This window comes from Rhizobium sp. P2_G2 (genome assembly GCF_056403555.1).
Genome location: NZ_JBFUFF010000037.1, coordinates 1 through 55,955, shown reverse-complemented (window position 1 = coordinate 55,955; position 55,955 = coordinate 1). Strand labels below are relative to the sequence as shown.

57 protein-coding genes and 1 tRNA gene (1 of these 58 running past the window's edge) are annotated in these 55,955 nt (G+C 60.1%); 25 read left to right on the top strand and 33 right to left on the bottom strand.

Features of this window, described 5'->3' with window-relative positions:
• The 4 genes from AC1D06_RS23445 to AC1D06_RS23430 all read left to right on the top strand — a co-directional run.
• Positions 1-62 carry the final stretch of an outer membrane lipoprotein carrier protein LolA gene (locus AC1D06_RS23445; protein WP_477874968.1) on the top strand. 604 nt of this gene lie to the left of the window's left edge, so 62 of the gene's 666 nt are visible here — the last part of the coding sequence; its start codon lies beyond the left edge, outside the window; it ends in the stop codon at positions 60-62.
• Between the two features lie 111 nt (positions 63-173).
• Positions 174-977: an exodeoxyribonuclease III gene (locus AC1D06_RS23440; protein WP_477988200.1), complete on the top strand. Its 804-nt coding sequence runs from the start codon at positions 174-176 to the stop codon at positions 975-977.
• A gap of 14 nt (positions 978-991) precedes the next feature.
• Complete coding sequence (locus AC1D06_RS23435) at positions 992-1,573, top strand: hypothetical protein (protein WP_477988198.1); 582 nt, start codon at positions 992-994, stop codon at positions 1,571-1,573.
• Between the two features lie 11 nt (positions 1,574-1,584).
• Positions 1,585-2,805: a glycosyltransferase gene (locus AC1D06_RS23430; protein ID WP_477988196.1), complete on the top strand. Its 1,221-nt coding sequence runs from the start codon at positions 1,585-1,587 to the stop codon at positions 2,803-2,805.
• A 22-nt stretch (positions 2,806-2,827) separates the two neighbouring features.
• Here the strand turns inward: AC1D06_RS23430 and AC1D06_RS23425 are convergent, their stop codons facing one another.
• The 6 genes from AC1D06_RS23425 to AC1D06_RS23400 are packed head-to-tail and all read right to left on the bottom strand — an operon-like array spanning position 2,828 to position 11,041.
• The gene (locus tag AC1D06_RS23425; RefSeq protein WP_477988194.1) at positions 2,828-3,853 is read right to left on the bottom strand and encodes a sulfotransferase family protein; all 1,026 of its coding nucleotides are present in this window, start codon (positions 3,851-3,853) and stop codon (positions 2,828-2,830) included.
• A 22-nt stretch (positions 3,854-3,875) separates the two neighbouring features.
• Complete coding sequence (locus AC1D06_RS23420; RefSeq protein WP_477988193.1) at positions 3,876-5,111, bottom strand: glycosyltransferase; 1,236 nt, start codon at positions 5,109-5,111, stop codon at positions 3,876-3,878.
• A 16-nt stretch (positions 5,112-5,127) separates the two neighbouring features.
• Positions 5,128-5,892 carry a class I SAM-dependent methyltransferase gene (locus AC1D06_RS23415; RefSeq protein ID WP_477874978.1) on the bottom strand — a complete coding sequence of 255 codons (765 nt, stop codon included), beginning with the start codon at positions 5,890-5,892 and terminating at the stop codon, positions 5,128-5,130.
• A complete protein-coding gene (locus tag AC1D06_RS23410; protein WP_477874980.1) occupies positions 5,882-7,975 on the bottom strand; it encodes a glycosyltransferase family 2 protein in 2,094 nt (697 codons plus the stop codon). Before AC1D06_RS23410 ends, AC1D06_RS23415 begins: the two co-directional genes overlap by 11 nt.
• Entirely contained in the window at positions 7,965-9,347 is a 1,383-nt protein-coding gene (locus AC1D06_RS23405; protein ID WP_477988192.1) for an HlyD family type I secretion periplasmic adaptor subunit, read from the bottom strand. The genes AC1D06_RS23410 and AC1D06_RS23405 overlap by 11 nt, the downstream gene beginning before the upstream one ends.
• Positions 9,347-11,041: a type I secretion system permease/ATPase gene (locus AC1D06_RS23400; protein ID WP_477988191.1), complete on the bottom strand. Its 1,695-nt coding sequence runs from the start codon at positions 11,039-11,041 to the stop codon at positions 9,347-9,349. The genes AC1D06_RS23405 and AC1D06_RS23400 overlap by 1 nt, the downstream gene beginning before the upstream one ends.
• A 455-nt stretch (positions 11,042-11,496) precedes the next feature.
• Between AC1D06_RS23400 and AC1D06_RS23395 the strand changes: the two genes are divergently transcribed.
• Complete coding sequence (locus AC1D06_RS23395; protein ID WP_477874985.1) at positions 11,497-11,922, top strand: hypothetical protein; 426 nt, start codon at positions 11,497-11,499, stop codon at positions 11,920-11,922.
• Between the two features lie 185 nt (positions 11,923-12,107).
• On the opposite strand, the gene AC1D06_RS23390 is transcribed toward AC1D06_RS23395, so the two are convergent.
• The 9 genes from AC1D06_RS23390 to AC1D06_RS23350 all read right to left on the bottom strand — a co-directional run bounded on the left by AC1D06_RS23390 (position 12,108) and on the right by AC1D06_RS23350 (position 23,309).
• Positions 12,108-13,607, bottom strand: a complete 1,500-nt coding sequence (locus tag AC1D06_RS23390) for an aldehyde dehydrogenase (RefSeq protein ID WP_477874987.1) — start codon at positions 13,605-13,607, stop codon at positions 12,108-12,110.
• Between the two features lie 4 nt (positions 13,608-13,611).
• Positions 13,612-14,751, bottom strand: a complete 1,140-nt coding sequence (locus AC1D06_RS23385; protein ID WP_477988190.1) for an iron-containing alcohol dehydrogenase — start codon at positions 14,749-14,751, stop codon at positions 13,612-13,614.
• Between the two features lie 187 nt (positions 14,752-14,938).
• Positions 14,939-15,340 carry a F0F1 ATP synthase subunit epsilon gene (locus tag AC1D06_RS23380; protein ID WP_477988189.1) on the bottom strand — a complete coding sequence of 134 codons (402 nt, stop codon included), beginning with the start codon at positions 15,338-15,340 and terminating at the stop codon, positions 14,939-14,941.
• A 57-nt stretch (positions 15,341-15,397) separates the two neighbouring features.
• Positions 15,398-16,828, bottom strand: a complete 1,431-nt coding sequence (gene atpD / locus AC1D06_RS23375) for a F0F1 ATP synthase subunit beta (RefSeq protein ID WP_477988188.1) — start codon at positions 16,826-16,828, stop codon at positions 15,398-15,400.
• A 21-nt stretch (positions 16,829-16,849) separates the two neighbouring features.
• A complete protein-coding gene (locus AC1D06_RS23370; RefSeq protein ID WP_477874995.1) occupies positions 16,850-17,737 on the bottom strand; it encodes a F0F1 ATP synthase subunit gamma in 888 nt (295 codons plus the stop codon).
• A gap of 24 nt (positions 17,738-17,761) precedes the next feature.
• Positions 17,762-19,291, bottom strand: coding sequence for a F0F1 ATP synthase subunit alpha (atpA, locus tag AC1D06_RS23365; RefSeq protein WP_477874997.1), 1,530 nt, complete (start codon positions 19,289-19,291; stop codon positions 17,762-17,764).
• On the bottom strand, positions 19,291-19,851 hold the full coding sequence (locus AC1D06_RS23360) for a F0F1 ATP synthase subunit delta (protein WP_477874999.1): 561 nt from the start codon (positions 19,849-19,851) through the stop codon (positions 19,291-19,293). Before AC1D06_RS23360 ends, atpA begins: the two co-directional genes overlap by 1 nt.
• 267 nt (positions 19,852-20,118) lie before the next feature.
• Positions 20,119-20,955, bottom strand: a complete 837-nt coding sequence (locus tag AC1D06_RS23355; RefSeq protein ID WP_477988187.1) for a hypothetical protein — start codon at positions 20,953-20,955, stop codon at positions 20,119-20,121.
• Between the two features lie 146 nt (positions 20,956-21,101).
• Positions 21,102-23,309, bottom strand: coding sequence for a primosomal protein N' (locus AC1D06_RS23350; RefSeq protein ID WP_477988209.1), 2,208 nt, complete (start codon positions 23,307-23,309; stop codon positions 21,102-21,104).
• Positions 23,310-23,388: 79 nt separating this feature from the next.
• Here AC1D06_RS23350 and fsa point away from each other — a divergent pair, with 79 nt between their 5' ends.
• The gene (gene fsa, locus AC1D06_RS23345; protein WP_477875005.1) at positions 23,389-24,042 is read left to right on the top strand and encodes a fructose-6-phosphate aldolase; all 654 of its coding nucleotides are present in this window, start codon (positions 23,389-23,391) and stop codon (positions 24,040-24,042) included.
• Between the two features lie 185 nt (positions 24,043-24,227).
• A complete protein-coding gene (locus tag AC1D06_RS23340; protein WP_477875007.1) occupies positions 24,228-24,470 on the top strand; it encodes a hypothetical protein in 243 nt (80 codons plus the stop codon).
• A gap of 78 nt (positions 24,471-24,548) precedes the next feature.
• Here AC1D06_RS23340 and AC1D06_RS23335 read toward each other — a convergent pair whose 3' ends face one another.
• The 4 genes from AC1D06_RS23335 to AC1D06_RS23320 form a co-directional block, all read right to left on the bottom strand.
• Positions 24,549-25,373, bottom strand: coding sequence for an amino acid ABC transporter permease (locus AC1D06_RS23335; protein ID WP_477988186.1), 825 nt, complete (start codon positions 25,371-25,373; stop codon positions 24,549-24,551).
• A gap of 18 nt (positions 25,374-25,391) precedes the next feature.
• On the bottom strand, positions 25,392-26,189 hold the full coding sequence (locus tag AC1D06_RS23330) for a transporter substrate-binding domain-containing protein (protein ID WP_477875011.1): 798 nt from the start codon (positions 26,187-26,189) through the stop codon (positions 25,392-25,394).
• Positions 26,190-26,309: 120 nt separating this feature from the next.
• Positions 26,310-26,690, bottom strand: coding sequence for a DUF2794 domain-containing protein (locus AC1D06_RS23325; protein WP_477875013.1), 381 nt, complete (start codon positions 26,688-26,690; stop codon positions 26,310-26,312).
• Between the two features lie 204 nt (positions 26,691-26,894).
• Positions 26,895-27,662 carry a DUF1223 domain-containing protein gene (locus tag AC1D06_RS23320; protein WP_477875015.1) on the bottom strand — a complete coding sequence of 256 codons (768 nt, stop codon included), beginning with the start codon at positions 27,660-27,662 and terminating at the stop codon, positions 26,895-26,897.
• 290 nt (positions 27,663-27,952) lie between these two features.
• Here AC1D06_RS23320 and AC1D06_RS23315 point away from each other — a divergent pair, with 290 nt between their 5' ends.
• A complete protein-coding gene (locus tag AC1D06_RS23315; protein WP_477875017.1) occupies positions 27,953-28,408 on the top strand; it encodes an Lrp/AsnC family transcriptional regulator in 456 nt (151 codons plus the stop codon).
• A gap of 190 nt (positions 28,409-28,598) precedes the next feature.
• On the opposite strand, the gene AC1D06_RS23310 is transcribed toward AC1D06_RS23315, so the two are convergent.
• On the bottom strand, positions 28,599-29,288 hold the full coding sequence (locus AC1D06_RS23310) for a hypothetical protein (protein ID WP_477988185.1): 690 nt from the start codon (positions 29,286-29,288) through the stop codon (positions 28,599-28,601).
• Between the two features lie 60 nt (positions 29,289-29,348).
• Between AC1D06_RS23310 and AC1D06_RS23305 the strand changes: the two genes are divergently transcribed.
• The 4 genes from AC1D06_RS23305 (at position 29,349) to AC1D06_RS23290 (ending at position 32,459) form a co-directional block, all read left to right on the top strand.
• Positions 29,349-29,957, top strand: coding sequence for a TetR/AcrR family transcriptional regulator (locus AC1D06_RS23305; protein ID WP_477988184.1), 609 nt, complete (start codon positions 29,349-29,351; stop codon positions 29,955-29,957).
• A 74-nt stretch (positions 29,958-30,031) separates the two neighbouring features.
• Positions 30,032-31,285, top strand: a complete 1,254-nt coding sequence (ispG, locus tag AC1D06_RS23300) for a flavodoxin-dependent (E)-4-hydroxy-3-methylbut-2-enyl-diphosphate synthase (protein WP_477988183.1) — start codon at positions 30,032-30,034, stop codon at positions 31,283-31,285.
• Positions 31,286-31,341: 56 nt separating this feature from the next.
• On the top strand, positions 31,342-32,043 hold the full coding sequence (locus tag AC1D06_RS23295) for a hypothetical protein (protein ID WP_477988182.1): 702 nt from the start codon (positions 31,342-31,344) through the stop codon (positions 32,041-32,043).
• Positions 32,040-32,459 (top strand): PIN-like domain-containing protein, encoded by a 420-nt coding sequence (locus tag AC1D06_RS23290; RefSeq protein ID WP_477875027.1) that lies wholly within the window; start codon positions 32,040-32,042, stop codon positions 32,457-32,459. The genes AC1D06_RS23295 and AC1D06_RS23290 overlap by 4 nt, the downstream gene beginning before the upstream one ends.
• Before the next feature lie 9 nt (positions 32,460-32,468).
• Here AC1D06_RS23290 and AC1D06_RS23285 read toward each other — a convergent pair whose 3' ends face one another.
• The 3 genes from AC1D06_RS23285 to acnA form a co-directional block, all read right to left on the bottom strand.
• Positions 32,469-33,107, bottom strand: a complete 639-nt coding sequence (locus AC1D06_RS23285; RefSeq protein ID WP_477875029.1) for a LysE family translocator — start codon at positions 33,105-33,107, stop codon at positions 32,469-32,471.
• 156 nt (positions 33,108-33,263) lie between these two features.
• The gene (locus tag AC1D06_RS23280; RefSeq protein ID WP_477988181.1) at positions 33,264-33,719 is read right to left on the bottom strand and encodes a macro domain-containing protein; all 456 of its coding nucleotides are present in this window, start codon (positions 33,717-33,719) and stop codon (positions 33,264-33,266) included.
• 79 nt (positions 33,720-33,798) lie between these two features.
• The gene (gene acnA, locus AC1D06_RS23275; RefSeq protein WP_477988180.1) at positions 33,799-36,489 is read right to left on the bottom strand and encodes an aconitate hydratase AcnA; all 2,691 of its coding nucleotides are present in this window, start codon (positions 36,487-36,489) and stop codon (positions 33,799-33,801) included.
• A 267-nt stretch (positions 36,490-36,756) separates the two neighbouring features.
• On the opposite strand from acnA, the gene ccmA reads away from it, so the two are divergent.
• The 5 genes from ccmA to AC1D06_RS23250 all read left to right on the top strand — a co-directional run bounded on the left by ccmA (position 36,757) and on the right by AC1D06_RS23250 (position 40,024).
• On the top strand, positions 36,757-37,395 hold the full coding sequence (gene ccmA, locus AC1D06_RS23270) for a heme ABC exporter ATP-binding protein CcmA (RefSeq protein WP_477988207.1): 639 nt from the start codon (positions 36,757-36,759) through the stop codon (positions 37,393-37,395).
• A 352-nt stretch (positions 37,396-37,747) separates the two neighbouring features.
• On the top strand, positions 37,748-38,407 hold the full coding sequence (ccmB, locus tag AC1D06_RS23265; protein ID WP_477988179.1) for a heme exporter protein CcmB: 660 nt from the start codon (positions 37,748-37,750) through the stop codon (positions 38,405-38,407).
• 68 nt (positions 38,408-38,475) lie between these two features.
• Positions 38,476-39,246 carry a heme ABC transporter permease gene (locus AC1D06_RS23260; protein ID WP_477988178.1) on the top strand — a complete coding sequence of 257 codons (771 nt, stop codon included), beginning with the start codon at positions 38,476-38,478 and terminating at the stop codon, positions 39,244-39,246.
• Positions 39,243-39,416 (top strand): heme exporter protein CcmD, encoded by a 174-nt coding sequence (gene ccmD / locus AC1D06_RS23255; protein ID WP_477988176.1) that lies wholly within the window; start codon positions 39,243-39,245, stop codon positions 39,414-39,416. The genes AC1D06_RS23260 and ccmD overlap by 4 nt, the downstream gene beginning before the upstream one ends.
• On the top strand, positions 39,413-40,024 hold the full coding sequence (locus AC1D06_RS23250; protein ID WP_477988174.1) for a DsbE family thiol:disulfide interchange protein: 612 nt from the start codon (positions 39,413-39,415) through the stop codon (positions 40,022-40,024). The genes ccmD and AC1D06_RS23250 overlap by 4 nt, the downstream gene beginning before the upstream one ends.
• Positions 40,025-40,210: 186 nt before the next feature.
• Here AC1D06_RS23250 and AC1D06_RS23245 read toward each other — a convergent pair.
• The 7 genes from AC1D06_RS23245 to AC1D06_RS23215 all read right to left on the bottom strand — a co-directional run bounded on the left by AC1D06_RS23245 (position 40,211) and on the right by AC1D06_RS23215 (position 46,754).
• A tRNA-OTHER gene (locus tag AC1D06_RS23245) sits at positions 40,211-40,326 on the bottom strand.
• A 314-nt stretch (positions 40,327-40,640) separates the two neighbouring features.
• On the bottom strand, positions 40,641-41,225 hold the full coding sequence (locus AC1D06_RS23240; protein ID WP_477988173.1) for a DUF2585 domain-containing protein: 585 nt from the start codon (positions 41,223-41,225) through the stop codon (positions 40,641-40,643).
• A complete protein-coding gene (locus AC1D06_RS23235) occupies positions 41,218-41,892 on the bottom strand; it encodes a septation protein A (RefSeq protein ID WP_477988206.1) in 675 nt (224 codons plus the stop codon). Before AC1D06_RS23235 ends, AC1D06_RS23240 begins: the two co-directional genes overlap by 8 nt.
• A 63-nt stretch (positions 41,893-41,955) precedes the next feature.
• A complete protein-coding gene (ftsY, locus tag AC1D06_RS23230; RefSeq protein ID WP_477988172.1) occupies positions 41,956-43,467 on the bottom strand; it encodes a signal recognition particle-docking protein FtsY in 1,512 nt (503 codons plus the stop codon).
• 12 nt (positions 43,468-43,479) lie between these two features.
• Positions 43,480-44,751 (bottom strand): tRNA (N(6)-L-threonylcarbamoyladenosine(37)-C(2))-methylthiotransferase MtaB, encoded by a 1,272-nt coding sequence (mtaB, locus tag AC1D06_RS23225; RefSeq protein ID WP_477875051.1) that lies wholly within the window; start codon positions 44,749-44,751, stop codon positions 43,480-43,482.
• Positions 44,748-45,653 (bottom strand): diaminopimelate epimerase, encoded by a 906-nt coding sequence (gene dapF, locus AC1D06_RS23220; protein ID WP_477988171.1) that lies wholly within the window; start codon positions 45,651-45,653, stop codon positions 44,748-44,750. The genes mtaB and dapF overlap by 4 nt, the downstream gene beginning before the upstream one ends.
• 102 nt (positions 45,654-45,755) lie before the next feature.
• On the bottom strand, positions 45,756-46,754 hold the full coding sequence (locus tag AC1D06_RS23215) for an MBL fold metallo-hydrolase (RefSeq protein ID WP_477875055.1): 999 nt from the start codon (positions 46,752-46,754) through the stop codon (positions 45,756-45,758).
• 87 nt (positions 46,755-46,841) lie between these two features.
• Here AC1D06_RS23215 and AC1D06_RS23210 point away from each other — a divergent pair, with 87 nt between their 5' ends.
• From AC1D06_RS23210 to trmD, 6 genes are all read left to right on the top strand, one after another.
• Positions 46,842-47,609 carry a hypothetical protein gene (locus AC1D06_RS23210; protein ID WP_477988170.1) on the top strand — a complete coding sequence of 256 codons (768 nt, stop codon included), beginning with the start codon at positions 46,842-46,844 and terminating at the stop codon, positions 47,607-47,609.
• Positions 47,610-47,843: 234 nt separating this feature from the next.
• The gene (ffh, locus tag AC1D06_RS23205) at positions 47,844-49,409 is read left to right on the top strand and encodes a signal recognition particle protein (protein ID WP_477988169.1); all 1,566 of its coding nucleotides are present in this window, start codon (positions 47,844-47,846) and stop codon (positions 49,407-49,409) included.
• A gap of 11 nt (positions 49,410-49,420) precedes the next feature.
• The gene (locus AC1D06_RS23200; RefSeq protein WP_477875061.1) at positions 49,421-49,744 is read left to right on the top strand and encodes a chorismate mutase; all 324 of its coding nucleotides are present in this window, start codon (positions 49,421-49,423) and stop codon (positions 49,742-49,744) included.
• Between the two features lie 36 nt (positions 49,745-49,780).
• Complete coding sequence (gene rpsP / locus AC1D06_RS23195) at positions 49,781-50,134, top strand: 30S ribosomal protein S16 (RefSeq protein WP_477875062.1); 354 nt, start codon at positions 49,781-49,783, stop codon at positions 50,132-50,134.
• A gap of 100 nt (positions 50,135-50,234) precedes the next feature.
• Positions 50,235-50,798 (top strand): ribosome maturation factor RimM, encoded by a 564-nt coding sequence (gene rimM, locus AC1D06_RS23190; RefSeq protein WP_477988167.1) that lies wholly within the window; start codon positions 50,235-50,237, stop codon positions 50,796-50,798.
• Positions 50,799-51,476: a tRNA (guanosine(37)-N1)-methyltransferase TrmD gene (gene trmD / locus AC1D06_RS23185; RefSeq protein WP_477988165.1), complete on the top strand. Its 678-nt coding sequence runs from the start codon at positions 50,799-50,801 to the stop codon at positions 51,474-51,476. It begins immediately after the preceding gene.
• 80 nt (positions 51,477-51,556) lie between these two features.
• On the opposite strand, the gene AC1D06_RS23180 is transcribed toward trmD, so the two are convergent.
• Positions 51,557-53,011: an NCS1 family nucleobase:cation symporter-1 gene (locus AC1D06_RS23180; protein WP_477988164.1), complete on the bottom strand. Its 1,455-nt coding sequence runs from the start codon at positions 53,009-53,011 to the stop codon at positions 51,557-51,559.
• Positions 53,012-53,334: 323 nt separating this feature from the next.
• On the opposite strand from AC1D06_RS23180, the gene rplS reads away from it, so the two are divergent.
• Positions 53,335-53,904: a 50S ribosomal protein L19 gene (gene rplS, locus AC1D06_RS23175; RefSeq protein ID WP_477988162.1), complete on the top strand. Its 570-nt coding sequence runs from the start codon at positions 53,335-53,337 to the stop codon at positions 53,902-53,904.
• Positions 53,905-53,971: 67 nt separating this feature from the next.
• Here rplS and AC1D06_RS23170 read toward each other — a convergent pair whose 3' ends face one another.
• Entirely contained in the window at positions 53,972-54,226 is a 255-nt protein-coding gene (locus AC1D06_RS23170) for a hypothetical protein (RefSeq protein ID WP_477988161.1), read from the bottom strand.
• Between AC1D06_RS23170 and AC1D06_RS23165 the strand changes: the two genes are divergently transcribed.
• Entirely contained in the window at positions 54,207-54,686 is a 480-nt protein-coding gene (locus tag AC1D06_RS23165) for an SRPBCC family protein (RefSeq protein ID WP_477988160.1), read from the top strand. The two genes, AC1D06_RS23170 and AC1D06_RS23165, sit on opposite strands and share 20 nt — an antisense overlap.
• Positions 54,687-54,768: 82 nt before the next feature.
• On the opposite strand, the gene AC1D06_RS23160 is transcribed toward AC1D06_RS23165, so the two are convergent.
• Positions 54,769-55,575, bottom strand: a complete 807-nt coding sequence (locus tag AC1D06_RS23160) for a hypothetical protein (protein WP_477988159.1) — start codon at positions 55,573-55,575, stop codon at positions 54,769-54,771.
• Between the last annotated feature and the right edge of the window lie 380 nt (positions 55,576-55,955).

Genomic DNA, 55,955 nt, shown 5'->3' with positions numbered 1-55,955 from the left:
AGAAGGTCTTCCGCGTCCCCTATGACGAAGTGCAGAAGCAGCACCAGGGCGGGGCTCACTGATCGAGGCTCTGTGGAGAATCGTCCAGACCCGCACGAACGCGTGCATATTTGGCTTATAACCCCATGAAATAGTTGCTAATGTCCGGCGCAAATTGCCTGCCGGAGTATTTCATGCTGTTTACGCTTGCCACCTGGAACATCAATTCCGTCCGATTGCGGATGCCGATCGTTGAGAAGTTCCTGGACGCCTATGCCCCCGACATTCTCTGCCTCCAGGAAACCAAGTGCACCAACGAGCAATTCCCGGCCGAGCCGCTCAAGGCGCTGGGTTACGCGCACCAGGCGATCAACGGCCAGAAGGGATACCATGGCGTCGCCATCCTGTCGAAGATCCCGCTCAGTGACCTGGATTACCGCGACCACGGCAATGTCGGGCATGCGCGGCACGTATCGGGCAGGTTCACGGTCGGATCGCGGACGATCCGGTTGCACAATTTCTATGTGCCGGCCGGTGGCGATGAGCCCGACCCGGCGATCAATCCGAAATTCGCCCACAAACTCGATTTCATCGAGGAGATGAAGGCGGCTCATTCCGAGGCGGAGGCGGGTGTGTCGACTCTGCTTGTTGGGGACCTCAATATCGCGCCGCTCGAAAACGATGTCTGGTCGCACAAGCAGCTGCTGAAAATCGTCAGCCATACGCCGGTGGAAACCGATGGCCTCAAGCAGGTGATCGCGCGCGGCAACTGGCTCGACCTGATGCGGCAATTCATGCCCGAGCCGCAAAAACTCTATACGTGGTGGAGCTACCGTTCCGCCAATTGGGAGCTTGCCGACAAAGGCCGCAGGCTCGACCATATCTGGTCATCGCAGGACCTTGGGCAGCATCTCAGATCAATCGAGATCCTCAAGGAGGCGCGGGGTTGGGACAAGCCGTCCGACCATGTGCCGGTCATTGCCAGGCTGGAATTCTGACAGGGAAATAAGACATGCTGATGGGCCGCGTCGACGAGTTACAGAACGGCAAGTTCTACGGTTGGGCTTTCAATGAGGATCAGCCGGACGAACATCTGGTGATCCGGATCACGCGTGGGGCGAAGGTGATCGCCACCGGTGTCGCCAATGTGGAGCGGCGCGATCTCAGGGAGGGTGGCGTCGGTGGTGGCGACCATGCCTTCGAGATCGCCGCGCCGCAGGATGTCACCTCGTTCCAGGGCCTGATGATCGTTGCACAATCACAGAGGGCCGGCGAGATTCCGCTGCCGGTCGCCACCAATGACGATCGCCGCTTCGACGAGATGTTCTCGGCCTATGCCGAACAGTACGGAGAGGCGCTGACTGGATTCAGAGAGGAAATCGATGCGCTGAAGAAGCGTTGCGAGGCGCTGGAGTCCGATGCGACAAAGGCAGCCTCGCCAACGGAACTTCCAATGGATTTGGCCGAGAGGCTCATCAAGCTCGAATCGCGGCTCGACTCGACCGAGGTGTTCATCGTCAGGATCGACGAAATGCTGCGACAACTGATGGATGAGCACAAGAAAAAGGGCAAGAAGCGTTTCGGCCTGTTTTAGGTGCGCCGCGAATGCGTATCCTGTTCGTCCACCATTATTTCCCCGGCCAGTTCCAGCGCATGGCCAAGCATTATCTGGCGGCTGGGCATGACGTGATCGCCCTACATCGCGGCATCAAGGACGGCCGTTCGATGACGCCGATCGACGGGATCAAGGCGCTGGAATATGGCCGTCAGGTGAAGCCGGATCGCGATCCCGACCATGTGCTCCACGATACCGAGGAGTTTATTCGCGAGGCGGCGAGCGTCTGCATCGAGGCGGAGGATTTGAAAGCTCAGGGTTGGGAGCCGGATCTGGTCTACAGCCATACAGGCTGGGGAACGGGCGCCTTTCTCCACGACGTCTTTCCACAGGCCAAATTCGTCAAATATTGCGAATGGTTTTACAATAACAACGCTGACAGCACGGAATTCCTCACGGGCGAGCAGCCCTTTGCCTCGCGCTTCATGACCAGCCTCATGAATATTCCGGTGCTTGCCGACCTGATGCGCGCTGATCTCATGATCTCACCCACCGAATGGCAGCGCGCGCAATTTCCGGCGCATATGCGTGAAGCGATCCAGATCGTGCCGGATGGGGTGGACACGAGCCTCTTCCGGCCTGATTCAACAGCGCAGTTTGCCCTGCCAGGTGGCAGGATCTTGCGCGCCAGCGACAGGGTGGTCACCTATGTTGCGCGTGGCGCCGATCCGTTCCGCGGCTTCAAGCCGTTCATGGAGGCGCTGGCGAAAGTGCAAGCACGCGATCCGGATGTCGAAGCAGTCATCGTCGGCGATCGACAGGTTTATTATGCTTCGAATCCGGGGTCGGAGGAACACTTCCATGCTGTCATGGCGGAGGCGAAGATCGATCCGGCTCGGACGCATTTCACCGGCGCGCTACCTTACGGGGATTACCGCAAAGTGCTGCAAGTATCGGCGGCGCATGTCTATCTGACGGTACCTTTCGTGCTCTCGTGGTCGGCGTTCGAGGCATTATCGACAGGCTGTGCCGTGGTTGGTTCGGACACTGCGCCGGTCCGGGAATTCGTCACGGATGAAGAAAATGGGCTGCTGGCTGGTTTTTTTGACCCCGATGCGATCGCATCGAGGATCGAAATCGCTCTCGCCGGCGGCCCAGCGATAGAGGCAATGCGGAGGTCGGCCCGCCAGACCATCGTCGAACGCTGGTCGGCTGAGATAGCAATAGAGCGGCATGAGAATTTGATAAACCGGCTTATGCAGCTCGGATAGACTGGTGGCCGGCTGAAACGGACTATCCTGTCGGCAAGCTGCGGCTGTCATAGCCAAAGCGCAGAAAATCCTCCGCATAGATCAACTGTGCCAAGCGGATTTCCTTCGGACCATAATATGCAGCGAGCTTGTCGCCGGCATCGGTCGAATGCCGGACGGYAGCGATATTCGTTGGGATGGCCAATCGTTCGCAGACATAGCGGAAGTCAGTTTCGAACTGTTCGAGCCTGCCGATGAAATGATAGCTGACGGCATCGGGTTGCGTGAGCCAGGCTTGTGGTGCCCAGTGTGCGTCGCGCGCGTCTTCCTTTTGCTCGGCGATGGCTCTTAGGAAGGTTTTGAAGGTCGGGGTCACCGACGGATCGAGACCGAGTTCAGGTAGCAGTCTTCGCCGCTCCGGTTCGGAGGCGACGATCTTGTCGAGATAGCACGACAGAACGCGCGTGAAAGGATTGCGCACGAAGGTGAAGCGGAACCAGTCGTCGGCTTGTAGCGCCTGAAGAAAGAGATCGGGGCTGTCGAGCGGCGTCATGAGCGGCGAAAGCTCTGGAAAATGCTCGTCTCCGTAATTGCGGAAAACCAGCGCGCCGTCGATCTCGGCGGTCTGCAGTCTGTGCTTGATCGCGGTGCAGGCCACTTTCGGTGTCTCGACATAGAGATATTTGTGCCGATTTGAGAGGTGACAAAGCGAATTGGCATCGGCGAAGGGCAGATGCATGGTTTTCGCAATTGCAGCCCGGACTGCGACCCCAGCCTCAGTTCGGTCATCCAGATAGGTCAAATCCGTAAGCGTGTCGGCAACCTGCAAATCAAGGCGAACGCCCTGCATCATGAACCCATCGACTGGATCGCGTCGATCGGAAACGTCCTCGCGGAGCGTGAGAAAGAGCTGTTCAGGCGTTGGTGTGTTCGGCTCGCCGGCAGGAAGATGCAGCGGGATCGCGGCGAGTCTGGGATAGCGGGATTGAAAACCGTCCTGGCCAAGCGGCGCCATAACCCGGCTGCTGGCGCGTTGAAGGTTCGGGGCAAGGTTCAGTCGCTCGTCCAATAGTCGCTCCCCACACATCGCTTCAGGCATTGCCGTAAAAAGCGAGGTAATGCTTGAGCAGATCGGTCCGGGTCGGAATTGGTCGGCTGGGCCTGGCGTCAGCGAGGCTCGGTTCGACGATGATGCGCGCCATGGCCTCGGCGAGCGCCATCGGATCGGATCGCTCTGCGAGGACGCCCATGCCGTAGCGGCCGAGGATTTCCGGTGCACCACCATGCGGATAACAGACGACCTGGCGGCCGTGATGCAAAGCCTCGTAGATCACCAACGGCGCATTCTCCCACCAGACGGAGGGAAAGGCGAGACAGTCGATCGACTGCAGGTGGCGCGGCATGTCCTCCGGCAGATAATGACCAAAGCGCTGGATACGGTCGCCGAGCGTCGTCCTGGCGGCCTGAATGCGGTCGAACAGCACATTGTCTTCGAAGAGCTGTGAGCCATGCACATGGAGGCGGAAATCCATGTCGCGCCTTGCCAGGATATCGGCAGCGTCGAGCAGGTCGGACAGGCCCTTCACCGCGGAAATATTGCCGAAATAGCCGAAGGTCAGCGGGCCTGTGCCTGTTGGTGGCGCCAGCGATATGTCGGCGTCGCCGATATAGCCGTTTTCGATCACCTCGATCGGATGCGGCAATCTTATGTAGTGCTCGAACTTTTGCTTGAGGAAGTGCGAGGGGGAGACGATCCGGTCGCATAGGCTCAGCGCATTGCCGACATCGAGAATGCGCATGGCAAAATCATTGGCGCGCTTTTCGGGAAAGCACTTCAGGCATTCGATAAGCGTTGGGCCAGGGCAGCGCTGACGCGTCTCATGCTTATAGAGTTGGCCGTGATTGGCGCAGATCAGGTAATAATCATGCAGCGTCAGCACGATCCGGGCTTTTGGAAGCGCGTTGCGGATCGCATGGAAAGATTCCAGGCCGAAATTCAGGATATGGTGCATGTGCACCACATCGGGCCGGATCGCCTTCAGATAGTCCTGGAATTCGCGCAGGAAGCCGAACTGATCGAGCTGCGACAGCGCAAAGCTGCTGAATCCCTCGCTGAAGAGCGCTGCTTCGCGCTGGTCGTCGGAAAGCGCGATCATCTGGGTGCCGAGATTGGGCAGGGTCTGGTCGGCGTCGAGCGCGCCGAGATACCAGCTGTCCAGTCCGGAAGCCAATGCCTGGCGGTGCAGCGCAAGCGCGGTCATTTCCGTGCCGCCGGGATGGAAGCGCGGATGGTTGTGGGCGACCTGCAATATACGCGGCGGCGTCACATGTCCTCCCTACGGCTCATATCAGAATCAGATCCTGGCTCCAGGGGCCGGGGCCGCCGCGCCATTGCCCCTTGCGGATATCGGCTTTGCGGCCCGTGGCTCCCTGGATCAGATCGGCAAAGTAGTTCCCTGAATAGCAGACGGCAGCCAGCGGCGGATAGCCCTCGACATGCCAGCGGTTGGGATTGCGCACATCCTGTTTGTCGAAGTGGAGATGTGGCAACTCGGACTGGAAAGGGATGGTGCCGTCGTAGAGGAAGGCGGTTGCGAAAATCCGGCCCGTCGGCTTCACCACACGGGCAAGCTCGTCGAGATAGGCGGCGATTTCGGGCTCGTAGAGATGGGTGAAGACCGAGGTCAGAATGGCGAAGTCGATGCTCTTGTCTTCGACGGGAAAGGTGAACTCGGTCGATAGGATCGTCCCTTCCGGCCGGTAGAGTTCGTTATAGAGATCGGCCCATTCGAAACGAAAGTTCGGTTGGCCGGCGTAGGCCTTGCGGCACCATTCAACACCTTCGATGACCGGGTCGAAGCCGATATAGCGGCCTTTCTCGGGATCGAGAAACAGGCTGAGGCTGGCGCTGATGCGGCCGATGCCGCTGCCGACGTCGAGCACGGTGTGATGCGGTTCAAGCCCGCCAACGGTGACGAAGTAACGCAGAAACTCTGCCGATATATCGAGATAGGGCCCGCGTCCGACGAAGATCTCCTCTTCGTTCGGCACCGGCACGGCGCTCGCCCTCAGACCGGCAAGAGCCTGTTCGAGACGTTCATTCAACACGGGTGAAATCCATGGCTTTGTTGGCTTCGACGATATGGTCATTCCACCTCAATGTATGCAGCGCTCGATTATAGACGGTCGATCCGAGATCTTGATCGTTGCTGTTCGGCATGGATTGCCGCTCGAAATGATGCAGCACGATCGACGGCAGATAGTAGGGCAGGCCGCCCCGATCGCGCAATTTGAGGCAGAGGTCACTGTCTTCATAATCGCCGATCACATAATCGCTGGTGAAGCCGTCGACTGCCAGATAGTCGGCCTTTCGGATGACCATGCAGGCGCCAGTCACCGCAGGCACGACGCCTTCACGATTGGCTGGGGCGAAATTAGCGCCATAACCCTTCCAGAAGTGAAAGTTCTGCCAGAAGCCGGTCGATAGCTGGTAGAAATACATGCCCGCATGCTGCAGGCTCCCGTCGGCATAGACGAGTTTCGGCCCGATCACGGAGAAATCAGGCAATGTCGCGAGTTTTTCCTGTGCTTTTTCCAGCCAGCCGGCATGCGCCGGGATGACATCGGAATTCATCAGCACGATCACGTCGCCTTTAGCCTGACTGACGCCCATATTGTTGGCCAGGGCATAGCCGCCATTACGCTCCAGCATGACAAGCCGCAGATCGAGCGGATAAGTGAGCGCATAGCCTTCGAGCAGCGAGGCGACCTCTTGGCCGAGCACGGGATCGTCGAGCACGTAGACGATCTCGCAATTGGCTCGCATATAGGGATCGACGGAGAACGCCATCAGCTGCGAACGGAAAAAGCCGATCTCGCGATAAAGTGGGATGATCAGCGATACCGCGCGGCTGGACCTCTTCCCATAGTCCCGAACTTCACGAACGGATTGCCGGTCAATGAGCGCCTTCTGGATCGGCGCCAGCGCCGGCATGAACACGGTTTCCAGTAATTCTGTGGTGAAGGCATGACCGGCAATGCCGCGCAGGATACGCAGGCGTTGACCGACGAGCTCCTGTGGGGCAGTCGCAGCGCTCAGCAAATGGTTCTCACCATTGGTGAGAACGACGCGAACCGCGACATTGTCGATCGGCCGGGCATCGGCTTGCCGCGGCATGAAGCAAACGAAACGCTTGGCCGGACGATCCTTGCCCCAAAGGTTCGCTTCGGCCTCGAAAAGTTTCCAGGATGAGGAAATTCCTGATGTTTCCAGGCTGTGATCGACGGCGACGATCTCGGAAATATATTGGTCTGGATCATGGAGCCAGCCGTGCACGAAGAGGCCATTCGCCAGGGGAATCACATCCTCCAGAGCGAAATGCAGGCCAAGCAATGGCTCGTCGAGCATCGGGCGGGGAACGTCCTGCCGTCCGAGACGATTGAGGAACACGGCAGCCTCGTCATCGCTCTCCGTCAGCAGCGAAAGCAAATCCGGGTCGCGGCGAACACATTCGGCATGAAAGGCTTGAAGATCAGTATGCCGCCGCACGTTCACGTCGATGACCATCAAGCGGTCACGTCCGATGAACAGGTATCGGCCTTCCGCAATCGCGCCGGAAAAGGAGATCGTCGTCAGGCGTTGCTGAGGATTGCCGCGAGCAAGAAATTGCCGAATCGGTCCGATGCGTCCGAGGGATAGCCGCTCCGCTGAGAGCGAGACGAGCAGATCCTGCTCGTGAAAGCCGGAGCGTGGCGGAATGACGGCAAGCGCTGTGTCGAAGCCTTCGACAATGTCGAAATGCACCATCCCCGCGGCCTGACCGAATTGCTCGGCAAGCGCCGTGGCAATAGACATGAAGATTGCATCGGCACGCAGTGGAAAGGTCAGCATTATGGTGCCAAAAAGCGCTTTGAGTACGGCAAACTGCTCGGCTGGGTCCGCGACGACGGCGTCGATAAATTCGTTGAGGTCAGGCAGGTCCTCCGGGGCGAAGCCTATATCGCCTTGCGGAAGCTGGTGCAGCCTAAGCGTGGTTTCGCCGACGGTGATTTCCATCTGTCGGGTCGCGGCATGGGCGATCGCTGCGACGCGGCGGCCCGCGTCATCGGCCGCCGACAGAAAAATCCGCTCGCCTATGCGGCAGAGCGGTATCCAGTCGGAATCGGGGGACACTGACGCGTTACTGCTCACGGAAAGCTCTGTGGAAGCTTCTTAATATCGGCATGGCCAGATAAGCCAAGGCGGTGCGATTGCCATTGATGATCGAGATATTGGCCGTCATGCCGGGATAGAGAAACAGGTTGGGCTGTTTCGCCAGTTCGCCGTCATCGATCCTGACCCGAATAGGATAGCCGCCTTCGCCCGTTTTTTCATCCGGGATGCTATCGGCAGCGACATAGGTCACGTGGCCAATGAGGGGGAGCAATTGCTGGCTGCCAAATGTTCCGAGTCGGATTTCGGTTTTCTCGCCGACATGGACCGCGTCTATATCCACCGACAGAATGCGTCCTTCGATGACCATGGGCTGGTTGTCTGGCACGATATCGAGGATTGGCTGGCCACCAATGACGGCCGATCCGGGCGTACGGACCTTGATGTTGGCTACGACGCCGTCCTGTGGTGCGCGGATTTCCGATTTGGTAACGACGTCTTCCGCGGAAATCAAATCCTGACGCGCACGCGCCATATCCGCCTGGGCCTGTTGGATCGCCTCGGAAATTATACGAAAATAGTCCGTGCGGCGATTCGACAATGACAATTCAGCCTGGCTGCGACGTTGCCGGCTTTCGGCGATCCCGGCATCGGACTCCGCGATCCGCGCCTCGATGTCCATCAACAGGAGTTTCTTTTCGTTCAACGCACTTGTGGTCACGAGTTGCTGGCGCTCAAGCTTCGCCAGCGAGTCGTAGTCGCGATGGATGATAGTCGCCTGCTCGGCCGACGCCTTGCGCCGGGCCACGAGGGCTGCAGTTTGACTGTCTATCTGATCTATCAGCGACCGATCCGTTCCAAGCTGGTCGCGGAACTGGCTTCTGCGCTCCTGGAACAGCTTAGCCTCAGTGCTGATGAGTTGAGCTGCGGTTGTGGGATCAACGCCGTCGGGGAGAGGCTTGTCATAGGAGAGTTTGGGACTCTCGTCCTTTTCCGCGAGCAGCCGGGCCAACCGGATGTCCAGGACCAGCAATTGTTGACGCAGCTGGATCACCGCTGCTTGACTGCGCGTTACGTCCAACGTCGCGAGCAGTTCCCCCTGCTTGACCTTGGCGCCTTCGTCGACGAGAACTGCCTTCAGCGTCCCGCCTTCGAGATGCGTCACCGTCTTGGTGCTGCTCTCAACAATCACCCGGGCCTGCGCCATGGAGGCTTGTGCGACGTTGGTATTTGCGGCCCAGACGAAGAAGCCACCGATGCCGATTACCAGGGTAATGATCCCCACCATCATCGGCGCGAACAACGAGGCCGTGGCTTCCGACTCCTCACGGAGGACAGCATCCCAGTCGCTGAGCGCGCCGGCGGCAGTGTGTTGATATTCCGAGGGTTGCAGAGTGATGGAAGCAGGCATCAGGCCTCTCCCTCATTCGAGACCACCCGGATCGCCTTTTTGCGGCGCGCATCGCTGGCGGCGCGGGCCTCGGGAGAAATCATTTCGATAACCTCGGTGCGTGCGCCGAATTGCTTCACCATGCCATCTTCGATGACCATCATCTTGTCGGCCACGGCCATCACAGAAGGCCGGTGCGCGATCATGATGATAATGGCACCGCGTGCGCGTGCCTGCTCGATCGCGAGGATGAGCGCCTGCTCGCCAATATTGTCGAGATTGGAGTTCGGCTCATCAAGGATGAGAAACTTGGGCTCGCCGTAAAGGGCACGCGCCAGGGCCAGGCGCTGCAATTGACCGCCGGACAACATGTGCATACCCTCCTGCACCGGCGTGTCGTAGCCATGCGGCAGGCGGCCGATCATTTCGTGGATTCCCGCAGCCTGGGCGGCGCGAATGACATCTCTCGGATCGCTATCCTCCATGCGGGATATGGTCTGCCGGATCGTTCCGTCGATGATGGAAAGCGTCTGCGGCAGATAGCCGACGGCCTTGCCGAACGAGCCACGTTCCCAAAGATAAGTTGAATGGCCATCGAGATAGACGCCGCCGGCCGTCGGCTTGATAATGCCGGTCAGGCAGCGGGCGAGCGTCGATTTGCCGRCGCCCGACGGGCCAGCTATACCTAGAATTTCGCCAGGCGACAGGGAGAAGCTGATACCACGCAGGATCGGAATCCTGTAGCCTTCGGGGAGATAATAGAGGTCGTCGACCACGAGATCGCCGTCGCCGACGGGCGCTGGCATCGTCTGTCGTCCGGAGCCTTCGGTTTCGACCAGTTTCTTGATCCGGCCCCAGGACTGAGCAGCCTTGACCCAGGAATTGTACGCCTCGATCATATTTGCGAATGGGCTGACCGCCTGACTGGTCAGTACCATGCCCGCAAACAGCAGGCTTGAGCTCATCTGATTGGAAATTACCAGATAGGCCCCGACTGCCACGGTGATGATCTGCAGGCTCTTCGAGAAAGACTTGGTGATCGAGAGCACGATATGGACACGCTCATCGGCTGTCCTGGAATATTCCAGCGTCTCGGCTTGCGAGCGGCGCCATGTCCGGACGAGCGCCGGCAGCATGCCCATCGCCTCGATGGCTTCGGCATGCCGGAAGGAATTCGCCACCTCCTGCAGATGGCGCTGCTGGCTCGCATTGGCCGCCTGCAGCGAGTGCCGCGTCAGGCGGTCGTTGACGATGTTGAGCACCACCATGACCGCGATGAACGCTAGAGCGACCAACAGATAGAGTGGATCGATAAAAAACGCTGCGACAAGGAAAATGACGGCACAGGTCGCGTCGAGCGGCGCCGACATCGAATGCCCTGCGACGAATTGCCTGAGTTCCGCGATATCGCGTATCACGGCGCCGCCCTCATTGACGCCGCCTTCGATGGATTTCAGCACGCCCGCCTGCAGCGCCGGCAGATTGAGTTTTTGCGCCATGCCGTAGGCGATGACGCCATAGGTCCAGGAGCGGATATAGTCGAGGACGCCATAGAGGATGACGACGAAGACACCGATTACAAGCAGGCCGACGAGCGTATCGTAGCTCTTGGCCGGGATCGCGCGCTGATAGACCTGGATCATGAAAATCGGCGAGATCAGCGTCGTAAAGTTCAGGAAGAAGCTGATGAACCCCGCAAAAATGAAGCCACGCAAGAACAGCTTCCGTGCGGACTGCAGCAAGAATATCGGGCTATTACGCTCTTCGGTCATCAGTCCATCGTCGATTGTATTTTCCGTCGTTATAAGTCGCTGCGCTTTCGGTATCAATGCTGTTTGTGCGTGATGGACAATTTACTCAATCGAAAATTGAAATTTTAGAATATGCAGTCGTTTGGCGTGTTATGTCGGATAGGGCTGTAATTGAATGCATCGGACAGTTTCTCGTCGTTTGAGGCTGCCTGATAATTTGCGTTCACTGTGCCCGATTCAACACACGGCTGAAAAGTCTTTTGTTTCAACACAAACATGCGTTTGAGCGTTTACGGTCCATTTACTAACAATCAGTGAGCGAGTGGATGCAAGATTTCGTGGTTTGATTTTTCCATACTTCCATGTATCAGTTCATGCGGGTAACGAGCGTAACGATTCGTGAGCACAAGGGGTAAGATATGGCTACGAGAGTTGGAACTAACGCCGGCGAAAAGCTGATGGGCACGAAGAAGATGGATCAGCTCTTCGGCAAAGGCGGCGACGACAAGCTGTACGGTGGCGCTGGCAAGGACTTGCTCGTTGGCGGCAAGGGCAGCGACCAGCTGACTGGCGGCAAGGGTGCCGACACCTTTGAATTCAAGAAGGGCGATTTCGACAAGAAGGACGTCGATACCGTCAAGGACTTCACGCTCAAGCAGGGTGATATCCTCCAGTTCGCCAAGGGCGTGGTCAAGAGTGTTGGCGACGTGGTTGACAAAGCCGCGGCCTCCAAGGATGGCAAGGACACCATCATCAACCTCGGCGATGGCAACAAGATCGTTCTTAAGGACGTCAAGCTCGCCGACTTCGTCAAGAACCCGCACGATCACATCGTGGTCGGCTGATAGCCGGAGCGCCTTCGGGCGTTTTCGCTTTCTCGGTATCGAATTGAAAAACCCGGCTTTTGCCGGGTTTTTCTTTGCCTGAAGCGCATCGCATATTTTGGGATTCAAATGACGCGCTTCATCTTTTGTTTTTCTGCATGTCGTCATCCCGAAACCGGGGGCTCTTTTCGGGCGACATGCTCCAATCACAAGAACCGCTGCCAGATCGTCTTGTAATCGCAATATTTATCGATCGCATGCACGGAGCGGTCGCGGCCGAAGCCTGATTGCTTAAAGCCGCCGAAAGGCGTGGAAAAGTTCGACATATCGTAGGTGTTGATCCACACCGTGCCGGCCTGGATGTCCTCGGACACGCGGTGGGCGCGGCTCATATCGGAGGTGAAAACGGCGGCGGCGAGACCATAGATCGTATCGTTGGCGAGCCGGACGGCTTCTTCTTCCGTATCGAACGGGATGACCGTGAGGATAGGTCCAAAAATCTCCTGACGCGCCAGTGAGGCGTCGTTGGAGGGGGCGATGAAGACGCCGGGCGAGACATAAAAGCCCCCGGTTTCCGCCATGACGCGCTCGCCACCGAAGGCTCGCTTTGCGCCCTCGCGCAAACCGGCATCGACCATGCCAAGCACCTTGCCGAGATGGGCATCCTCGATCAGCGCACCGATCTGGGTGCTTGGGTCGAGCGGGTGGGCCAGCGTAATCTCGCGGTCGGTCACATCCTTGATCTTGGCAACCAGAGCATCGACGACGCTACGCTCGGCGAGCAGCCGTGTCGAGGCATGGCAGGTTTCACCGGAATTGTAGAAGCAACCCCAGGCCGCGGCGGATGCGGCTGCGTCGAGATTGGCGTCAGCAAAGACGACCAGCGGCGATTTGCCGCCGAGCTCCAGCGCCACGCGCTTGAGATTGGTCTGGGCCGCATAACCCATGATCAGCTTGCCGACCTCGGTCGAGCCGGTGAATGCGATCATGTCGACATCCATGTGCAGAGCAAGTGCCTTGCCGACTTCCTCGCCGTAACCCGTAACGACGTTGAAGACACCGTCAGGCAGACCGGCCTCAGTCGCGAGCTCGGCGAGACGGATCGCCGTCAACGACGATTGTTCGGCCGGCTTCAGCACTATGGAATTGCCGGCGGCAATTGCCGGGCCGAGCTTCCAGGTCTCGATGATCATCGGATAGTTCCACGGCGTGATCGCGCCGATGACGCCGAGCGGTACCTTGCGGACCAGCGCCCGGTCGTTCGGGCCGGTCGGTGCGACCTCGTCATAGAGTTTGTCGCACGTCTCCGCGTAATACTGGATGCAGTCGGCGGCCAGGCGGGCGTCGACGTTGAGTGACGCCATGACCGGCTTGCCGGTGTCGATGGTCTCCAGCAGCGCCAGTTCATCGGCGTTCGTCCGGATCAATTCGGCCCAGCGGACCATGATCTTCTTTTTCTCGCTCGGATCCTTCCTGCGCCAGATGCCGGTGGCGAAGGCCTTGCGGGCGGAGGCGACAGCGCGGTCGACATCGGCCTGGCCGCCGCGAGCGATCTCGGCACCGGGCTTGCCATCCATTGGGCGGATGCGGGTGAAGGTCAGGCCGGTCTCGGCGCGGGTAAGTTTGCCGTCGATATAGATGCCGCCCTTCGGCGTCGTCTCGGCAAGCGCCTTTTCCCAATAGGCACGGGTATATTCGGTGGTCATCGGATTATCCTTTCAGAGCCATGATCGCGGATGCGAAATTGTCGATGTCAGCCTCCGTCACCTCGCGGATGGTCGAGTGCCGCATCGGCTGATTTTCCGGCGCGCGCATCTCGTTGGCGAGGTCGGCGGCATAGAAGGGGGCAAATGCTGCAGGGAGCGTGCGGGCAATGCCGCAGGCGTCCATCAGCCGACTGATGAAGGCCGGAATTTCCGAGGTAGTTGCGAGGCCGAGCGCTGCAGCGGCAGCCTTCAAGTCGTCCGTATTTGCTTCGACGAGCCATGGCAGCGAGCTTTCGAAGCCGAGCGCGGTCGCGAGACCGTGATGGATCGGCGCCAGGCCGGCCATGGCGTGGGAAATATTATGGGCAATGGCCGTGCCGCAATTGTCGATCGCGACGCCGCCATAGCAGGAGCCGAGCAGAACTTTTCCACGCGCCTCGAGATCGTCGGGCTGCTTCACCGCCTTTTCGAGATTTGCGGCAATTAGTCGCAGCGCTTCATGGCCGAAGAGCTTGCCGGCGGCATGGGCATTGCGGTTGGTCGAGGCCTCGAAAGCATGAATGAGGGCGTCCATGCCGCACCAGGCGGTCATGTTGGCCGGCAGCGAAACCGTCAGCGCCGGATCGAGGATCACGAGATTCGCCTTGGTTTCCGCGCCCCAGATCCAGAGCTTTTTGCCCTCCGGGCCGGCGAAGATATTGGTTGCCGAAGTCTCGGAACCGGTACCGGCCGTGGTCGGCACCATGATCTTGTTGAGTGGGTTGTTTGGCAGCGGATTGGCGGCCAGCGCGTAATGCATCGGATCCTCGCCGGAAGCTGCCGCACACGCAGCAATCTTGGCGATATCGAGGGCAGAACCGCCGCCGATGCCGATCACCAGGCTTTTGCCCTCGGCAGTCGCGCTGGCCTTCTGCACATGGCTGAGCTTTGGCTCGCCGGCGAAATCGGAGAAMATTTCCGCGGCAATGCCTTCGGCCGCCAGTTTGGAAACGACCTTTTCGCCGAGGCCGGAATTGGCGAGGAAGCTGTCCATGACGATGGCCGCCTTGCCGTTTGTCGCAAGCGGCTTGGCGTGGGCGGCGATATTGTCGAATTCATGCGCCCCGAACCTGATGTCGGGAATCGCGGATAGGGAAAAGCTCATGCATGTCTCCGGGAGGAGCGCCGGGGATGGAAGGGGCGGCGCGAATTCCGTGAGAAGCTAGCTTGTTCGTGGCGCCATTTCCGGCGCCGTTTGCGACATCAAAGCCGGGATAAATGGAGTAAAAAAGCAAGGCCCCGACGGCTCGATTCCGGCGGAGGCCTTGCTGAATTAAGATAGAACGAAGCGGTCAGGCGGCGATCGAAGAGAGGCCGCCAAGGTCGGCGATCAGTTGCGCAATGCGCGTCTTGGCTTCGTCGCTCTTGGCAGATTCGAGATCGGCCTTGGCCTGATCGACGCGCCTGGCCAGCGCATCCTTCCTGAAATCCGAGACGGCCGTTGCCGACTCGGCAAGAACCGTGCAACCCGACGGCAGGATATCGGCGAAGCCGCCGAACACCACGTATTTCTGGCTCTGGCCCGAGGCTTCCTTGACCGTCAGCACGCCGGGGCGGATCGTGGTCATCGTCGGCGCATGATTGGCCATAACCGTCATCTCGCCTTCCGAACCCGGAATGACGACTTCCGTCACGGCGGCCGACAACAGCAGCCGCTCCGGCGAGACGAGTTCAAAGTTGAAGCTATCAGCCATGTCTGTCACTCTTTCCTGAGGGGAAAAGACGCCGCGTGGGCGCCTCTCGGCCTGTCATCAAGCGGCTTCGGCCAGCTTCTTGCCCTTTTCGATGGCTTCCTCGATGGTGCCGACCATATAGAAGGCCGCTTCCGGCAGGTGGTCGTATTCGCCGTTGACCAGACCCTTGAAGCCCTTGATCGTGTCTTCGAGCGCAACCAGCTTGCCGGGCGAACCGGTGAAGACTTCGGCGACGAAGAACGGCTGCGACAGGAAGCGTTCGACCTTGCGCGCGCGCGCGACGGTCAGCTTGTCTTCTTCCGACAGTTCGTCCATGCCCAGGATGGCGATGATGTCCTGCAGCGACTTATAACGCTGCAGCGTCGTCTGTACCTTGCGGGCGATTTCATAGTGCTCTTCGCCGACGACCATCGGGTCGAGCATGCGGGAGGTCGAGTCGAGCGGGTCGACGGCCGGGTAGATGCCTTTTTCAGCGATCGAGCGCGACAGAACGGTCGTCGCGTCCAAGTGGGCGAACGACGTAGCCGGGGCCGGGTCGGTCAAGTCGTCAGCGGGCACGTAGATGGCCTGCACCGAGGTGATCGAGCCCTTGGTCGTGGTGGTGATGCGTTCCTGCATCTGGCCCATGTCGGTGGCGAGCGTCGGCTGATAACCGACGGCCGAAGGAATACGGCCGAGCAGAGCCGACACTTCCGAGCCAGCCTGGGTGAAGCGGAAGATGTTGTCGACGAAGAACAGCACGTCCTGGCCCTTGTCGCGGAAATCCTCGGCGACGGTCAGGCCGGTCAGCGCGACGCGGGCGCGGGCGCCCGGCGGCTCGTTCATCTGGCCGTAAACCAGCGCAGCCTTGGAGCCTTCGCCGCCGCCATGTTTGTTGACGCCCGATTCGATCATTTCGTGATAGAGGTCGTTGCCTTCGCGGGTGCGCTCGCCGACACCGGCGAACACCGAGTAACCGCCATGCGCCTTGGCGACGTTGTTGATCAGTTCCATGATCAGAACGGTCTTGCCAACGCCGGCGCCGCCGAACAGGCCGATCTTACCGCCGCGGGCGTAAGGGGCCAGCAGGTCGACGACCTTGATGCCGGTGACGAGAATCTGGGCTTCCGTGGACTGCTCGACATAGGCCGGAGCGTCCTGGTGGATGCCGCGCTTGTAGGGCGTGTTGAGCGGACCGGCTTCATCGACTGGTTCGCCGATGACGTTCATGATGCGGCCGAGCGTTTCGGCACCGACTGGCACCATGATCGGAGCGCCGGTGTCGGTGACGGACTGGCCGCGCACCAGACCTTCGGTCGAGTCCATGGCGATGGTGCGAACGGTGTTCTCGCCCAGGTGCTGGGCGACTTCGAGAACCAGGCGGTTGCCGAGATTGCTGGTTTCGAGCGCGTTCAGGATCGGCGGCAGATTGCCGCCTTCGAACGACACGTCGACAACGGCGCCGATGACCTGGGTCACCTTGCCAACGGATCCTGCTGCATCAGCCATGATAATTCCTCTTTCTTACCGTCAGAGCGCCTCAGCGCCCGAAATGATTTCAATCAGTTCCTTGGTGATCTGAGCCTGACGCTGGCGGTTGTAATTGAGCGTCAGCTTGTTGATCATGTCACCGGCATTGCGCGTAGCATTGTCCATGGCGCTCATCTTGGCGCCCATTTCACCGGCAACGTTTTCAAGGAGTGCGCGGAAGACCTGCACCGAGATATTGCGCGGGATGAGATCGCCAAGGATCGCGCCCGCGTCGGGCTCGTATTCGTAGACTGAGGTTGCGCCATTCTGCTGCGACACACCCTCTTCCACTGGAGCGGCAGCAGGGATCAGTTGCAGCGCGGTCGGCACCTGCGAGATCACCGACTTGAACTCGGAATAGAACAGCGTGCAGACGTCGAATTCGCCCTTTTCGAACAGGGCAATCACCTTGCGGCCGATCGCTTCCGCATTGTCGTAGCCGATCTTCTTGACCTCGCGCAGATCGACGCGATCGATGATCAGGCTGGCGAATTCGCGGCGCAGGATATCGAAACCCTTTTTGCCGACGCAGATGATCTTGACCGTCTTGCCGGCTGCGAGCAGGCGACGGGCATGATCGCGCGCGAAACGCGCGATCTGCGAGTTGAAACCGCCGCACAGACCGCGTTCGGCCGTGCAGACGATGAGAAGATGAACTTGGTCGCGGCCTGTGCCCGTCATCAGTGCAGGCGCATCGCTCTGGCCGCCAGTCGCTTGCGCGATATTGGCGAGAACGGCGCTCATGCGCTGCGAGTAGGGCCGCGCGGCTTCCGCGGCTTCCTGGGCACGCCGAAGCTTCGCCGCGGCGACCATCTTCATCGCCTTGGTGATCTTCTGCGTCGCCTTGACGGAGGCGATCCGGTTCTTCAGATCCTTAAGCGAAGGCATCCGTTTTCGTCCTCAATCTGCCGATCAGGCGAAGGTCTTGGAGAAGCTGTCGAGAGCGGCCTTCAGCTTGCTGCGGGTGTCGTCGGTGATCTGCTTGTCGGTGCGGATCGCATCGAGAACGGCCTTACCTTCGGAACGCATGTAAGCGAGGAAGGCGTGTTCGAACTTGCCGACCTGGGCGACAGCGATCTTGTCGAGATAGCCGTTGACGCCGGCGAAGATCACCACAACCTGCTCTTCCGTCTTGAGCGGCGAGAACTGCGGCTGCTTGAGCAGTTCCGTCAGGCGGGCGCCGCGGTTCAGCAGGCGCTGGGTGGCGGCGTCGAGGTCCGAACCGAACTGGGCGAAGGCGGCCATTTCGCGATACTGGGCGAGTTCGCCCTTGATCGAGCCGGCAACCTGCTTCATCGCCTTGACCTGGGCCGACGAGCCGACGCGCGACACCGAAAGGCCGACGTTCACGGCCGGGCGGATGCCCTGATAGAACAGGTCGGTTTCGAGGAAGATCTGGCCATCGGTGATCGAGATGACGTTGGTCGGAATGAAGGCCGACACGTCGTTGCCCTGAGTTTCGATGACGGGAAGCGCGGTCAGCGAGCCAGCGCCCTTGTCGTCATTGAGCTTGGCGGCGCGCTCAAGCAGGCGTGAATGCAGGTAGAAGACGTCGCCCGGATAGGCTTCGCGGCCCGGCGGGCGGCGCAGCAGCAGCGACATCTGGCGATAGGAAACGGCCTGCTTGGAAAGATCGTCATAGCCGATCAGGGCATGCTTGCCGTTGTCGCGGAAATATTCGCCCATGGTGCAGCCGGCGAAAGGTGCCAGATACTGCATCGGGGCCGGGTCGGACGCCGTGGCGGCAACAATGATCGAGTACTGCAGCGCACCACGCTCTTCGAGCACCTTGACGAACTGAGCGACAGTCGAACGCTTCTGGCCGATAGCGACATAGACGCAGTAGAGCTTGTCGTTCTCCGGGCCGTTGTCGTGGATCGCCTTCTGGTTCAGGATCGTGTCGAGAATGATCGCGGTCTTGCCGGTCTGGCGGTCGCCGATGACGAGCTCGCGCTGGCCGCGGCCAACCGGGATAAGAGCGTCGATGGCCTTGAGGCCGGTCGACATCGGCTCATGCACCGACTTGCGCGGAATGATGCCGGGGGCCTTGACGTCGACGCGGCGACGTTCGGTAGAATTGATCGGGCCCTTGCCGTCGATCGGGTTGCCGAGCGCGTCGACGACGCGGCCGAGCAGTTCCGGACCGACCGGAACGTCGACGATTGCGCCGGTGCGCTTGACGGTGTCGCCTTCCTTGATGTCGCGGTCGCTACCGAAGATAACCACGCCGACATTGTCGGATTCGAGGTTCAGCGCCATGCCGCGGATGCCGCCGGGGAATTCGACCATCTCACCGGCCTGGACATTGTCGAGGCCGTAGACACGAGCAATACCGTCGCCAACCGACAGAACCTGACCGACTTCGGAAACCTCGGCTTCCTTGCCGAAATTCTTGATCTGGTCTTTGAGAATTGCGGAAATTTCCGCGGCGCGGATATCCATCAGCCGACCTCTTTCAATGAAAGCTTAAGTGTAGAGAGTTTGGTGCGCAGGGAGGTGTCGATCTGGCGCGAACCCAGCCGGACGATCAAGCCGCCCAGGATCGAGGGGTCCACGGCGACATTGATCGCCACATCCTTGCCGGTGACGCCTTTGAGCGCCGCCTTCAATTCGGTTTCCTGCGCTGCTGTCAGCGCATGCGCCGAGGTGACCTCGGCCGAGACTTCGCCGCGATGGCGGGCATAGATTTCGCGGAATGAACGGATCATGCCGGGAATGGCAAACAGGCGGCGGTTACTGGCGGCCACCTTGATGAAATTGCCGGCGAGGCCGGAAATGCCTGCCCTGTCGAGGATCGCCGTGATCGCCTTGAGCTGTTCGTTCGAGCCGAAGACCGGACTCAGGACCAGTCGCTTCAGATCGTCGGATTCGTCGATCAGCGACTGGAAATTGTCGAGAGCAGTGGCGACTTCGGCGAGCGAATTGCTTTCGAGCGCCAATTCAAAAAGAGACGATGCATAACGCTCGGCCACGCCGGACACGGTTTGCGATGAGTCTGCCACGCGCTGGTTTTCCTCATTCCCTAATCAAGCTCGCCGCTGCGGTGCGGTGCAGCAGTAAGAGCCTGAACTTGTTGCATTATTTGCAGAATTCAATGGGCGCAAGGCCCATATCCCCCGATAGCTCGCTTGCCATCTAGCATAGCTCTCCCGGACTCGCAACACAGGATGTTACTGAATGTTACGGCGTTTTCGCGATTCTTAACAAAACCGCTCCGGCAAAGAATCCGTCGGCGAAATAATTTTCTATGCCCGCTTCAAAAAGCCCGATCACATCAGTGACGCGACATAGGTGAACATGATCCCGGCCGCAGCCGCTTCGACAAAGAGGGCGAGAATCGCGTAAATATAGTTACCGCGGTTGAAAGCGAGCGCGATCAGCCGGCCGATCGCGGCAAAGGCGAGTGCTGTGGCAAAAGCCAGGTTTATATAGAGCATCTTTTCGAACGGGGCGTCGCGGGCATGCGGGCTGCCGACCAGCAATATGCCGAGCACGCTGGCGCCCAGCGCGAAACCGCCGGCCGAACGGATGCTGGTGAAGCCGGCCACCGTGATGCCGTCGACGCCAATCACATAGCTCGAAATCCGCGGCGCGAACATCAGCACGATGCCGATCACGGCAATGGCGACATAGGTATAGAAGGCGAGTTGTGATTTCAGTTCTGTCGGTAGGCCAAAATCCATTTCCGGTGTGAACACTTCAAAGAAGTAATAAAAGAGTGCGCCGGCGAGGAAGACCTGCACCAGGAACAGCAGGATGTTGACCATGGTGGCGGAGCGGTCGGACATCAGCGAAATGATGCGGCCGAAGGCGGCAACGGCGAAGGCAAGGCCGAGCGCAGTATAAAAGGGTGGTTGATCGAACATCAGCGCGGTGACTGCGAGGCCGAGCAGAAAGCCGCCGGATGCTCGAAGTTCGGCGATGGCGCCGGGGCGGGTTTCACGGCTTGCAAGGCAGAGGACCTTGCCGGCGGTGGTTGGGAAAAGCAGCATGAAGAGGCCGATGAGGATCGCGACCGCGGCGGCAATAAAAGCTGCCTGAGCGCCGGGCGCCGTCGGATATTGCGGCCAGTCGAGCGAATCGAGCAGCGATTTCAGTGCGTCCATGGTTCCCCTCATGCCCCATCAACGCAATGATCTATGGCATATCCGCAGAAGCGTGGGAATCAGGGGGAGGCCGTCCGCGCGCAATAATTCTCGTATCAAGGTGCGGATATAACAAGGATTCTTGTGGTTGCGGGCAACGCCCGCGCTCATAGGAAGCTTTGTGGGTCGATGTCGATCTGCACCTGGATCGAGGCGCGTTCCTTCGGCCCCTTCTCGACCATGGTCCGGACAAAGCCCTGCATGTCGACGCCGCGCTTGCCATGCACGAGCAGCCTAAAACGATGGCGGCCGCGAACCAGCGCCAGCGGTGCCTCGGCCGGGCCAAGGACAGAGATGCCGGAAACATTCGGAGCTGCCTGCCTCAGGCCGCGKGCGTGGCCTTCCGACTCGTGGCGGGTGTCGGCTGAGACGATGATCGAGGCGAGGCGGCCGAAGGGGGGCATCAGCGCCCGTTCGCGTTCGGCGATCTCGCGTTCGTAGAAAGCTTCGGGGTCGCCGGAGACGATGGCCTGCATGACAGGATGCAGCGGCTGATAGGTCTGGATCAGGCCGTGGCTTTTCAGGCCCGAGCGACCGGCGCGGCCGGTGACCTGAGACAGAAGCTGGAAGGTTCGTTCAGCGGCGCGCGGGTCGCCGTTGGCGAGACCGAGATCGGCGTCGACAATGCCGACCAGTGTCATATTGGGGAAATTGTGACCCTTGGCGACAAGCTGGGTGCCGATGACGATGTCAGCCTCGCCCTTGGCGATGGCTTCGAGTTCGAGCCTCAGCCGCTTGACGCCGCCGACGAGGTCGGAGGAGAGAACGATGATGCGGCGATCGGGAAAAGTCTTTTCGACCTCTTCGGCGATCCGCTCGACGCCGGGGCCGCAGGAGGCGAGGTGGTCGAGCGTGCCGCATTCCGGGCAGGCCTCGGGCGATTTCTCTGCATGGCCGCAATGGTGGCATTGCAGCATGCCGCGAAAACGATGCTCGACCAGCCAGGCGGAGCAATTCGGACATTGGAAGCGGTGGCCGCAGACGCGGCAGAGCGTCAGCGGCGCATAGCCGCGACGATTGAGGAAAAGCAAAGCCTGTTCGCCGCGCTCGACGGTCTTCTCTATGCCTTTTATCATAACCGGCGAGAGGAAACCGCCGCGGGCCGGCGGATGTTTGCGCATATCGACGAGATGCAGGTCCGGCAAGGCCGCGCCGCCGAAGCGGCTGGCGAGATGGACCTTCTGATACCGGCCCTGGTCGGCGTTGACACGGCTTTCGATCGAGGGTGTCGCCGACACCAGCACGACCGGAAAATCGCCGATCCGGCCGCGCACCACTGCCATGTCGCGGGCGTTGTAGAACACCCGGTCCTCCTGCTTGTAGGCCGGGTCGTGTTCCTCGTCGACGATGATCAGGCCGAGATTTTCGAAGGGCAGGAAGAGGGCGGAGCGGGCGCCGGCAACGACATGCACCTGGCCTTCGGTCGCCTGCCGCCAGACTTTTTCGCGCATGCGCGGCGACAGGTCGGAATGCCATTCAGCCGGCTTGGCGCCGAACCGGTCCTGGAAGCGTTCGAGGAAGGCAGGGGTCAGGGCGATTTCCGGCAGCAGGATCAACACCTGCTTGCCCTGCCGGACCGTCTCGGCGATCGCTTCGAAATAGACCTCGGTCTTTCCTGAGCCGGTGACGCCATCGATAAGCGTGACATCGAATTTTTGCGCGCGCACGGCGGCAATCAGGCAATCCGCTGCCTCGCGCTGGGTCTGTTCGAGCTTCGGTTCGGCGTAGTCCGGATCCGGCTCGGCGGTCACGGGCGGAGGTGGCAGGAAAATCTGTTCGAACACGCCATGCGATGTCAGGCCGTCGACGACAGAGGCGGAAACGCCGGCAGCATGGGCGAGTCCCGTCCGCGTCCAGGCCGGTGCTTCCTCGGCAAGCGCAATCACGCGCATCCGGGCAGGTGTCAGACGTTCCGGACGCATGTCGGTGAGGCGCAGGCCCTCGACCATCGGCTCGGGGTCGAAGGCAGTCGGCGCGCGCAGCGCCATACGTGCCACAAGGCCGGGCGGCGACAATGTATAGCTGGCTATCCAGTCCAGGAAGGTCTGCATATCGCCTGACAGCGGTGGGCAGTCGAAAACGGTGGTGATCGGCTTCAGCTTCTTCGGGTCGACATTGTCGTTGCCTTCATTTTTCCAGACGACGCCGAACACCTGGCGGGGTCCGAGCGGCACCTGCACGATCGAGCCTTCCTCGACATGCACGCCGTCCGGCACGAGGTAGGAATAAGGTTTTGGAACGGGTAGCGGGACCATCACCGGCACGGCTTTTGCCGGTTTCGGCGGGTCGAACAAATCCAGCGAATCTTTTGCCATCGCCGGACCATGCACTTGCTTTTGGGCAAAGAAAACATCAAATACGGGGGAAAGCGCGAGACCCAGGGAGCGAACGACCATGAAATTTTTCGTCGACACCGCAGACATCAAGGAAATCAAGGAACTGAACGATCTGGGTATGCTGGATGGTGTGACCACCAACCCGTCGCTGATCCTCAAGTCGGGCCGCAAGATCCTCGAAGTCACCAAGGAAATCTGCGACATCGTCGAAGGCCCGGTCTCTTCCGAGGTCACCGCGATGGACTATGAGGGGATGATGAAGGAAGCGGCTGTCATCTCCAAGATCGCACCGAACATCTGCATCAAGCTGCCGCTGACCTTCGACGGCCTCAGGGCGTGCAAGGCGCTGACCTCCGAAGGCCACAAGACCAATGTCACGCTCTGCTTCTCGGCCAACCAGGCGCTGCTCGCCGCCAAGGCCGGCGCGACCTTCATCTCGCCTTTCGTCGGCCGTCTCGACGACACCGCCATCGACGGCATGGAGCTGATCCGCGAAATCCGCCAGATCTACGACAATTATGGCTATGAGACCGAAATCCTCGCCGCCTCCATCCGCACGGTCAATCACGTCAAGGAAGCCGCGCTGATCGGCGCTGACGTCTGCACCGTGCCGCCGGCAACGCTCAAGGCGCTGATCAAGCATCCGCTGACCGATAAGGGCCTCGAACAGTTCATCGCCGACTGGGCCAAGACCGGTCAGTCGATCGCCTGATTTTTCAAGGCAACGCATCCACTGAACCCGGGCGGCTCATTCCTGCCCGGGTTTTTGTTTGTCCTTTGGCCTGTTCCACCGGGAACAGCGGCGCTGCGTATTTGCTGCGACAAGAGCGTCAACGGGCCGTAACAAACGGTTCGAAAACGAAACCTAAAGACAACAAAATGTTTGGAGTGTTCCCTATGAAAAAGTTCGCTATCGCCGCCCTGGCCGCCGTCATCGCCACTGTTTCGCTGTCCGCCACTGCCGAAGCCGGCTGGCGCTACCGCCATCACGGCTGGCATGGCCGCGTGTTCTTCGCGCCGCGCATCGTCGTGCGCCCGGCCCGTTTCGTCGTCGTCCACGACTACTGCTTCACCAAGAAGGTGTGGGCTTATGACAATTGGGGCAATGCCCATCTGCGCCGCGTCCGGGTTTGCCGTTGATCGCTTGCCGATGGAGTGAGGCTCGCCGCTTCACATGCCCGAAAGCCCGGTTCCTTCAAGGACCGGGCTTTTCCGTCGTCAGCGCTTGACCTGGGCCTGGCGCATCCGCTTCTCGATATGCCTGAGAACCAGCGACAGGCCGATAGTCAGCACCAGGTAGACATAAGCGACCATGGAATAGGTCTCGAAATAGCGGAAAGAGGTGGCGACGGAAATCTTCGCCGCCTGGGTGATGTCGGCGACACCGAGCACGGAGACCAGCGAGGAATCCTTGACCATGGCGACGAAGTCATTCGACAGCGGCGGGAAGATCACCCGCAGTGCCTGCGGAAAAATGATCAGGCGGAAGCGCTGGAAGCGGGAGAGCCCGAGCGCCTTGGCCGCCTCGACCTGGCCCTTGTCGACAGACTGGATGCCGGCACGAAAAATTTCGGCGATGAAGGCGGAATAGGCAACCGTCAACGCGATGATGGCCCGCCACATCAGCGACACCTCACGCACGAGCAGCGTATCGAGCATTCCCGCCCGGATCAGCGGTGCCGCCAGATAATTATAGGCGGCTACCACGGCCGGCGCGCCGACAAAGGCGACGTAGAAGAGCAGGACCAGAACCGGGATGCCGCGGATCAACTCGATATAGAAGCGGGAGAATTGCCTGAGCGACTTGAGATCGGAAAGGCCGCAGAGCGCGACCGCCAGGCCAAGCGCCACGGCAAGGGTAAAGGCGATCAGCGTCACAAGGACGGTGACTTCCAACCCGGTGGAGACGGCTGCGAAAATCTCGCGATAGAGATCGCTGCCGGCGATCAGGACGGCGGTGCCGACCCCGATCACGACGAGGGCGACCAGCCAATATGGAAAGTCGCCCGCGTCGGCAGATTGTGATGATTGGGGCGCCGACATCGAGACGGCGTTGTCGGTCTATTGGCCCATCTTGTAATCGAGGAACCACTTCTTGTTCAGCTTGTCGAAGGTGCCGTCGGCCTTCAGCGAGGCGATCGCCGCATTGACAGGCTTCTCTAGATCGGAGCCCTTGGGGAAAATGAAGCCGAAATCCTCGCTGCCGAGCGGCCCGCCGATCAGCTTGAGGCTGCCACTGGAGGCATCGACATAGCCCTTGCCGGCCGTACCGTCCGTCAGCACGACATCAACGTCGCCGGATTTCAATGCCTGGACCGTGGCGCCGAAGGTTTCGAACAGCTTTATCCGCGGATTATGCTCATTGCCGTCGAGCACGCTATAGACGGCGGTGTAGAATGGCGTCGTGCCAGGTTGGGCGCCGACCAGGCCATCCTTGAAGGCGGCGAAGCTCTTGGCTTCGGTGAATCGCTTCTCATCGCCGCGCACCAGCATGAACTGTTCGGAGCGCATATAGGGATCGGAGAAATCGACCTTCTGCTTGCGCTCGTCCTTGATGGTGATGCCGTCCATGCCGATATTGTACTGGTTGTCGGAGACGGCCTGGATCATCGCATCCCACGACGTGTTCTGGTATTCCACCTTGAAATTCAACCGCTTGGCGATCTCGTCCATCGCGTCATATTCCCAGCCGACCTGCTTGTTGGTCTTGGGGTCGACGAATTGCAGCGGCGGATAGGCGTTCTCAGAGACCACGACCACCTTGCGGCCCTTGAGGTCCGGCAGATCGGCGGCATGCGCGGCAAAAGGCGCTGCGATAACGGCGGCGAGGCCGAGAAGGAACGAGCGACGGAACGTCATGACGAAGGGCTCCCGAGATTGTGGCGGTTCCATGTCATAAAGATGAAGGGGTCGGCTTGGCAAGCGGCAAAGCGGAGCCGTGAGGAGCAACAGTCGCCGGACTGGGAGGGAGAATTTGTCTCAATCGCGGAGGCGCTGCACCTTGTCGAAGAATTTCAGCAGCTGGGCGAGCTCGTGGCCGCGCTTGAGGATGCGGCCCTGGGTGTTGACGATCGAAAAAGCACCCTGCTTGGCGGCGAATTTGGGGTTCTTCTCGATCTGGTAGAGCGGCAGGTCGCCGGAGCGCTTGAAGACCGAGAACACAGCCTTCTCCTTGAAGAAATCGATGGCGTAGTCACGCCATTCGCCTTCGCCGACCATTCGGCCATAAATCCTCAGGATCTGGTTGAGTTCGAGGCGGTGGAAGGTGATCGGCGCCGGATCGCGGGCATCGCGATAGTCCTTGAGATCGACCACCTGGCCTGCGGTGGTCGCTCCACTGTGCTCGGTCTGATCCGTCATGTCGTCCCTTACACGATGTTTCGCTGCCATTGCCGCTGCGATTCACCGGCGCGCCAATGACGAATTGATGACAGTTTGCCTGAAGAGGTCCGAATTGCAAGACCGATTTGATCGGTAATGTTCGGACTTCTGCGTCACATTGTCATGTGGGCACGGTCATTGCGGATGTCGAGGGGCCGAGGCGGGATGAGCCGTGACACGGCGTCACTGCGCGCCGAGCGCCGCATAGTTTTCCAGTATGGCGGCGCCGTAGATGCGGCCGGGATTGCCGTCCTTGTCATGCGCCTGCAACAGGATGGCGCAGCCGTCCTGGCCCTTTTTGGAAATCAACGCCGACGGCAGCTTGATGGTCATCGCCTTGCCATCCCACATGCCGACTGTTTCGAGCTTGGTTACGGCATTTCGGTAGGTTATCTGCTTGCCGGTATTCTCGCCCTTGGAGATCTCCACCGTGGTTTGCTTCTTGAAATAGGCCATCACGACATCGGCCTTGCCGACGCCGGAGCCGACCGTAATCGTCATCTCATCCTTCGTCAGGTCGGCATCAACGTCGACGGGCATGCCGTCGCCGTTCTTGCCCATGCGTTTGAGGTCGGCGAGGATCACGTTGGGATTGGTGGACTTGGCATCGGTCACACCGTTGAGCACGATCTGCGGCGTGAAGACGTTGTTGTTGCCAAGCATCTTCGCATAGCCATATTGGCGGTCGGTGTTTTCCTTCTGGCCGAGTGTGTCCTCCCAGCCGAGATAGTTCCAGTAGTCGATGTGGTAGGAGATCGCCACGACATTGCCGTCGCCGGCGATCTTGAAGAAAGCGGCGTCAGCCTTGGGGCAGGAAGAGCAGCCCTGTGAGGTGAACAATTCGACGACGCCCACCGGATGCGACTCCTTGACCTCTTCGGCCATGCAAAGCCAAGCCGGCGCTACCGCGAACAGGCAGAGCACAAGAGTTGAATAGAGTGGAAGCCGCATGGAAGTCCCTAGGTCCCGGATAACGGCCGACAGATGCACGCAAGATTGCGCGAGCCATGGCCTGCAATGCTCCAGCTATAGCCCAAGACGGCTTCACACCTAAATCAAAATCCCTTGATGGAAACCGGCTCAAAATTTTTGAATTGCATCGGAACCATTTTTCTTGACATACGTTAATTGCATCGGGGTTTCTACAACTTTGACGCTTGGGCGAAAAATCGCACTTTCCGCGTCAAAATTTTCCCTTTAGACATTTTTCGACATGATTTGCACGGATGCGGAGGTTGCATATGAGTATTTTGGACGAAACGGACCGCAGCCTCCTTGCCCTTCTGCAGAAAAATGACAGGTTGTCGCTCGCAGAGATTGGGCAAGAGCTGAAATTGGCTCCGTCCACCGTCAATGACCGCATCAAGCGCCTCATCCGCAATGAGATCATTTCGGGTTTCCACGCAGCCGTGAATCCGGAAAAAGTCGGGCTCGATCTGCTCGCCTTCGTCTTTGTCGGTTGGAATGAGCCCGAGGTGGAAGAGGCTTTCCTGCAAAAGGTCGCCAGCAGCGGGGCCGTGCTCGAATGCCATCATGTCACCGGCGCATGGAACTACCTGCTCAAGGTGCGGCTGCGCAACACGCGCGAGCTCGAACGCTTCCTGGCGCAGGAATTGAAGGGCATCGAGGGGCTGATGCGCACCGAGACCCTGATCGTGCTGTCGTCAGCCAAGGAAGTTTCGACGCTGGACGTCTGACAATCGCGTCTACTGAGGGTTTAGCGCATGTCGCCTGAAAGCGGGAACCGGTTTCAGAATAACGACATGCGCAAAACAAAAGTTTGGAGCGCGGTTCTGATTCCATCAGAACGCAAAGCGCTCTAAAGACCAAGAGGGCCGGCGCTTTCGCATCCGGCCCTCTTATCTGTGTCTCGCGAAGTCTATCAATTCAAAGAAAAGTGATCTCGTCACCCAGCGGCGTGCGCCTGATTCGCTTGCCGGTCAGCGCGAAGACGGCGTTGGCGAGCGCCGGCATGACCGGTTGCGCCGCCGGCGTGCCACCGAGACCGGGCCGGACAGCGTTTTTCAGCAGTTTCACGTGGATCGCCGGGATTTCCATTCGCTGGCGAATTTCGCGGCCGGTGGCTTCCCTGAGCGCGCGGCGGATATCGGCTTCGATCACCGCGCGGCGGATGTTGTCATCGGCAAGCGGGCCGGCATCGACGGCGCAATGGACCGCATCGACACGGATGCCCGCATCCTCTTCGGAAACCTCGATCACTTGTGCAACCCAACTGCCGTTTGAGAAGGCGAAGGCAAAGCCGCGCGCCTTGCCGTCGGCCACGGGTTCCTGCCAGTTCGACATGCGCGCCACGGCGTCGATCAGCCGGGTCGCCACCGGGTAGGGCGACATCAGGCGGCGGCGCAGTTCGAGTGGATCGGTGCCACCGGCATAGGCGATTTCGTCGAGCGTGCTTTCCTGGATAAAGGCATTGTAGGAAAGATCCTGCATGTCATCACGCAGTCTCGATCCAACGATATCGCTCGCCTGATCTTCAGCCCAGGCGCTCGGAGTTTCAGTGCTTTGAACGGATGCGCCATAGTCCGTCTTGGCCAATGTCCAGAACACGCTATGCATGAAAAATACCTCGTCATCTCTTGTGTTGACAAAATATCGAAAAATGTCAGAATGTCAAACATGGAAGCAACCGAAACACTCGACAAGCGAAAAATAATTCTGGAAGCGGCCTTCAAGGTGTTCCTTGCCTATGGCTTCCGGCGCACCACCATGGCCGACATCGCCGATGCGGCCGGGATATCGCGGCCGGCGCTTTATCTCGAATTCAAGAACAAGGCCGATATCTATCGTGCCGGCTTCATGTCGATGCTGGAGCGTACCTTCCGCAATGTCGACCTGGCGCTTTCGGGTCCGGGAAGCCTCTGTCCGCGGCTGGTGGCGGCACTGACCGTCGGCGTCATCGATCCGATGCGCCGAGTGCAGCAATCGCCTCATGGGGCTGAACTGTTCGAGGTCAAGCAGGAACTCGCCGGCGATCTCGGCCAGGACTGGAATGACGTGCTCGAGCAGAATCTCGACCGGGCACTGGCAGCCGCGCAGGCGAACAGCGAAATCTTCCTCGAAGACCATCGCGATCTCAAGCCTTGCGACCTCGCCCGGCTGATCGTCTCGGCCGTCGAAGGCATCAAGCGCCGCAAGAGCGACTGGCACGAAGCCGAGGCCGATATCGGCTGGCTGGTCGAGCTTCTGGTGCAGCCGCTGACCAGGCCGAACAAATCGGCGTCATGAATTCGCCGCAGCATTGACATTGGAGTGGTGCTGCGCCACCTCAATGCCAATCCCGTTGCTCGCGAGTTCTCCTGATGTCCGCACCCGAAGATTTCGACCCCAAGCCGCGCCGCGCAACCGTTGCCGTCAATGTCGGCGGCGTGATCATCGGCGGTGGCGCGCCGGTTGTCGTGCAGTCGATGACCAATACCGATACGGCCGATGTCGACGCCACAGTGGCGCAGGTCGCCGCACTTTCCCGCGCCGGCTCTGAGATCGTCCGCATCACCGTCGACCGTGACGAGAGTGCAGCGGCGGTGCCGAAGATCCGCGAACGTCTGCTCAGGCTCGGCATGGACGTGCCGCTGATCGGCGACTTCCACTATATCGGCCACAAGCTGCTCGCCGACCATCCGGCCTGCGCCGAAGCCTTGGCGAAATACCGCATCAATCCCGGCAATGTCGGTTTCAAGGACAAGAAAGACAAACAGTTCGCCGACATTATCGAGATGGCGATCCGGTACGACAAGCCGGTGCGCATCGGCGTCAACTGGGGTTCGCTCGACCAGGAACTGTTGACCGCGCTGATGGACAAGAATGCGGCTGAAGGCTCGCCCTTGACGGCGCGGCAGGTGACGCGCGAAGCGATTGTGCAGTCGGCGCTTTTGTCGGCTGAACTCGCCGAAGAGATCGGCCTGCCACGCAACCGCATCATTCTGTCGGCCAAGGTGTCCCAGGTCCAGGACCTGATCGCCTGCTATTCCATGCTCGCCGAGCGCTCCAACCACGCGCTGCATCTCGGCCTCACCGAGGCCGGCATGGGCTCGAAGGGCATCGTCGCCTCCTCCGCGGCCATGGGCTATGTGCTGCAGCAGGGGATCGGCGACACGATCCGCGTATCGCTGACCCCGGAGCCGAATGGTGACCGGACGCGCGAAGTCGTGGTGGCCCAGGAACTGTTGCAGGTCATGGGCTTCCGCCAATTTCTGCCCGTCGTCGCCGCTTGTCCCGGCTGCGGCCGCACGACATCCACCGTGTTCCAGGAACTGGCGCAGAATATCGAGCGCGATCTCCGTAAGAACATGCCGGTCTGGCGTGAGAAATATCCGGGTGTCGAAGCGCTCAACGTCGCCGTCATGGGCTGCATCGTTAACGGCCCGGGCGAAAGCAAGCATGCCGATATCGGCATCTCGCTGCCCGGCACCGGCGAAATGCCGGCCGCCCCGGTGTTTATCGATGGCAAGAAGGCGCTGACGTTGCGCGGGCCGAAGATCGCTGAGGAATTCGAGGCGCTGGTGGTCGATTATATCGACAAGAGGTTCGGGCGCGGAGCGCAGGCGGCTGAGTAGCCGAGGCTCTGCAAAGGACGATTGACACACGCTTTTCGTAATGAGTTACTGCGTGCATGGTCTTGGATGATTTGATCGGTATAGGTCTCTATACGCCTGCGGAAGCGGGAAGGCTTGTTCATGTCACATCCGCGAAGATTTCCAGATGGCTTAAAGGGCACCGTGTGGATGGCCAGTTCTACCCGGCTCTCTGGAAATCAGAAGTGTCTCTCGGCGATAATAAACTTTATCTCGGTTTCCGGGACCTGATGGAGGTTCGCGTTGCAGCTGCTTTCATTCAAGCTGGGGTCTCTGCCATCAAGGTCCGCGCTGCCATCGGCTTAGCTCGAGATGTCATCGGCCGCGATCACCCCCTGTCCACACATCAATTTCGAACAGATGGACGCGAGATTTTTCTTCAGCTCGCACAAGAGGATGCTGACGGCCAAGAACAGCAGCGGTTGCTGAATCTGTTTCGCCGGCAATACGAGTTTAAAGGATTTCTCGATCCGCTACTGAAGACCGTCGATTTTGGGCATGACGGCAGCCCTTTGGTCTGGTGGCCCGCGGGCCGCAGGCTCAATGTCGTCATCGATCCGGCCCGTTCATTTGGCCAACCAATCGATTCCATTTCCAGCGTTCCAACTTCTGTTCTCGCTGCGGCGGCGAAAATGCATGGCAATGTTCGCAAAGCTGCCCGGGACTATGACGTCAGCGAAACGTCTATACGTCATGCGTTGGAGTTTGAAACATCGATGGAGCAGCGGTTGGCAGCGTGAAAGTGCTTTTCGATAATTGCACGTCTCCGATTCTTGCCGCCACTCTCCACGGATTCATACAGCATGAAGGACACTCGGCCACCCATATCAGGGATGTAACCGGCCTTCCAAGCGGTCGCCATTCCAGCGATATTGAATGGATTGATTTCCTCAGGCGATCGAACGACGTGTGGATATTTGTTTCCGGCGATGTTCGAATTTTGAGGAATCCCGCGGAACGGGCCGCTTTGCGGTCAGCCGGGCTTCACGGATCCATACTGGCGGCCGCCTACCAGAACACCCCGATGCATCAGGTCGCTTCTATCTTGATCTGGCGGTGGCCGGAAGTCGTCAAGATAATCGAGCTCATCGAGCCGCCTTCGATGCATGAAATTCCGATCAATAAAAACTCGAAACTCCGGCCTCTCCCTTTATAGGCGCTAAACCTATACTCCTGCCGTCAGCATCTTGACGCCGGCGAAGGCGAAGAAGGCGCCCATGCAGGCCTCGATATAGCGGCGCGCCTTGCGATAGCCTCTGACCACGGGCGAGGCGGAGAACATCAGCGCCATGGCATTGAGTGAAACGAGGCCGATCGTCAGGCAGCCGGCGACATAGACCGCCATGATGCTCGACGGCGCACCGGCCGGCAGGCCGAGCGATACCAGCGAAATCCAGATGAACACGGCCTTGGGATTGGTGAGATGCAAGGCGAGGCCCTTGAGGTAAAGCCGCCTCAGGCTCTCCGCATGCAGATCGGCGGCATTGCGCAGGGTGTCGTCGCGGGAAGCGGCGCGCTTGAAGGCCTTCCAGGCGAGATAGAGCAGGTAAAGTCCACCGGCTATCTTGATGACCACCAGCAGTTCCGCATAGGCCGACAACACCGCCGCCAATCCAATGGTGGAGAGCGTTGCCCAGCAGAGCGAACCCGTCATCACGCCGGTGGCAAAGGCCATGCCGGCATTGCGGCCCTTGTTCATCGACGTGTTGATCAGCGCCAGAACGGCCGGGCCAGGGCTGACGACGGCGATGAAATAGGCCGACCAGGCGACGGCGAGGTATGGCAGGTAGTGATGGAGGTTCATAATCTAGGTCCGGATTGGCAATTCCGAATATACGCCTGCCGGGATTCGTTGAAAAACGATTAGAATTGGCGCGTCCATAAGCGAAGTTGATGCGAGGCCCTTTCATAGCGCACCGATAGGTCTCGGCATCCGTGGAAAATCACGCTCGATCTGCCGTCACGGCACGAATTCGACCAATGTGTGGTCCTCGCCCTCGAGCTCCTTATCTATGATCACGGCAATCCTCGTCCAGTCGCCGCCGGCAAGGCCGGCTCCAATCTTGGGATAGCCGATGCGCAAGCCGGAAAACCTGCTTCGTACTGTCTTCATCACCCCTCGGATGGCGTCGTAATCAGCTCTGACGCCTTTGCCTTTGTAATCGAACTGTGTGTAGCCATTGACGACGACGAGACGGCGGCCATCGATATCGACCTCTGCGGTAGAAACCGTACCCAGCTTGTCGCGGGCGCCGGGCTCAGTGGTGCGATCTGCTGCGTAGGCCTGGGGGAATTGTTGCTTGATGGCCAAGGCAATGCCTTTGCCCATGACGCATTGGCAATTGCAGCCATGGATGATGACATCGAATTCACCATCCCGCGCAAGCCGGATTAAATCGCCACGGATGGATTGCATCGTTCGCCTCTCCAGGAAGTCGAAATGAAAAACGCCGGGCATCTCATACCCGGCGTTTCAACTCAGAACTTGCGTTCGATCAGGCAGCCAGATCGCGCAACACCGTCTGCAGGATGCCGCCGTTGTGGAAGTAATCGATCTCGTCCAGCGTATCGATGCGGCAGATAATCGGGATGTCCTTCACGGAGCCATCGCCGTAGGTCACATGAGCGACCGTCTTCTGGCGTGGCTTGATTTCGGCGAGGCCTTCGATCGTCACCAGTTCGTCGCCCTTGAGGCCGAGCGAGGCCCAGGTCGTGCCTTCCTCGAAGACGAAGGGGACGATGCCCATGCCGACCAGGTTGGAGCGATGGATGCGCTCGAAGGACTGTGCGACCACGGCGCGGACGCCGAGCAGGTTGGTGCCCTTGGCCGCCCAGTCGCGCGACGAGCCGTTGCCATATTCGACGCCGGCGAAGATCACCAGCGGCACGCCTTCGGCCTTGTACTTCATCGCCGCATCGTAGATCGACATCTCTTCCTTGGACGGATAGTGGATGGTGTAGCCACCTTCCTTGCCGTTCGGGCCGAGCATGTGGTTGCGGATGCGAATATTGGCGAAGGTGCCGCGCATCATCACTTCATGATTGCCGCGGCGCGTGCCGTACTGGTTGAAGTCGGCCACCGGGACGCCATGGTCGATGAGATAGGTGCCGGCCGGAGAGGCCGCCTTGATCGAACCGGCCGGAGAAATGTGGTCGGTGGTGATCTTGTCGCCGAATAGACCGAGCACGCGCGCACCCTTGATGTCGGTGACGCCGCCGGCCGTCTTGGTCATGCCGACGAAGTAAGGCGGGTTCTGCACATAGGTCGACTGGTCATCCCAGGCATAGGTGTCGCCGGCCGGGATCTGCACGGACTGCCAGTTGGCGTCACCCTTGAACACGTCGGCATATTTCGCCGCGTAGAGTTCGCGGGTGACGTATTTCATGATGAATTCCTGGATTTCCCGCGTGGTCGGCCAGATGTCGCGAAGGTAGACCGGCTGGCCGGACTGGTCCTCGCCGATCGGCTCCTTGGTCAGGTCCTTCTGCACCGAGCCGGCGAGCGCATAGGCGACGACGAGCGGCGGCGAAGCCAGGTAGTTGGCCTGCACGTCCGGAGACACGCGGCCCTCGAAATTGCGGTTGCCGGAGAGAACGCCGGCGACGATCAGGCCCTTGTCGTTGATCGTCTTGGAGATCGGCGCCGGCAGCGGGCCGGAATTGCCGATGCAGGTCGTGCAGCCGAAACCGACGAGGTTGAAGCCGAGCGCATCGAGGTCCTTCTGCAGGCCGGACTTGTCGAGATATTCGGCGACCACCTGTGATCCCGGTGCCAGCGAGGTCTTGACCCAGGGCTTGGATTTCAGGCCCTTGGCGACGGCGTTGCGGGCGAGCAGGCCGGCCGCGATCAGCACCGACGGGTTGGAGGTGTTGGTGCAGGAGGTGATGGCGGCAATGGCGACGTCGCCATGACCGAGATCGAAATCCGTGGTCTCAACCGCATAACGGGTGTTGAGCTGGCCGGGCTTCTTATAGTCGCCTTCAAGGGCGGCAGCGAAGTTCGGCGCAATGGTCTCGAGCGCCAGACGGCCTTCCGGACGCTTCGGGCCGGCCATGGACGGCACGACTTCGCCGAGATCGAGTTCCAGCGTGTCGGTGAAGACGAGATCGGAACCGTCGCCGGTGCGCCACATTTCCTGCGCTTTGGAATAGGCCTCGACCAGAGCGATGCGGTCGGTTTCGCGGCCGGACATGGTGAGGTAATTGATGGTCTCGGCATCGACCGGGAAGAAGCCGCAGGTCGCGCCGTATTCCGGACCCATATTGCCGATCGTGGCGCGGTCGGCGAGCGACATATTGTCGAGACCGGGGCCGAAAAATTCGACGAATTTGGAGACGACGCCCTTCTTACGCAGCATCTGCACGACTGTCAGTACGAGGTCGGTGGCGGTGACGCCTTCCTTGAGCTTGCCGGTCAACTTGAAGCCGATCACTTCCGGCAGCAGCATGGAGACGGGCTGGCCGAGCATGGCGGCTTCCGCTTCGATACCGCCGACGCCCCAGCCGAGCACGCCCAAGCCGTTGATCATCGTGGTATGCGAATCAGTGCCGACGCAGGTGTCGGGATAAGCGACCGTGTCGCCATCCTCTTCCTTGGTCCAGACGGTCTGGCCGAGATATTCGAGATTGACCTGATGACAGATGCCGGTGCCGGGCGGCACGACGCGGAAATTCTTGAACGCCTGCTGGCCCCATTTGAGGAAGCGGTAACGCTCGCCGTTGCGCTGGTATTCGAGCTCGACATTCCGGGCAAAGGCCTGCGGCGTGCCGAATTCGTCGACGATGACGGAGTGATCGATGACGAGGTCGACGGGCACGAGCGGGTTGATCTTCTCAGCGTCGCCGCCGAGCGCCTTGATGCCGTCACGCATGGCCGCGAGATCGACGACGGCGGGAACGCCGGTGAAATCCTGCATCAGCACGCGGGCGGGGCGATAGGCGATTTCGTATTCGGTCAGGCCTTTGTTAACCAGCCATTCGGCCACGGCCTTGATGTCGTCCTTGGTGACGGAACGGTCATCCTCGTTGCGGAGCAGATTCTCCAGCAACACCTTCATGGAATAGGGAAGCTTAGAAATACCGGCCAGCCCGTTGGCTTCCGCCTTCGGCAGGCTGTAGTAGACATAGTCCTTGCCGTTCACGGTGAGGGTGGAGCGACAATTGAAACTATCGAGGGATTGAGACATAGATAGACCCGTTTCGTCTGATCGTCTGAACTGACGTGCGAACGCCCGGCGCGAACGCGCCTATGGGATGCGGGTGCAACCATTTCCGCTGTCCGCACGTAGAATTGCCAACAGCAATTCCAAGTTCGGCGCTTGGATGATATTCACGCCGGCTGCTGGCGCGATTGCAGAACCTATAGATAATTTCTAAACAAGGTTCCATACGTACAAAGGTCTAGGACGAAATTTTTTGCATTGCGGCGAAAGCGCCGGGCGGAGGTTTGGGTGATACAGCTGGACGTCCGTGAACTCGCAGCGTTGCGGGGCGAGGAGCGGATATTTTCCGGCATCACGTTTTCGCTTTCCGCCGGCGACGCACTGGTCGTCACCGGGCGCAACGGCTCAGGAAAATCGACGCTGATCAGGACGATTGCGGGCCTGTTGCCGAAAGATTCGGGCGCGTTCGAGGTCAGCTTGAACGGCGAAAAAATCCCGCGGGCGGCGGAAACATGCCATTATCTCGGCCATCGCAATGCCATGAAGCGGGAATTGTCGGTCGAGGAGAACCTGGTTTTCTGGAAGCGATTCCTCGGTGACTTCGAGGGTGGTGTCGGCATGGAGCCGGAGGCGGCGGCCGAGGCGCTGGGGCTGGCCACGATCCTGCATCTGCCCTTCGGTTATCTCTCCGCCGGCCAGCAGCGACGCATGGCGATGGCAAAATTGCTGACCGCCTGGCGGCCGATTTGGCTATTGGACGAGCCGACGGCTGCACTGGATGTGCAGTCGGAGGAGATTTTTGCGGGGCTGATGCGGGCGCATCGGGAAAAGGGTGGAATTGTGATTGCGGCGACGCATCAGGAATTGGGGCTGGAGGGGGCCAAGGGGCTGGTGATGAAGGGGTTCGAGTATGGGGAGAGTGTGTATTGATTTCCTCCGCTTCGGCCTGGGTCTACCCCCCTCTGTCCTGCCGGACATCTCCCCCACAAATGATGGGGCTATCGCATATGGCGAAAGACCCTCTCTGTCCTGCCGGCCATCTCCCCCACAAGGGGGGAGAGGACTCGCGGCACTCGCCCTGCCTCAATTGGGGCACAGCGGAGCCGCGGGTTAAGCCCCTCCCCCTTGTGGGGAGGGGTTGGGGAGGGGTTTTCACATCATCTGCGACTGCTCTGCTACAAGAAGGGAGGGCGACACGCGTCGCCTCAACCACTCTCCCCCCTTGTGGGGGAGATGCCCGGCAGGGCAGAGGGGGGTGCCGCCAAGCACTCCGCGGCCTCGCATGATCTCCCTCTTCATCCGCGACCTCAAACTCGGTTTTCGCGCCGGCGGCGGTGTTCTGACCGGCGTGCTGTTCTTCATGACCATCGTCGCCGTCATCCCCTTCGGGGTCGGACCCGATCTCAATCTTCTCTCCCGCATCGGCCCGGCCATCCTCTGGGTCGGCGCTCTGCTTGCTTCACTGCTCGGTCTCGACCGTCTGTTCCAGGCCGAGCGCGAGGACGGGTCGCTCGACCTCTTGATGATGCAGGAAACACCGCTACCCTTCATCGTCTTCATCAAATGCCTGGCGCACTGGGTCTCCGCAGTGCTGCCGCTGGTGATCGCCTCGCCGTTGCTCAGCCTGTTCATGAACCTGAATGAGATGGCGATCGGCGCTTTGGCGCTGACACTGTTCGCCGGCTCGCCGGCGATAACCTTCATTGGTGCGGCGGGCGCTGCGGTGGCCGTGGCGTTACCGCGTGGCGGGCTGATCGTTTCAATCCTCATCCTGCCGCTGACCGTTCCGGTCCTGATTTTCGGTGTCTCAGCCACTTATGCGGCGGTCGAGGAGCCGGCGCCGTTTCTGCCACCCTTCCTGGCCTTGGTGGCGCTCAGCCTGTTCTTTGCGGTGATTGGCCCGATCGCCGCGGCCTTAGCGCTGCGCGCCTCATCCGAATGACGCCAATGTGAGGCCCCATTGACCCGGATCAATTGCAGCCTTCGGCCAAACAAGATAAGAGAGCGGGCATGACCGAAACCACCGTCGCGCCTTCGAAACTGACCTCGCTTGCCAATCCGACGCGGTTCATCGCGGTGGCCGGAAAAGTCCTGCCCTGGCTCGCAGGATTGACGGTTCTTTGTTTCATCGTTGGCGTCTATTTGAGCTTCTCGACCGAGGGTGACTATCAGCAGGGTGAGACGGTTCGGATCATGTATATCCACGTGCCGTCGGCCTGGCTGTCGATGATGTGCTACACGATCATGGCGGTCGCGGCGCTCGGCACGCTCGTCTGGCGGCATCCGCTGGCCGATGTCGCGGCGAAGACTGCGGCCCCCATCGGGGCCGCCTTCACATTCCTAGCACTGGTCACCGGTTCGCTCTGGGGCAAGCCGATGTGGGGCACATGGTGGGTGTGGGATGCGCGGCTGACCTCGGTCTTCATCCTGTTCCTGATGTATCTCGGCCTGATCGCCTTCAATCGGGCGATGGATGATCCCGGTCGGGCCGCGCGGGTCAGCGCGGTGATGATTCTCGTCGGCTTCGTCAACATCCCGATCATCAAGTTCTCGGTCGATTGGTGGAACACGCTGCACCAGCCGGAAAGCGTCTTCCGCCTCGATGGCCCGACGATCGACCCGGAATTTCTCAGGCCGCTGCTGATCATGGCTGTGGCCTTTACGCTGTTGTTCTTCACCCTGCATCTGATGGCAATGCGCAACGAAATCTGGCGCCGCCGGATTGCCGTGATGCGCCGCAACGCCGCCCGCGCCGCGCAGGCCGGAGGCGAAGCACGATGAGCCATGCTTTTTACGTCTATTCCGCCTGGGGCATTTCCGTCGTGGTGCTGGCCATCACCATCGGGGTGATCCTGTTCGATAGCGGCCGTTTGCAGCGCGAGTTGAAGCGGCTTGAGGCGCAGGGCATCCGCCGCCGCTCTGCGGAGCCAGCGACGGGAGACCGGACGTGAGTTCCGAAATAAAAGCAGAGCGTACGCCGGGAAATCGTTTGGGCAGAATCGCGCCGCTGATTGTCGTATTGATCGTTCTCGCAGGATTTGGCGTGGTCATTAAAGAGCAATTCGAAGGCAAGGATATGTCTTCATTGCCCTCCGCTTTGCTTGGTAAAGAGGCACCCGCCCTGAATCTCGCCGCTCTCGATGGCGCCATTTCCAACGGCAAGCCGGTGCCGGCGCTGACGTCGGCGGCGATCAAGGGCAAGCTCACGCTCGTCAATGTCTGGGCCTCCTGGTGCATTCCGTGCCGCCAGGAGCATCCGGTGATTCTAGGGTTGTCACGCGACGATCAGCTTAACATCGTCGGCATCAACTACAAGGATCGACCGGACGCCGCGCTTGGCTTTCTCGGCGAACTCGGCAATCCGTTCAAGGCAATCGGCGTCGATCCCAAAGGTGCTGCGGCGATCGACTGGGGTGTTTACGGCGTGCCGGAATCCTTCCTCGTCAGCCCTTCGGGCGTGATCCTTTACAAGCATGTCGGGCCGTTCGACGACAATTCCGTGCAGAACGAGTTGCTGCCCGAGGTGGAGAAGGCGCTGGGCAAGAAGTCGAGTTCCTGACCTATGCGTCGCCGATTCATCCCGAGCAGGCCGACGCAGTCGTCTCGCTATCAGCTCCGGAGCTCGCCAAATACACGTGATGACCGGGAAGAACTCTGGGACCTTTACCATGATGATGCATGGGCGCCTAACACCGCCCCGATGCGATCGTTGAAGGTTTCAGACCAGGTATCATGTTGCGGCCTTTGGTGCGCCTGACGGGATTCGAACCCGCACTGGTTACCCAACACGTTTCCCGGATGAAATACACGGAGATCATCCAGTAGTCCCTGCACGTCTACCTATTCTTCCGACACAGGCGCCCACGAAGGGTAGCTCTTTATTTTTTCTGTCGCAACAGCGTTAGTTCGATCACTTCTGCCCTGATCTCCTGGCCCGTACGGACCGAGGAATTCCGTGATTATGAAGTTCGGCGAATTGATCTTTACGAGCTCGTTGAAGAGTTTCTGAGCAGCTTCGAAAAGGGCACGCTCGTTGGCGTCTTCCCGGTGCAGTCCGTCGGAAGCATGCCCGTCACGGCTGACCAGTTCAGAGATTTCCTGCAGCAGGAACTGGACCGATGTTGAGTGCTGATGTGCTTTTTGAGGTGCAGCCGAGCCGACTTGCCGCCTGAACCCTACAACGCAGACTGCCAAGCCTTGATCGCCTCGATCGGCCAGATCAGCATGATCACGTTGAGCGTCAAATTATCACGGATGAGGACGCCGGTCGCAATCTCGGCTGTCAGCGCCAGAGTAACCGTCAGCCAGATCGGCAGCCGCCATGCCAACAGGAAGCCGATGGCCATGAACACCGTGTCCATCGACGAATTGAGGATGGAATCGCCGACATAGTCATAGGCGATGGTGCCGGCGCGGTAGCGGTCGATGATGATAGGGCTGTTTTCCAGGATTTCCCAGGCGGTTTCGATCAGCGCGGCGATGCCGAGACGCAGTGCGATCGGCTGGCGACGCAGGAAGAGCCAGGTCAGGCCGTAGAACAGAAAGCCGTGAATAATGTGGCTTGGCGTATACCAGTCGGAAATCTGCTGGGAATTGCCGGAAGAGTGGACCGCGGGCTCGAACAGTTTGATCGTGCCGCAGGCGCAGGTCCAGACGCGGCCCATCTGGTGTTCGGTGACGATCTGGACCAGCAGAATGGTCAGAAGAATCAGCAGGCTATAGGCGATCTGCCGCCGCCAATCCACATGGCTTTCAACCATTCGCGTCCTTGCCTTCGAGCGAATGCTTCATGATCAGCGGCAGCTGGGTGAGCGTGAACAGGAAGGTGATGGGCATTGTGCCCCAGACCTTGAAGTTGACCCAGAGATTGTCCGCCGCCTTGACGTCCGGCAGGTAATACCAGTTGGCGCTGCGCCAGACGAGTTCGTTGAGGATAGCCAGAAAAACGAAGAACAAGCCCCAGCGCAGTGTCAGCTTGTTCCAGCCTTCATCGTCGAGCTGGAAGGCGGAGTTGAAGACATAGCCGAGCAGCGAGCGGCCGAAGGCGAGGCCGCCCAGTAGCACGATGGCGAACAGGCTATTGATGATCGTCGGCTTCATTTTGATGAAGGTCTCGTTCTGCAGATAGATCGACAGTGCCCCGAAAGTCAGCACGACGACGCCCGAAACGAGTGGCATCAGCGGCAATTTGCCGATCACCAATTTGGAGACGACCAACGAAATGACGGTCGCGGCCATGAACAAAGCGGTGGCGACGAAAAGCGGTCCGCCGAGTGACGCAAAGAACGGAAATTTCTTGGCGAGTGTCTCGCCATAGGCATTGCCGAAGAAGAAGACGAGCAGTGGGCCGAGTTCCAGCGCCAGTTTCAGCGCCACGTTTTCCTTCGCCTGCGCCTGTGGCAGCTTGGTTTCGATGTCTCCGGCCATTGTCGTCTTTTCCATGAATATCAGCCGCCTCGCTATAGTCGGATGCGTAACGGCTGGAAAGCGCTATTTGTTCGCGGGAATGCCGGCGATCGCCTCGGCGAAATCCCTGGCATTGAAGGGTTCGAGATCGTCGACGCCTTCGCCGACGCCGATGAAATAGACCGGCAGCTTGTGCTTGGCGGAGATGGCGACGAGAATGCCGCCGCGCGCGGTGCCGTCGAGCTTGGTCATGATCAGGCCGGAGACGCCCGCAATGTTGCGGAAGATTTCCACCTGGCTCAGCGCATTCTGGCCGGTCGTGGCGTCGAGCGTCTGCAGCACGGTGTGCGGCGCGTCGGGATCGAGCTTGCCGAGCACGCGGACGATCTTTTCGAGCTCGGCCATCAGCTCGGTCTTGTTCTGCAGCCGGCCGGCAGTGTCGATGATCAGCACGTCGTGGCCGCTGGCAAGCGCCTTTTCATAGGCTTCATAGGCAAGGCCGGCGGCATCGGCGCCCAGCTTGGTCGAGACGATGTCTGCGCCGGTACGGTTTGCCCAGATATGCAACTGCTCGATTGCCGCAGCGCGAAACGTGTCGCCGGCGGCGAGCATGACCTTTAGGCCGCTACGCGTCAGCTTGGCGGCGAGCTTGCCGATCGTGGTGGTCTTGCCGGTGCCGTTAACGCCGACGACGAGGATGACATGCGGCTTGTGCTTCAGGTCGAGTTCCAGCGGCTTGGCGACCGGCGACAGGGCTTTGGTGATTTCGCCGGCCATGATGCGGGTGACGTCTTCACCGGAGACATCCTTGCCATAGCGTTCCGAGGCGAGCGTATCGGTGATCCTGAGCGCTGTCTCGACGCCGAGGTCGGCCTGAATCAGCAGGTCTTCGAGATCCTGCAGCGTCTCGTCGTCCAGCTTGCGCTTGGTGAACAGCGAGGTGATCTGCGAGGTCAGCTGGGCGGAGGTGCGGGCGAGGCCTGAGCGGAGGCGCTCCAGCCAGGAGCGGCGACGCTCCGGTTCGACGGGCGCGTCCGTTTGCGCAATCCGGTCGGCGGCGCTGGCGAAGCCGGCCGGGAGGATTCGTTCGCCGGATTCCGGCCATTCCTTCGGGCTCTCGGGCTCAGCAATAATGGGTGCGACAGGCGTCGACGGCTCCGCTGTCGGCGGTTCTTCATCCTCGATCGCCTGGCTGAATTCGGCTACCGAGTCGGCCTGGGCATCCGCCTCATCTGCCAGGTCATTGTCCTGCTCATCCAATTGATCAGGGATGATGAGCGTTTCGGCGGCTTCCGGCAGATCGCTGTCGTCGATGGGTTCCTGAATGGCGACAGGCTCATTAGAGTCTTCAGGCGTGGTCGCCGGCTCTTCCTCGATCGTCTCCTCGAAGGCAGCGATCGAATCGGCCTGCGCCTCCAGCTCAGACGCCACGTTCTCCTCGTCCTCGCGGTCAAGGTGATCGGGGACAATCAATGTTTCCGCGGCCTCGGGTAGACCGTCATCCGCCAGGGCGCCGGACTTTGCCTCCTCGACGGGAGTTGCCGGTTTCTCCTCCTTGCCGAAAGAAAAGATCTTCTTGATGAAACCGAGCGCCATGAATTCGTCCCGTCAGGCTGCTTCGCGCAGCGCTTCTGCGATCAGATGCTTGCCATTGTGGGCTGCAATGCGCGCGCGTGCAAGCGTGCGCGGCGGTAGGCCCATGCCATCGACAAGTGTGAAATTTTCCGTATGCGCCATGCCGGTGTTTTCGACAAGCATGCTGACACTCTTGCCGACCATGCCGGCGAGATGGGCGGCGTGAAGCGCCTCGCCCTTGGCGCGCAGGCGGGCGGCGCGGTCCTTGATCAGGCTGCGGTCCAATTGCGGCATGCGTGCGGCGGGTGTGCCTGGGCGCGGCGAATAGGGGAAGACGTGCAGCTTGGCGATGCCGCACTGCTCGGCCAGCAGAACCGAGTTCTCGAACATGTCTTCGGTTTCGGTCGGAAAGCCGGCAATGATGTCGGCACCGAAGCTGATCTCCGGCCGCAGGCTTTTCGCGCGCGCGGTGAAGGCGATGGCATCCTCGCGGCTGTGGCGGCGCTTCATGCGCTTGAGGATCAGGTTGTCGCCATGCTGCAAGCTGAGATGCAGATGCGGCATGAAGCGCGGCTCGTCGGCAATCAGGTCCCAGAGATGATCGTCGGCCTCGACGCTGTCGATAGAGGACAGTCTCAGCCGGCTGATTTCGGGCACATGCTTGAGAATCGACTTGCCGAGTTGCCCGAGCGAGGGCTGGCCGGGCAGGTCGGCGCCATAGCTGGTGGCGTCGACGCCGGTCAGCACGATTTCGCGATAGCCGCTCTCGGCCAGCATCTGCGCCTGGTCGACGACGGCGCCCATCGGCACGGAGCGGGAATTGCCGCGGCCATAGGGGATGATGCAGAAGGTACAGCGATGGTCGCAGCCGTTCTGCACCTGGATGAAAGCGCGGACATGGCCGTCGATCAGCTTTACCATCTGCGGCGCGGTCTCGCGCACGCTCATGATATCGTTGACGACGAGTTTTTCCGAGGCGGCGACGCCGAAATCGGGCAGGGCACGATAGTGCTCGGCCTTCAGCTTTTCCTCGTTGCCGAGCACGGCATCGACTTCAGGCATCTCCGCGAAGGCTGTACCTTCGGTCTGGGCGCCGCAGCCGGTGACGATGATCCGGGTTTCGGGGTTTTCGCGGCGAGCGCGGCGGATTGCCTGGCGGGCCTGGCGGATCGCTTCGCCGGTGACGGCGCAGGTGTTGAAAATGAGCGCGTTGTTGAGGCCGGCTTTGCCCGCCTCCGCCTTGATGATTTCGGATTCATAGGTGTTGAGCCGGCAGCCGAAGGTGATGACGTCGACGCCAGTCACTGGGCTGCTTCCCCCTGAGCTGCCGCCTCCCGGACATCACGCATATAGGCGCCGGTCGCGGGATCGAGCGTGCCCGACCATTCCCATTCCGCCGCACCCGTCATCACCACATGATCGTCGTCGCGCCAGAGGATGCGAACCATACCGCCGCTCGGCACGGTGATCTCAACGTTGCGGCCGGTACGATCGGTACGGGCGGCGGAGACGCCGGTGGCGCAGGCGGCCGAACCGCAGGCAAGCGTCAGGCCCGCGCCGCGCTCCCAGGTGCGGATATCGATCTCGTCCTTCGACTTGACGCGGGCGATGGTGATGTTGGCGCGCTCCGGAAACATCGGATGGTTTTCAAGCAGCGGGCCGAAGCGCTCGAGCTCATAGTCCCAGACATCCTTGTCGACCCAGAAGATCGCATGCGGATTGCCCATCGAGGCGACCGAGGGCGAATGCAGGACGGGATTGTCGATCGGGCCGATCTGCAGTTCGATATGGCGCGTGTCGTGGAACTCTTCCGACAACGGAATCCTGTTCCAGGCGAATTCCGGTCTGCCCATGTCGACCGAGATCAGGCCATCGTCATGCTCCTCGGCATTCAGGATGCCGGCGATGGTCTGGAAGGTGAAAGTCTTGCGGCCGGTTTCGGCAGCCAGCGCCTGAACGACACAGCGCGTACCGTTGCCGCAGGCCTGGGCAAAGCTGCCGTCGCAATTGAGAATATCGATCCAGGCGTCGGTGCCCTCGGCCTTCGGGTCGTAGATCGCCATGATCTGGTCGAAAGCGGTGTCGGGATCGGCGGCCAGTGCGATGGCAGCCTCGGGCGTGACCTTGTCCTTGCGGCCACGCATGTCCACGACCAGGATTTTGTTTCCCAGTCCGTTCATCTTGGCGAAGGCTATGTCGGTGGTCATCTGCTTAAGGCCGCGACAATTCAACAGTTAGTGTGAATATCAACATTTTGTTGAATTTCTATATGGAGGAAAGCTGGTCGAAATGCCAGCCCTGCACCCGAATCAGATTTCCGGCACATCGAAGGCTTCGCCCGGTCTCAGGGCGCGGAATTTTTCAGGCCCGATACCAGCCTTTTCCAGCGCGGCGTCAAGCGCTTTGACCGGTTCTTCGACATATTCGTCGGTCAGCTTGAACGTCCCCCAGTGATGGCCGACTGCATGCGCGGCGTTTGCGAGCTGCATGCCGGCAATCGCCTCTTCCGGGTTCTGGTGCTGCGGTTTCATGAACCATTGTGGCTCATAAGCACCGATCGGCAGGATGGCGAGGCGGAAGCCGCCGTGCTTTTTCGCTGCCGCACGATAATTGATGCCCTCGTGGAAGCCGGTATCGCCAATATGGTAGATTTTGCCGGCTGGCGTCTCGATTACGAAGGCCGCCCACAGCGCCATGCGGCGGTCGCGTGAACCGCGTGCCGACCAATGGTGACAAGGTTCGGTGTGGATGACAATGCCGTTGCCGCCCAGTCGTGTGGCGTCATCCCAATCCGTCACGGTGATCCTGGCATCCGGCGCGGCCCTGCGGATGAGCACGTCATTGCCGAGTGGCGTGACGATCTGCGGCTTGTGCCGTGAATGCAGCGCCTTCAGCGACGCCAGGTCGAGATGGTCATAATGATTATGGGTCACGAGGATGAGGTCGATCGGCGGCAAGTCGTCGAGCGATACGCCTGGCGGATTGCGCCGCTTCGGCCCGATGAAGGAGAAGGGGCTGACGCGCTCGGACCAGACCGGGTCGGTGAGGATATTGACACCGGCCACCTGGATCAGCAGGCTGGCATGGCCGATCATCGTCACCCGGAGGCCGGTACCCCTCACCTGTGGCTCGGGCTTCGCGCCGGCAAATGGACTCGGATAGAGTTGCGGCCATGTCTCGCCTCGGCCGTTCATCTGCCATTTCAAGAGCTCCCGGAAGCCGAGCGGCTTGATGCCGCCGGGATTGAAGAAGCGCCGGCCGTTGAAATGGTCGGATTTCGGTCCGTTGTAATATATATTATCCGGCATGCTGCTCCCGCGTCGCTCTGTCCATTGCCTGCTCCACCAAGCTATGTAATTGCTTGCATGATAAAATTCGAATGCAAGCGGACTTAAATGATCGAATTCGACAAACTGATCTATCTCGACGTCTACAAGACAGGCAGCACGCATGTCTTCGATGTCCTGAAGAAGGTTACCGGCAAGAAGCCGGTCAAGGTCAGCCGGCATTCGTCGATCACCGAAGTCCATCCGCTGCGCTGGAAGGGCGGTAAGTTTGTCTTCGCTACGATCCGCAATCCCTGGGACTGGTATGTCAGCCTCTGGTCTTTCGGCACCAACGAGGACAAATCCTTCTACCAGGCCGTTGTCGAGGCGGCAGGCCCGGATCTGGCGCCGAGGCTTTATGATCATGCCAATCCTTCAGTCTCCTTTCCGCTCTGGCTGAAGTCGATCCACGACCCGGCCTTTATCGCCAGAATGAAAGGCAAGACGCTGGCGACATCGCGCATGACCGAGGTTGCCGGCGTTTATACCTATCGCTTCATGCGCATCACGACGCCGTTTCCATCGATGTTCGTGCGGAAATGGAATCTCGGTTCGATCGATAAAGCCATCGCCTATCAGCAGCGCTGGGCGATGTACGATGAGATCTACAAGAGCGAGATGCTTGATGAGACGCTGCAAAAATTCGTCGGCGAGCGCGGCGCACAATTGGGCTTCAAGGAAAATGCGCTCAAGATCGTCAAGCGCAACGAGGCTGAACACAAGAATACCTCAGTGCGCAAGCTCGCGACCTATCGGGATTATTACACCGACGAGCTGATAGAACTTGTCGCCAAGCGCGACCGGCTGATCGTCGATATGTTCGACTATCAGTTCTGAATAGCCCCAGCGGACGAAAAAACCACCGGCGCTTGACTTTCCCAGGTATTTACTGTTTAAGCCCGCCCGATCTGCCAGTCCGAGACGAGACCGAGCAGCCGACCGGGGCAAAGATCCCGGAGGTCAACACCCGACAGCGCGTGGCGCCCTCGGGTGCTTTTTGGTTTTGTCTCTTGTTTCGGTCGGGCATGACACCGATGTTCCGGGAAAGATTTTCCGGATGAGGATGATGGAATGTTTGAGAGCCTTCAGGAACGCCTAGGCAGCATATTGAACGGATTGACGGGCCGCGGGGCGCTGTCGGAAGCCGATGTTTCCGCTGCGCTCCGCGAAGTTCGCCGTGCGCTTCTGGAAGCTGACGTGGCGCTCGAAGTCGTCCGCTCGTTTACCGATCGCGTCCGCGCCAAGGCGGTCGGCGCCGAAGTCTTGAAATCGATCAAGCCCGGGCAGATGGTCGTCAAGATCGTCCATGACGAACTGGTCGAGATGCTGGGCTCGGAGAGTTCGACGGTCGATCTCAATGCGCCGGCGCCGGTCGTCATCATGATGGTCGGCCTGCAGGGCTCGGGCAAGACCACGACCACCGGCAAGATCGCGCTCCGGCTGACCAGCCGCGAGCGCAAGAAAGTGCTGATGGCGTCGCTCGACACGCGCCGTCCGGCGGCGCAGGAGCAGCTTCGCCAGCTCGGCGTGCAGACCAATGTCGATACGCTGCCGATCATTGCCGGCCAGTCGCCAGTCGATATCGCCGCGCGTGCCGTGCAGGCCGCCAAGCTCGGTGGCCATGACGTCGTTATCCTCGACACCGCTGGCCGCACCCATATCGATGAGCCGTTGATGATCGAGATGGCGGAGATCAAGCGGAAGTCCAATCCGCATGAAATCCTGCTCGTTGCCGACGCTCTGACCGGTCAGGATGCCGTCAACCTCGCCCGCAATTTCGACGATCGCGTCGGCATTACCGGCCTTGTCCTGACCCGCATGGACGGCGATGGCCGTGGCGGCGCCGCACTTTCCATGCGTGCCGTGACCGGCAAGCCGGTGAAGCTGATCGGCGCCGGCGAAAAGATGACGGAGCTCGAAGAGTTCCATCCGCGCCGCATCGCCGACCGCATCCTCGGCATGGGCGACATCGTCAGCCTGGTCGAGCGCGCTGCCGAGACGATCGATGCGGAAAAAGCCGCGGCCATGGCCCAGAAGATGGCCAAGGGCAAGTTCGACCTCAACGATCTCGCCGAACAACTCGGGCAGATGCAGAAGATGGGCGGCATGGGCGGCATCATGGGCATGCTGCCGGGCATGAGCGGCATGAAGGACAAGCTGGCCGGCGCCGGCTTCGACGACAAGGCGATCAAGCGCCAGATCGCCATCATCTCCTCGATGACCAAGGCCGAGCGCACCAATCCCGATATTTTGAAACATTCGCGCAAGAAGCGCATCGCCGCCGGCTCCGGCACCGATGCCGCCGAGATCAACAAGCTGTTGAAGATGCATCGCGGCATGGCCGACATGATGAAGGCCATGGGCGGTGGCAAGGGCGGCGGCATGATGAAGCAGATGATGGGCGGGCTGGCCAACAAAATGGGTCTTGGCGGGATGATGGGCGGCGGCATGCCGGACCTTTCCAAGATGGATCCCAAGCAGCTCGAACAACTGGCCAAGCAGGCGGAAGCCGCCGGCATCAAGCCCGGCGGCCTGCCCGGCCTGGGCTCCGGCGGCCTGCCGGGTCTCGGCGGACCCAAGCTGCCCGGCCTTGGCGGCGGATTTCCCGGCCTTTCCGGCCTGCCGAAGAAGAAGTGAGGAACGGATTGATGAGCGATCCGGAGATAAGGACCCAGCTCGCCGGCTATCGCCGGTCGATCGACAATATCGACGCGGCGCTCGTGCATATGCTGGCCGAACGCTTCCGCTGCACCAAGGCGGTGGGCGTACTGAAAGCGACTTATGATTTGCCGCCGGCCGACCCGGCGCGCGAGGAATACCAGATCAACCGTCTCCGGCAGCTCGCCAAGGACAGCGATCTGGACCCTGATTTTGCCGAGAAATTCCTGAATTTCATCATCAAGGAAGTCATTCGGCATCATGAGGCAATCGCTGCCGATATCGGCGGCATCAAGGAGAATACCGCTTCGTGAGAGGCGGCCAGCGACACAAAGATCAAGGAGAACAAGATGTCACTGAAAATTCGTCTCGCCCGCGGCGGCTCCAAGAAGCGTCCGTATTACCATGTCGTCGTTGCCGATGCGCGTTCGCCGCGTGACGGCCGCTTCATCGAGAAGCTCGGTTCCTGGAACCCGATGCTTGCCAAGGACGACGCCGCCCGCATCGTGATCAACGGCGAGCGCGTCAAGCATTGGCTCGACAACGGTGCCCAGCCGACCGACCGCGTTCTGCGCTTCCTCGACGATGCCGGCCTTGCCAAGCGCGAAGCCCGCAGCAACCCAGCCAAGGGCGAACCGGGCAAGAAGGCCCAGGAACGCGCCAAGGAAAAGGCTGCCAAGGCTGCCGAAGCCGCCGCTGAATAATCGGCTTGCCGCAATGCAACAAAAATCCTCCGCGCGGGCTCGCGCGGAGGATTTTGTTTTTGCTATAGTGAGATCATCTGACCTTTGCCGGATCGTCCGCATGAACACCAAGAAACCTGAAGTCATCCTCGAAAACCCAGTGCTGATGGGCGTAATTGGTGCAGCGCAAGGTCTGCGCGGCGAGGTGCGGGTGAAATCCTTCACCGAGGACCCGATCGCCATCGAGGAATATGGCACGCTCTACGGCGCCGATGGCCGCTCCTTCGAAATCCTCGACGCGCGGCAGCAGAAGGAAGTCGTCATTCTGCGTTTCCGCGGCATCAACGATCGCACCGAGGCCGAAAAACTCAACGGCACCGAGCTCTATGTCGAGCGCGATACTCTTGATGACGACGAACTGGATGACGAGGAATATTTCTATGCTGACCTGGAAGGCCTGGAGGCGCTCGATGCCGAGGGCAATTCCTACGGCGTCATTTCGGCGATCTTCGATTTCGGAGCCGGCGATATTCTGGAACTGACGAAGGAAGGCAAGCGGGCGCAGCTCATCCCCTTCTCGGAAACTTCGGTGCTGGAGATCGATTTCGAGGGCGGAACGATCCTGATTGATCCCGTGGCGGCCGGTCTCGTCGAGGACGACGACAAAGACGGGAAGCAAGGCTGAATGGCCTTCCGCGCCTCCATCCTGACGCTCTATCCGGAGATGTTTCCCGGTTTTCTGGGTGAATCGCTTTCCGGCAAGGCGCTGCAACGTGGCGACTGGTCGCTCGAGGCAGTGCAAATCCGCGACTTCGCCACCGACAAGCACAGAAGCGTCGATGACACTCCAGCCGGCGGTGGCGCCGGCATGGTGCTCAGGCCTGACGTGCTGGCCCGCGCCATCGATTCGGTTGCCGAAGATGGCCGGCCCCGGCTGCTGATGAGTCCGCGGGGAAAGCCGCTGAGGCAGGCGAGGGTGCGCGAGCTTGCTGCCGGTGAGGGCATCGTCATCATCTGCGGCCGGTTCGAGGGTGTCGACCAGCGGGTGATCGATGCACGTCATCTTGAAGAGGTTTCCATAGGCGACTATATATTATCCGGCGGCGAGCCCGCTGCTATGGTGCTGCTCGATGCGGTGGTCCGGGTGCTGCCGGGCGTGATGGGCAATCCGGACTCCGGCACGCATGAGAGTTTTGAGCATGGCCTGCTCGAACATCCACACTATACGCGGCCGCAGGTTTTCGAGGGGCTGGAAATCCCTGATATCCTGACCTCCGGCAATCATGCGAAGATCGACAAATGGCGGCTGGAGCAGGCCCGAAAGCTGACCGCCGAGCGGCGGCCGGACCTTTTGGGTGGCTGAGGCGCATCGCGCCTGTTTTAGCACGTAGAATATGCTCGAAGAAAATGCCCGGCCGAAGCCGGGCATCTGTATTCAGATCGTCATTCGGCGGCTTGCGCCATCTTCTGCCGTGCGCCGATCCGCAGGGCATAGTAGACCACGCCGCCGATCGCCACGCCGAAGAACCAGCCATAGGTGCCCCACCATGCCGGCAGGATGCTGGTGAAGGTCGGCAGGATCGACGAGAACAGGGCGCCGATGACGAAGGCGATGAAGGCATTGGCATGCCAGCCGCCCTGGAACTTGAACTCGCCCTCCTCGCGGTAGAGCGCGTCGACGTTCAGACGGCCGCTACGGATCAGATAATAATCGACCATCATCACGCCGAAGATCGGACCCATGGTGGAGCCGATGAAGTTGACGAAATGCGCCGCTCCCGTGTCCCAGGGCGCGAAGGGATAAAGCACCAGCGCAATCGCCGCTGCGATATAACCGCCGCGCTTGAAGCTGATCTGGCGCGGGAAGACATTGGAGAAGTCGAAGGCCGGTGAGACGAAATTGGCCACGACATTGATGCCGAGTGTCGCCACCGCGAAGGTCAGTGCTGCGAGCAGCGCCAGGAACCAGTTGTCGAACTTGGCCGAGATTGCATCCGGATGCAGCAGCACGTCGCCATAAACCTTGTAGGCGGCCGTCGTGGTAACGCCGGCGACGAGGCAGAAGGCGAGCAGGTTGATCGGCAGGCCCCAGAGATTGCCGGTCCTCAGCGTCTTCACATCCTTGGCGTAACGCGAGAAATCGCAGAAGTTCAGGTAGAGCGCGGCGAAATAGGTGATCCAGGTCGCGGCCACGGCACAAAGTGCAGCGAAGGAGCCGGGATCACCCGGCACGCCGGCATCCTTGGTCTTGGCGAGCAGCACGTCATGCGGGATCTCGCTGCCGAAGGAGAAGGTGCCGGAACGAATGACCAGGTAGATCGCCAGGAGAAGCATCATGATCCAGACCGCCGGTCCGGCCCAATCCTGGAATTTCCGCACCGTCTCCATGCCGCGCTGGATGATCAGCAATTGCAGCGCCCAGACGATGACGTAGCAGATGACTTCCAGCGTCGAGTGACCGAGCATGTGGCTGTTCTGGTGGAAGGACAGCATGCCGGGGCTGCGGATCAGCAGCGCCACGATAGCGCCGGAGGCGGCGGATGTCTGTGCACCATACCAGAAGCACGCGACGATGGCGCGGACCAGCGCCGGCACATTGGCGCCGAAGGTACCGAAGGAGGCGCGGGCCAGAACCGGGAAGGGCACGCCGGTCTTTACCCCGGCATTGCCGACCAGGCTCATCAGGCAGAAAATCACCAGCGAGCCGGTGCCGATGGCGAGGACGAAATTGATGAAGCTGCCGCAGAGCAGGAAAAGGCTGGCGGCAAGATAATAGCCCCAGAGGCTATGAACGTCCGATGTCCAGACGTTGAAGATACTGAAGGCGCCCCATTTTCTGTCTTCTGCGGGCGCAAGGTCCTCGTTATATAACGAGGGTGATGGATTGCTGATGGTCATGGTCAGTCCCCTCCCGGATCGAAAATTGATCCATGAAGGAATCTGCTCTCATATTGTGCATATGACAATTATTTAATCATATTTTCAACAATTGCAGTTTTGTGACAAAGCATATTACGGTCGTTTTTCGAGCCTTTGGCAGGATTCTGCATGACAAGGGGGTGACAAAAGGCCGGCAATCGGTTATGTGCGCGCCCGGAATGGGACTTTCCCATCAACCACCAATGAAGAACAGATGTATCGCTTTGCCTTCCAAGGCACTACCGGAGGCGTGACCAAAGGTAGTTTCGGCGCTCTGGCTGTTGAACCACAACGAGGTTGACATGAACATWATTGAACAGCTGGAAGCCGAACAGGCTTCCAAGATTGCCGCCAAGCGCACGCTTCCCGATTTTTCCCCGGGCGACACGGTCCGCGTCAATGTGCGCGTCGTCGAAGGTTCGCGCACCCGCGTCCAGGCCTATGAAGGCGTCTGCATCGGCCGTTCTGGCTCGGGTCTTTCGGAGAACTTCACCGTCCGCAAGATCTCCTATGGCGAAGGCGTCGAGCGCGTATTCCCGGTCTATTCGCCGATGGTTGAAGGCGTCGAGATCGTCCGCCGCGGTAAGGTCCGTCGCGCCAAGCTCTATTACCTGCGCGACCTGCGCGGCAAGGCTGCCCGTATCGTCGAGAACACCAATGCCCGCGCCCGCAAGCTGAACGAAGGCGAACGCCAGGCGCTGCAGGCTGAGAAGGCTCGTATCGAAGCCGAGAAGCTTGCCGCTGCCCAGGCCCTGGCTGCCGAAAAGGCTGCTGCGGAAGCCGCCGCTGCAGCTGAAAAGGCTGCCGCCGAGAAGGCCGCTGCCGAAGCCGCTGCCGCTGAAGCTGCAGCTGCCGAGACCAAGGCTGAATAAAGATTACGGCTTGACCGGATTGAAAAGCGGTGCCTTCGGGTGCCGCTTTTTTGGTATCTACCATCCGTCAGCTTGGCTGCCAGCCGCACCAGGCCGTGTCGCCACAGATTTCAATGGCTTTCGCGGCAGTCGCACACCGGTTGAAGGCGCCGCCATCGCGGTCAAACTCGCCATCGCGGATCATGGTCTGCCCTCGGGCGGTGTCTTCGGTGATGTCGGGTAAGCCATGGTGATTTCCGCCGTCGGAACCTATGATCCGCGCGACTGGTTTAGCGGTCACGAGATCTGACGGGAGAAAGGCGATGCGCTTAGGCGACACCACGGACGGCTCCAATATCGACGTCGTCATCGATCGCGCATTCGACGCACCGGCAAGGACAGTGTTCGACCAATGGGTCACGGCAGATGGCCTGCGCAACTGGTTTGCTCCCGATGGTTTCGAGGTGACGCTCGTCGAGGCCGTTCCGGTTCCCGGCGGCCGCTGGCAGGTGGAAATGCGCTCGAACGAGGGTCAGGTCTATCTCGAATATGGCGATTTTCGCGAGATCCGGCCGGGCGAACGGCTGGTGATGACGCTGACGCAGGGACTTGGCGCCGAAATCGGACCGCGCACGACGGTCAGCGTCGATTTCGTCGCATCAAACGGCCGCACGGAGATGCATTTCATGCAGGAAGGTTTGGAGACCGTCGAGCGGCGCGACAGCAATATCGAAGGTTGGCAGGAATGCTTTGATAAGCTTGCCGCACGGCTGGAAGCGATCTCGGCCTGGACGGCAAGGTGACGTCACCGCGAAACGAAAAGCCCGGGCAGGCCGGGCTTTGTGCGTAGCGACGAGGTTGATCACTCAGAATCCGAAGACGCAATCACTCCAGTCGGGCCATGTCGATGGCTCGCTGATCCAGCTTACGATGATTGATGCTGTCGTTTGCTCGATTGATCATGTCCTGCAGTTGGTCGTCCGTGACATGTGGCGGGACTTCTTTGGGAGGCAGACGGCCTTTGAGCATGCCGAGATTGTCGTAAGCTTCGCCGACAACGCCGATCTCGAACTCATCGTAGACGATCGGCGTGGCCGCTATGACTGGCTCTCCAGGCTTTCGCCCTGCCACATAACGCATCAAACGTCTTTCAAAGATCTGCAGATAATCGAAAACGAAACTGTCTTCTTCCGGCATGCTTTGCCTGATCGCTTTGACACGTTCGTCCTCGCGCAGCCGCCTTGCGATGCTCAGGCCCCGGAAGCCCAGTCCTTCGGGGTCCGACATGCCCCTTATCCGTCGTGAGAAATCGTCGAACCTGTCGTCCGCCGCGTAGACTGCCCAGTTGATCGTTTCCGATCTGACGAAGGGGTTGGCATCCTTCAGGCATTTCGCCAGACCGGCAGCGATTGCCTCACTATAGAGCCCGGTATTCGTGATGTACCCGGCAAAAGCCTTGCGGCAGTAGGAAAGCCGGTGATCTGCAAACGCCACAGCGAGTTGCGTGATTGTGTCGTGCCGTGGAACGACCTCTATCAGATAGAACGCAGCGTCGAGCTGGTCGTCTTCTGCTTCGGATTTGAGAAGATCAATGAGCGGATCGAGGTCAGTGCCATCCCGCCATCTTTGGTAAATTGTGAGTTTTATGTCCTCACGCGCATCGCGATGGAGATTGGATGCGCCAGCCAGCATTTGAAGCAGTTCCCTGGCGGAACGTGCCGAAATTTCGCCTTCCATTTTTCAGACCCGACCACCGGGCCAATGTTGGTTGCTACTCAGTCCAGTCGAGACGACCATAAAGCGTTTGTTACAGGGCGTCTCATAAATCGGGATAGGGGGGAGCCAATCAGCTCCGCCCCTCCCACACCACCCGGCATGCGGGTCCGCACCGGGCGGTTGGAGCGGTTGAAGTCGTCAGGCTTATAGTTCTCCCGGCCCGACGCTTGGGTTTGCTTATTCTGGTTCGGCGGGTTTGATTTCTCGCTGCCGTGGCCTCTCGGGCTTCACCCTACCTGCCAGATCGGCGAGCTTCGCTGACGCGACCATCTGAGACCGTCCAAATCCGATAACCA

What these genes read in the sequence shown, in the direction of transcription:
- AC1D06_RS23440 (WP_477988200.1), top strand. Translation starts at nt 174, where the DNA reads ATGCTGTTTACGCTTGCCACCTGGAACATCAATTCCGTCCGATTGCGG.
- AC1D06_RS23435 (WP_477988198.1), top strand. Translation starts at nt 992, where the DNA reads ATGCTGATGGGCCGCGTCGACGAGTTACAGAACGGCAAGTTCTACGGT.
- AC1D06_RS23430 (WP_477988196.1), top strand. Translation starts at nt 1,585, where the DNA reads ATGCGTATCCTGTTCGTCCACCATTATTTCCCCGGCCAGTTCCAGCGC.
- AC1D06_RS23405 (WP_477988192.1), bottom strand. Translation starts at nt 9,347, where the DNA reads ATGCCTGCTTCCATCACTCTGCAACCCTCGGAATATCAACACACTGCC.
- AC1D06_RS23395 (WP_477874985.1), top strand. Translation starts at nt 11,497, where the DNA reads ATGGCTACGAGAGTTGGAACTAACGCCGGCGAAAAGCTGATGGGCACG.
- AC1D06_RS23390 (WP_477874987.1), bottom strand. Translation starts at nt 13,607, where the DNA reads ATGACCACCGAATATACCCGTGCCTATTGGGAAAAGGCGCTTGCCGAG.
- AC1D06_RS23380 (WP_477988189.1), bottom strand. Translation starts at nt 15,340, where the DNA reads ATGGCTGATAGCTTCAACTTTGAACTCGTCTCGCCGGAGCGGCTGCTG.
- atpD (WP_477988188.1), bottom strand. Translation starts at nt 16,828, where the DNA reads ATGGCTGATGCAGCAGGATCCGTTGGCAAGGTGACCCAGGTCATCGGC.
- AC1D06_RS23370 (WP_477874995.1), bottom strand. Translation starts at nt 17,737, where the DNA reads ATGCCTTCGCTTAAGGATCTGAAGAACCGGATCGCCTCCGTCAAGGCG.
- atpA (WP_477874997.1), bottom strand. Translation starts at nt 19,291, where the DNA reads ATGGATATCCGCGCCGCGGAAATTTCCGCAATTCTCAAAGACCAGATC.
- AC1D06_RS23355 (WP_477988187.1), bottom strand. Translation starts at nt 20,955, where the DNA reads ATGGACGCACTGAAATCGCTGCTCGATTCGCTCGACTGGCCGCAATAT.
- fsa (WP_477875005.1), top strand. Translation starts at nt 23,389, where the DNA reads ATGAAATTTTTCGTCGACACCGCAGACATCAAGGAAATCAAGGAACTG.
- AC1D06_RS23340 (WP_477875007.1), top strand. Translation starts at nt 24,228, where the DNA reads ATGAAAAAGTTCGCTATCGCCGCCCTGGCCGCCGTCATCGCCACTGTT.
- AC1D06_RS23335 (WP_477988186.1), bottom strand. Translation starts at nt 25,373, where the DNA reads ATGTCGGCGCCCCAATCATCACAATCTGCCGACGCGGGCGACTTTCCA.
- AC1D06_RS23330 (WP_477875011.1), bottom strand. Translation starts at nt 26,189, where the DNA reads ATGACGTTCCGTCGCTCGTTCCTTCTCGGCCTCGCCGCCGTTATCGCA.
- AC1D06_RS23325 (WP_477875013.1), bottom strand. Translation starts at nt 26,690, where the DNA reads ATGACGGATCAGACCGAGCACAGTGGAGCGACCACCGCAGGCCAGGTG.
- AC1D06_RS23320 (WP_477875015.1), bottom strand. Translation starts at nt 27,662, where the DNA reads ATGCGGCTTCCACTCTATTCAACTCTTGTGCTCTGCCTGTTCGCGGTA.
- AC1D06_RS23315 (WP_477875017.1), top strand. Translation starts at nt 27,953, where the DNA reads ATGAGTATTTTGGACGAAACGGACCGCAGCCTCCTTGCCCTTCTGCAG.
- AC1D06_RS23310 (WP_477988185.1), bottom strand. Translation starts at nt 29,288, where the DNA reads ATGCATAGCGTGTTCTGGACATTGGCCAAGACGGACTATGGCGCATCC.
- AC1D06_RS23305 (WP_477988184.1), top strand. Translation starts at nt 29,349, where the DNA reads ATGGAAGCAACCGAAACACTCGACAAGCGAAAAATAATTCTGGAAGCG.
- ispG (WP_477988183.1), top strand. Translation starts at nt 30,032, where the DNA reads ATGTCCGCACCCGAAGATTTCGACCCCAAGCCGCGCCGCGCAACCGTT.
- AC1D06_RS23295 (WP_477988182.1), top strand. Translation starts at nt 31,342, where the DNA reads ATGGTCTTGGATGATTTGATCGGTATAGGTCTCTATACGCCTGCGGAA.
- AC1D06_RS23285 (WP_477875029.1), bottom strand. Translation starts at nt 33,107, where the DNA reads ATGAACCTCCATCACTACCTGCCATACCTCGCCGTCGCCTGGTCGGCC.
- AC1D06_RS23280 (WP_477988181.1), bottom strand. Translation starts at nt 33,719, where the DNA reads ATGCAATCCATCCGTGGCGATTTAATCCGGCTTGCGCGGGATGGTGAA.
- acnA (WP_477988180.1), bottom strand. Translation starts at nt 36,489, where the DNA reads ATGTCTCAATCCCTCGATAGTTTCAATTGTCGCTCCACCCTCACCGTG.
- ccmB (WP_477988179.1), top strand. Translation starts at nt 37,748, where the DNA reads ATGATCTCCCTCTTCATCCGCGACCTCAAACTCGGTTTTCGCGCCGGC.
- AC1D06_RS23260 (WP_477988178.1), top strand. Translation starts at nt 38,476, where the DNA reads ATGACCGAAACCACCGTCGCGCCTTCGAAACTGACCTCGCTTGCCAAT.
- ccmD (WP_477988176.1), top strand. Translation starts at nt 39,243, where the DNA reads ATGAGCCATGCTTTTTACGTCTATTCCGCCTGGGGCATTTCCGTCGTG.
- AC1D06_RS23240 (WP_477988173.1), bottom strand. Translation starts at nt 41,225, where the DNA reads ATGGTTGAAAGCCATGTGGATTGGCGGCGGCAGATCGCCTATAGCCTG.
- AC1D06_RS23235 (WP_477988206.1), bottom strand. Translation starts at nt 41,892, where the DNA reads ATGGCCGGAGACATCGAAACCAAGCTGCCACAGGCGCAGGCGAAGGAA.
- ftsY (WP_477988172.1), bottom strand. Translation starts at nt 43,467, where the DNA reads ATGGCGCTCGGTTTCATCAAGAAGATCTTTTCTTTCGGCAAGGAGGAG.
- dapF (WP_477988171.1), bottom strand. Translation starts at nt 45,653, where the DNA reads ATGACCACCGACATAGCCTTCGCCAAGATGAACGGACTGGGAAACAAA.
- AC1D06_RS23215 (WP_477875055.1), bottom strand. Translation starts at nt 46,754, where the DNA reads ATGCCGGATAATATATATTACAACGGACCGAAATCCGACCATTTCAAC.
- AC1D06_RS23210 (WP_477988170.1), top strand. Translation starts at nt 46,842, where the DNA reads ATGATCGAATTCGACAAACTGATCTATCTCGACGTCTACAAGACAGGC.
- ffh (WP_477988169.1), top strand. Translation starts at nt 47,844, where the DNA reads ATGTTTGAGAGCCTTCAGGAACGCCTAGGCAGCATATTGAACGGATTG.
- AC1D06_RS23200 (WP_477875061.1), top strand. Translation starts at nt 49,421, where the DNA reads ATGAGCGATCCGGAGATAAGGACCCAGCTCGCCGGCTATCGCCGGTCG.
- rpsP (WP_477875062.1), top strand. Translation starts at nt 49,781, where the DNA reads ATGTCACTGAAAATTCGTCTCGCCCGCGGCGGCTCCAAGAAGCGTCCG.
- rimM (WP_477988167.1), top strand. Translation starts at nt 50,235, where the DNA reads ATGAACACCAAGAAACCTGAAGTCATCCTCGAAAACCCAGTGCTGATG.
- trmD (WP_477988165.1), top strand. Translation starts at nt 50,799, where the DNA reads ATGGCCTTCCGCGCCTCCATCCTGACGCTCTATCCGGAGATGTTTCCC.
- AC1D06_RS23180 (WP_477988164.1), bottom strand. Translation starts at nt 53,011, where the DNA reads ATGACCATCAGCAATCCATCACCCTCGTTATATAACGAGGACCTTGCG.
- AC1D06_RS23165 (WP_477988160.1), top strand. Translation starts at nt 54,207, where the DNA reads ATGCGCTTAGGCGACACCACGGACGGCTCCAATATCGACGTCGTCATC.
- AC1D06_RS23160 (WP_477988159.1), bottom strand. Translation starts at nt 55,575, where the DNA reads ATGCTGGCTGGCGCATCCAATCTCCATCGCGATGCGCGTGAGGACATA.